45 protein-coding genes, 1 tRNA gene and 2 pseudogenes (1 of these 48 only partly in view) are annotated in these 57,671 nt (G+C 72.0%); 25 read left to right on the plus strand and 23 right to left on the minus strand.

Annotated elements, in window-relative coordinates; all coding sequences use genetic code 11:
- Positions 1-65 precede the first annotated feature (65 nt).
- The 3 genes from CLV37_RS14335 to CLV37_RS14345 form a co-directional block, all read right to left on the minus strand.
- A complete protein-coding gene (locus CLV37_RS14335) occupies positions 66-389 on the minus strand; it encodes a hypothetical protein (protein WP_106211537.1) in 324 nt (107 codons plus the stop codon).
- Positions 390-432: 43 nt separating this feature from the next.
- A complete protein-coding gene (locus CLV37_RS14340) occupies positions 433-2,955 on the minus strand; it encodes a cell wall-binding repeat-containing protein (RefSeq protein WP_106211539.1) in 2,523 nt (840 codons plus the stop codon).
- Positions 2,956-3,078: 123 nt separating this feature from the next.
- Positions 3,079-5,070 carry a cell wall-binding repeat-containing protein gene (locus tag CLV37_RS14345; protein ID WP_106211541.1) on the minus strand — a complete coding sequence of 664 codons (1,992 nt, stop codon included), beginning with the start codon at positions 5,068-5,070 and terminating at the stop codon, positions 3,079-3,081.
- Positions 5,071-5,272: 202 nt separating this feature from the next.
- Between CLV37_RS14345 and CLV37_RS14350 the strand changes: the two genes are divergently transcribed.
- Genes CLV37_RS14350 through CLV37_RS14360 form a run of 3 tightly spaced genes read left to right on the plus strand, consistent with a single transcriptional unit; the run spans position 5,273 to position 7,412 of the window.
- Positions 5,273-5,623, plus strand: coding sequence for an SAV_915 family protein (locus CLV37_RS14350; RefSeq protein ID WP_106211543.1), 351 nt, complete (start codon positions 5,273-5,275; stop codon positions 5,621-5,623).
- The gene (lysA, locus tag CLV37_RS14355) at positions 5,620-6,972 is read left to right on the plus strand and encodes a diaminopimelate decarboxylase (RefSeq protein WP_211298653.1); all 1,353 of its coding nucleotides are present in this window, start codon (positions 5,620-5,622) and stop codon (positions 6,970-6,972) included. The genes CLV37_RS14350 and lysA overlap by 4 nt, the downstream gene beginning before the upstream one ends.
- Entirely contained in the window at positions 6,969-7,412 is a 444-nt protein-coding gene (locus CLV37_RS14360; protein WP_106211545.1) for a hypothetical protein, read from the plus strand. The genes lysA and CLV37_RS14360 overlap by 4 nt, the downstream gene beginning before the upstream one ends.
- Positions 7,413-7,478: 66 nt before the next feature.
- Here CLV37_RS14360 and CLV37_RS14365 read toward each other — a convergent pair whose 3' ends face one another.
- From CLV37_RS14365 to CLV37_RS14375, 3 genes are all read right to left on the minus strand, one after another.
- A complete protein-coding gene (locus tag CLV37_RS14365) occupies positions 7,479-9,236 on the minus strand; it encodes a DUF5635 domain-containing protein (protein WP_106211547.1) in 1,758 nt (585 codons plus the stop codon).
- 136 nt (positions 9,237-9,372) lie between these two features.
- Positions 9,373-10,671: a hypothetical protein gene (locus CLV37_RS14370; protein WP_106211549.1), complete on the minus strand. Its 1,299-nt coding sequence runs from the start codon at positions 10,669-10,671 to the stop codon at positions 9,373-9,375.
- Positions 10,668-11,672 carry a glycosyltransferase gene (locus CLV37_RS14375; protein WP_106211551.1) on the minus strand — a complete coding sequence of 335 codons (1,005 nt, stop codon included), beginning with the start codon at positions 11,670-11,672 and terminating at the stop codon, positions 10,668-10,670. The genes CLV37_RS14370 and CLV37_RS14375 overlap by 4 nt, the downstream gene beginning before the upstream one ends.
- Positions 11,673-11,813: 141 nt before the next feature.
- Between CLV37_RS14375 and CLV37_RS27065 the strand changes: the two genes are divergently transcribed.
- Positions 11,814-12,311, plus strand: a complete 498-nt coding sequence (locus tag CLV37_RS27065; RefSeq protein ID WP_170127275.1) for a Uma2 family endonuclease — start codon at positions 11,814-11,816, stop codon at positions 12,309-12,311.
- A gap of 14 nt (positions 12,312-12,325) precedes the next feature.
- On the opposite strand, the pseudogene CLV37_RS29005 reads toward CLV37_RS27065, so the two are convergent.
- From CLV37_RS29005 to CLV37_RS14405, 5 genes and pseudogenes are all read right to left on the minus strand, one after another.
- Positions 12,326-12,532 (minus strand): annotated as a pseudogene (locus CLV37_RS29005) (glycosyl transferase); the annotation flags it as partial.
- A gap of 417 nt (positions 12,533-12,949) precedes the next feature.
- The gene (locus CLV37_RS14390) at positions 12,950-13,756 is read right to left on the minus strand and encodes an SDR family NAD(P)-dependent oxidoreductase (protein ID WP_106211553.1); all 807 of its coding nucleotides are present in this window, start codon (positions 13,754-13,756) and stop codon (positions 12,950-12,952) included.
- A 613-nt stretch (positions 13,757-14,369) separates the two neighbouring features.
- Positions 14,370-15,395: an alpha/beta hydrolase gene (locus CLV37_RS14395; RefSeq protein WP_106211555.1), complete on the minus strand. Its 1,026-nt coding sequence runs from the start codon at positions 15,393-15,395 to the stop codon at positions 14,370-14,372.
- Between the two features lie 149 nt (positions 15,396-15,544).
- A complete protein-coding gene (locus CLV37_RS14400) occupies positions 15,545-16,312 on the minus strand; it encodes an SDR family NAD(P)-dependent oxidoreductase (protein WP_106211557.1) in 768 nt (255 codons plus the stop codon).
- 214 nt (positions 16,313-16,526) lie between these two features.
- The gene (locus tag CLV37_RS14405) at positions 16,527-17,495 is read right to left on the minus strand and encodes a LacI family DNA-binding transcriptional regulator (protein WP_146149415.1); all 969 of its coding nucleotides are present in this window, start codon (positions 17,493-17,495) and stop codon (positions 16,527-16,529) included.
- 262 nt (positions 17,496-17,757) lie between these two features.
- On the opposite strand from CLV37_RS14405, the gene CLV37_RS14410 reads away from it, so the two are divergent.
- From CLV37_RS14410 to CLV37_RS14440, 7 genes are all read left to right on the plus strand, one after another.
- A complete protein-coding gene (locus CLV37_RS14410; RefSeq protein ID WP_211298655.1) occupies positions 17,758-19,125 on the plus strand; it encodes an MFS transporter in 1,368 nt (455 codons plus the stop codon).
- Positions 19,126-19,175: 50 nt separating this feature from the next.
- Complete coding sequence (locus tag CLV37_RS14415; protein WP_106211562.1) at positions 19,176-21,647, plus strand: glycoside hydrolase family 2 TIM barrel-domain containing protein; 2,472 nt, start codon at positions 19,176-19,178, stop codon at positions 21,645-21,647.
- A gap of 2 nt (positions 21,648-21,649) precedes the next feature.
- The gene (locus tag CLV37_RS14420; protein ID WP_211298656.1) at positions 21,650-23,173 is read left to right on the plus strand and encodes a glycoside hydrolase family 43 protein; all 1,524 of its coding nucleotides are present in this window, start codon (positions 21,650-21,652) and stop codon (positions 23,171-23,173) included.
- Positions 23,174-23,273: 100 nt separating this feature from the next.
- Positions 23,274-25,484 carry a glycoside hydrolase family 3 N-terminal domain-containing protein gene (locus CLV37_RS14425; protein ID WP_106211966.1) on the plus strand — a complete coding sequence of 737 codons (2,211 nt, stop codon included), beginning with the start codon at positions 23,274-23,276 and terminating at the stop codon, positions 25,482-25,484.
- A 35-nt stretch (positions 25,485-25,519) separates the two neighbouring features.
- A complete protein-coding gene (locus CLV37_RS14430) occupies positions 25,520-26,788 on the plus strand; it encodes a family 1 glycosylhydrolase (RefSeq protein ID WP_106211564.1) in 1,269 nt (422 codons plus the stop codon).
- Positions 26,789-27,073: 285 nt separating this feature from the next.
- Positions 27,074-28,102 (plus strand): alpha/beta hydrolase, encoded by a 1,029-nt coding sequence (locus tag CLV37_RS14435; protein WP_211298658.1) that lies wholly within the window; start codon positions 27,074-27,076, stop codon positions 28,100-28,102.
- Positions 28,103-28,225: 123 nt separating this feature from the next.
- Positions 28,226-29,032: a transposase family protein gene (locus CLV37_RS14440; RefSeq protein ID WP_170127295.1), complete on the plus strand. Its 807-nt coding sequence runs from the start codon at positions 28,226-28,228 to the stop codon at positions 29,030-29,032.
- A 242-nt stretch (positions 29,033-29,274) separates the two neighbouring features.
- Here the strand turns inward: CLV37_RS14440 and CLV37_RS14445 are convergent, their stop codons facing one another.
- On the minus strand, positions 29,275-31,824 hold the full coding sequence (locus CLV37_RS14445; RefSeq protein ID WP_170127276.1) for a cell wall-binding repeat-containing protein: 2,550 nt from the start codon (positions 31,822-31,824) through the stop codon (positions 29,275-29,277).
- A gap of 612 nt (positions 31,825-32,436) precedes the next feature.
- Between CLV37_RS14445 and CLV37_RS14450 the strand changes: the two genes are divergently transcribed.
- The 4 genes and pseudogenes from CLV37_RS14450 to CLV37_RS14465 all read left to right on the plus strand — a co-directional run bounded on the left by CLV37_RS14450 (position 32,437) and on the right by CLV37_RS14465 (position 36,091).
- Complete coding sequence (locus tag CLV37_RS14450; RefSeq protein WP_106211972.1) at positions 32,437-32,880, plus strand: helix-turn-helix domain-containing protein; 444 nt, start codon at positions 32,437-32,439, stop codon at positions 32,878-32,880.
- A 4-nt stretch (positions 32,881-32,884) separates the two neighbouring features.
- Positions 32,885-33,439: pseudogene (locus tag CLV37_RS14455) on the plus strand (VapC50 family PIN domain-containing toxin).
- Between the two features lie 83 nt (positions 33,440-33,522).
- Complete coding sequence (locus tag CLV37_RS14460) at positions 33,523-35,751, plus strand: putative bifunctional diguanylate cyclase/phosphodiesterase (protein WP_106211570.1); 2,229 nt, start codon at positions 33,523-33,525, stop codon at positions 35,749-35,751.
- A gap of 31 nt (positions 35,752-35,782) precedes the next feature.
- A complete protein-coding gene (locus CLV37_RS14465) occupies positions 35,783-36,091 on the plus strand; it encodes a type II toxin-antitoxin system Phd/YefM family antitoxin (RefSeq protein WP_146149416.1) in 309 nt (102 codons plus the stop codon).
- 57 nt (positions 36,092-36,148) lie between these two features.
- Here CLV37_RS14465 and CLV37_RS14470 read toward each other — a convergent pair whose 3' ends face one another.
- Together CLV37_RS14470 and CLV37_RS14475 are read right to left on the minus strand one after the other, a co-directional pair.
- Positions 36,149-37,390 carry a type II toxin-antitoxin system HipA family toxin gene (locus tag CLV37_RS14470; protein WP_106211574.1) on the minus strand — a complete coding sequence of 414 codons (1,242 nt, stop codon included), beginning with the start codon at positions 37,388-37,390 and terminating at the stop codon, positions 36,149-36,151.
- Positions 37,387-37,674 (minus strand): helix-turn-helix domain-containing protein, encoded by a 288-nt coding sequence (locus CLV37_RS14475; protein WP_106211576.1) that lies wholly within the window; start codon positions 37,672-37,674, stop codon positions 37,387-37,389. Before CLV37_RS14475 ends, CLV37_RS14470 begins: the two co-directional genes overlap by 4 nt.
- A gap of 142 nt (positions 37,675-37,816) precedes the next feature.
- On the opposite strand from CLV37_RS14475, the gene CLV37_RS14480 reads away from it, so the two are divergent.
- Positions 37,817-38,371 carry a Uma2 family endonuclease gene (locus tag CLV37_RS14480; RefSeq protein ID WP_170127277.1) on the plus strand — a complete coding sequence of 185 codons (555 nt, stop codon included), beginning with the start codon at positions 37,817-37,819 and terminating at the stop codon, positions 38,369-38,371.
- 60 nt (positions 38,372-38,431) lie between these two features.
- Here CLV37_RS14480 and CLV37_RS14485 read toward each other — a convergent pair whose 3' ends face one another.
- Entirely contained in the window at positions 38,432-38,842 is a 411-nt protein-coding gene (locus CLV37_RS14485; protein ID WP_170127278.1) for a cold-shock protein, read from the minus strand.
- 126 nt (positions 38,843-38,968) lie between these two features.
- Here CLV37_RS14485 and CLV37_RS14490 point away from each other — a divergent pair, with 126 nt between their 5' ends.
- Positions 38,969-41,224, plus strand: coding sequence for a putative bifunctional diguanylate cyclase/phosphodiesterase (locus tag CLV37_RS14490; protein WP_106211582.1), 2,256 nt, complete (start codon positions 38,969-38,971; stop codon positions 41,222-41,224).
- 85 nt (positions 41,225-41,309) lie between these two features.
- Positions 41,310-43,547, plus strand: coding sequence for a putative bifunctional diguanylate cyclase/phosphodiesterase (locus tag CLV37_RS14495; protein WP_106211584.1), 2,238 nt, complete (start codon positions 41,310-41,312; stop codon positions 43,545-43,547).
- 21 nt (positions 43,548-43,568) lie between these two features.
- On the opposite strand, the gene CLV37_RS14500 is transcribed toward CLV37_RS14495, so the two are convergent.
- A complete protein-coding gene (locus CLV37_RS14500) occupies positions 43,569-43,826 on the minus strand; it encodes a hypothetical protein (RefSeq protein ID WP_106211586.1) in 258 nt (85 codons plus the stop codon).
- 191 nt (positions 43,827-44,017) lie between these two features.
- Here CLV37_RS14500 and CLV37_RS14505 point away from each other — a divergent pair, with 191 nt between their 5' ends.
- A complete protein-coding gene (locus CLV37_RS14505; RefSeq protein ID WP_106211588.1) occupies positions 44,018-46,141 on the plus strand; it encodes a SpoIIE family protein phosphatase in 2,124 nt (707 codons plus the stop codon).
- Between the two features lie 9 nt (positions 46,142-46,150).
- Here CLV37_RS14505 and CLV37_RS14510 read toward each other — a convergent pair whose 3' ends face one another.
- Positions 46,151-46,531 carry an ATP-binding protein gene (locus CLV37_RS14510; RefSeq protein ID WP_245885413.1) on the minus strand — a complete coding sequence of 127 codons (381 nt, stop codon included), beginning with the start codon at positions 46,529-46,531 and terminating at the stop codon, positions 46,151-46,153.
- 145 nt (positions 46,532-46,676) lie between these two features.
- On the opposite strand from CLV37_RS14510, the gene CLV37_RS14515 reads away from it, so the two are divergent.
- The 3 genes from CLV37_RS14515 (at position 46,677) to CLV37_RS28865 (ending at position 50,159) form a co-directional block, all read left to right on the plus strand.
- The gene (locus tag CLV37_RS14515) at positions 46,677-47,720 is read left to right on the plus strand and encodes an NAD(P)-dependent alcohol dehydrogenase (protein WP_106211592.1); all 1,044 of its coding nucleotides are present in this window, start codon (positions 46,677-46,679) and stop codon (positions 47,718-47,720) included.
- A gap of 73 nt (positions 47,721-47,793) precedes the next feature.
- Positions 47,794-48,486, plus strand: coding sequence for an NADPH-dependent F420 reductase (locus CLV37_RS14520; RefSeq protein ID WP_342762278.1), 693 nt, complete (start codon positions 47,794-47,796; stop codon positions 48,484-48,486).
- 71 nt (positions 48,487-48,557) lie between these two features.
- Complete coding sequence (locus tag CLV37_RS28865; protein WP_106211596.1) at positions 48,558-50,159, plus strand: methyl-accepting chemotaxis protein; 1,602 nt, start codon at positions 48,558-48,560, stop codon at positions 50,157-50,159.
- Positions 50,160-50,213: 54 nt separating this feature from the next.
- Here CLV37_RS28865 and CLV37_RS27070 read toward each other — a convergent pair whose 3' ends face one another.
- Complete coding sequence (locus tag CLV37_RS27070; RefSeq protein ID WP_170127279.1) at positions 50,214-51,041, minus strand: hypothetical protein; 828 nt, start codon at positions 51,039-51,041, stop codon at positions 50,214-50,216.
- 320 nt (positions 51,042-51,361) lie between these two features.
- On the opposite strand from CLV37_RS27070, the gene CLV37_RS14530 reads away from it, so the two are divergent.
- Together CLV37_RS14530 and CLV37_RS14535 are read left to right on the plus strand one after the other, a co-directional pair.
- Positions 51,362-52,399, plus strand: coding sequence for a D-2-hydroxyacid dehydrogenase (locus CLV37_RS14530; RefSeq protein ID WP_170127280.1), 1,038 nt, complete (start codon positions 51,362-51,364; stop codon positions 52,397-52,399).
- A complete protein-coding gene (locus CLV37_RS14535; protein WP_106211600.1) occupies positions 52,396-53,262 on the plus strand; it encodes a diacylglycerol/lipid kinase family protein in 867 nt (288 codons plus the stop codon). Before CLV37_RS14530 ends, CLV37_RS14535 begins: the two co-directional genes overlap by 4 nt.
- Here the strand turns inward: CLV37_RS14535 and CLV37_RS14540 are convergent.
- From CLV37_RS14540 to CLV37_RS14560, 5 genes are all read right to left on the minus strand, one after another.
- Positions 53,233-54,039, minus strand: a complete 807-nt coding sequence (locus CLV37_RS14540) for a nucleotidyltransferase domain-containing protein (RefSeq protein ID WP_106211602.1) — start codon at positions 54,037-54,039, stop codon at positions 53,233-53,235. The two genes, CLV37_RS14535 and CLV37_RS14540, sit on opposite strands and share 30 nt — an antisense overlap.
- A gap of 43 nt (positions 54,040-54,082) precedes the next feature.
- Positions 54,083-54,868, minus strand: a complete 786-nt coding sequence (locus tag CLV37_RS14545) for an alpha/beta fold hydrolase (protein ID WP_106211604.1) — start codon at positions 54,866-54,868, stop codon at positions 54,083-54,085.
- 10 nt (positions 54,869-54,878) lie between these two features.
- Positions 54,879-56,432, minus strand: a complete 1,554-nt coding sequence (locus CLV37_RS28550) for a GGDEF domain-containing protein (RefSeq protein WP_106211606.1) — start codon at positions 56,430-56,432, stop codon at positions 54,879-54,881.
- 90 nt (positions 56,433-56,522) lie between these two features.
- Positions 56,523-56,912 (minus strand): hypothetical protein, encoded by a 390-nt coding sequence (locus CLV37_RS14555; protein WP_170127281.1) that lies wholly within the window; start codon positions 56,910-56,912, stop codon positions 56,523-56,525.
- A 26-nt stretch (positions 56,913-56,938) separates the two neighbouring features.
- Positions 56,939-57,034: transfer RNA gene (locus tag CLV37_RS14560), tRNA-Ser, on the minus strand.
- Between the two features lie 149 nt (positions 57,035-57,183).
- On the opposite strand from CLV37_RS14560, the gene CLV37_RS14565 reads away from it, so the two are divergent.
- On the plus strand, positions 57,184-57,671 hold the 5' portion of the coding sequence (locus CLV37_RS14565; RefSeq protein ID WP_106211610.1) for a hypothetical protein. 511 nt of this gene lie beyond the right edge of the window; only the first 488 of its 999 coding nucleotides appear in the window; the start codon lies at positions 57,184-57,186; the stop codon falls past the right edge of the window.

Consider the following 57,671-nt stretch of genomic DNA (forward strand, 5'->3'; position numbering starts at 1 on the left):
CCCTCGGCAAACGCTTGCCGGACCCGTCGGAGGGGAGTGGGTGCATCGATCGTGCCCGCCCCTCGTCAGCCGGCGGCGACCGCCTCCTCGGCCTCGGCCGACGCGTCGTCCTCGAGCAGCTCCACCGCGGCGTGCGCGCGGTTGAAGAAGTCGACGGAGACGACGACGGCGGCCTCCTGCTCACCGCGGGTGATGACCAGCGGACGCCGGACGATGCCGTCGACGACCGACCTCAGATCGACCGAGTCGAGGTCGGCGTGGGGGTAGATCGCGGTCGCGGGGTCCTCCCGCGCGTCCCGCCTGAACTCCTCAGCCCGTTCACGTGCCTCCCAGGCGGAGGCGTCGGACGAACGGGGCTGCTCCTGGACCGAGTGCGGATCGAGCTCCATCCGTCCACGGTAGTCCGACGGGCCCCGTTCGTCTCCGGGAGCCTCAGTCCTGGGCGACGAACGAGCCGAAGGACGCGTACGCCGCGGCCGGGACGGACGGCTGGCCGCCGAAGACGACACCCGTCGCGAGCGGCTTCGCCGCGTTCAGCGCCGCCAGCGCCGAGCGCGCCGACGCCGACAGGTCCGCGCCGGAGGTCAGCAGCAGCGGACCACCCATGAGCCCGACGGCCGAGGCCCCCACGAGCGCGTCGGGCCACGTGTCGCCGGTCGCGACGCCGACGACCTTCGTGGGCGTCCCGGTCGTGAAGCGGCGCGCCACGAGGTTCGCGGTGTCGAAGCGGTCGACCCCCACGATCGCCCGGGTCGCGCTGCCCCCGGCGGCCGGCAGGGCCTTCGCGGCCTCGGCCGCCGCCCCGCCGACGGGCACCACGCGGGCACCGTTCGGGTCCACGGCCTGCAGGTAGGCCTTCGTGGCGGCCGGCAGCACGGTCGCGTCGGTCAGCAGGACGACGCCGCCGGTGCGGGCGGCGAGCGCCGAGACGGCGAGGCCGTCGGGGAAGTTGACCCCGCTGGCCAGGTAGATCGGGGCGGTGCCGGTCCCGGGCGCCTGGGCCGCGACCTCGCCGGTGATCTTCGCGGCGGTGTCGTAGCGGTCGTCACCGGACAGCCGCTTCACCACGTAGTTCGGGGACAGCCCCGCGAGCGCCGTCTCGACGCCGCTGGACACCGTCCCGCTGCCGCCCAGGACGTAGATCGTCCCCCCGGGGGCCAGGACGCGGGAGATCTCCGTGCCGACGCTCGCGCTGAGCTTGTCCGACTCCGTCAGCAGCAGCGGCGCCGAGGTCGCCGACGCCAGCCGCGCCCCCGCGAGGGCGTCGGCGTACTTCCACGCGGCGGAGACGACGACGGAACCGGCCGACCCCGTCGTCGGGAACAGGGCCTTGGAGGAGTTCACCGCGGTCTCGATGCGGTCCTTGCCCGACAACCGGCTGACCGGGACGTCCAGGACGGGCTTCTTCACCGTGGCGTAGGGCGTGACGGCCGTCGAGACCGCCGACGCGGTGCCCGTGCCGAACGAGTTCGTCGCGGCGAGCGTGAACGTGTACTTCGCGCCGTTGGTGAGGCCGGTGACGACCTGCGTGGCGGGCTGGGTCGCGGTGAACGTGACGGGGGCCTGCGCGACGCCGTCCTTGTACGGGGTCAGGGAGTAACCGGTCACGTCGGTCGCGGTGGTTCCGGCCGCGGCCGCGGGCTTCCACGTCACGACGGCCCGGCCGTCGCCCGCGACGGCCGTGGGGGCGGCCGGAGCGGCGGGCAGGGTGCCGACGGTGAGGGTGACGACCTGGTCGTCGTGGCCCTCACCGTTGGTCGCCCGCACCGTGAAGGTCACGGTCCCCGCCTTGTCCGGCGTGGCGGTCAGCACGCCGGTGCCGGCGTTCAGCGACAGCCACGCGGGGACGCTCTGGTCGACGAAGGACCACTGGGCCGTCGGCGTGCCGGTCGCCGTGAACCGGTGCACGAGAGTGGTCTTGACGGCCGCCTTCGTCGGGGCGGCCGACGTGATGCGCGGGGCGCTCGCCTGCGCCGAGGGGTGCAGCTCGGTGATGGAGCCGGAGTCCGCCACCCACAGGTAGCCGCTGGCGTTGGTGGCGACCGCCGTGGGCGCCACGGGTGCGGAGTCGACCGTCACGAGCTTCGGCGCTCCGCCGGGGACGATCCTCTGGATCGTCCCGGCGGCCGGGTCGGTGACGAACACCGATCCTGCGAGGTCGACCGCCAGGGACGTGACCGAGCTGGACGGGCCGGTGCTCCCCAGGACGCTGAGGTTCCCGGAGGGGTCGACGCGGTCGACCGAGTGGTTCGCGGCGTCGGCGACGAGGAGGTTGCCGTAGACGTCGAGCGCCACGGCCGACGGGCCGTTGAGCGGGGAGCGGTTGGCCGGACCGGCGACGGGCGACGCCGCCGTGCCCGTTCCCGCGAAGACGGTGAGCGTCTTGCCTGCCGCGGTGTACTTCTCGACCTGGTTGTTGCCCGAGTCGGCGACGTAGACGTTGCCCGAGCCGTCGACCGCGACACCCGTCGGGTTCCTCAGCAGTGACGTGGCGCCGTTCGTGGGGGCGCCCGCGACACCTTCGGTGCCGATGAGGACGGTGAGCTTGGCGGGAGCGGCGGACGCCGTCGCGTCGGCCGTGACCACGACGTGGTTCGCCCGGTCCGCGATGTAGAGCGTCTTGCCGTCGCTGCTCAGAGCCAGACCTGCGGGGTGGTCGAGCAGCCCCTCGGACGGTTTGCCCTCGCTGACGTCACCCGCGATGACCGTGCCCTGGGTCTCGCCGGGGGCGAAGCGCTGGACGCTCGCACCGTCGGCGACGAAGACGTTGCCGGAGGCGTCGACGGCGACGGCCTGGGGGTCGTACGCCGACAGGATCGTGTCCGTGTCGACGAGGTAGTCGGGGCCGGTGGCGAACGCGTTCGAGGCACCCGCCACGATCCCCACGGGCAGGCACATCGCGAGCAGCCAGGCGGCGGGACGGCGGAGTCGGCGCGGGGCGGTGGCGGGGGTCACGCCGTGTCCATCGGCCGATCGGGTGTCACCCTTGAACTCCCGCGCCCGGGAGCGCGGCCCCGTCGCGCACGACGCGGACGGCGCGAGGGTGGCGTCCGCCGCCGCGCGTGCGGGGCTCCCGGATCAGGGTGCGGTGGTGAGCCAGACGTCCCCGGCCGTCCCGGTCGGGACGTCGGTGGGCTGCACGTAGACGATCGCACCGGGTCTCACTGCGGCGTTGAACTGCTCCGCGGTGGCCAGGGAGCCGTCGACGTGGATCCGGCACCCCCAGCCCAGCGACCACGTCTGCGGCGCCCCGGTGTCGGTCGCGTGCCCCCGGAAGGTGCTCAGCGCGCCGGTGCCGGGGTCCGCCGTCGGCAGGGTCCCGCTCTCGTAGACGCTGGTGAACGGCTGCGGGGCGTAGTTCGTGAGGTCGAGGCGCCGGACGCCGCCGACGGTCTGGTCCTGCACCGCGTCGCCGACGGTCAGCTGCTGCGCGAACTGCGCCGCGCTCATCGCCGTCCCGGCTTGCCGGACGTCGTCGGCCGGGCCGGGCAGCGGGTACCGGTACGCCGCGGTGTCGCCGTACCCCCGGGCCGTGTAGCCGGTGGCGTCGACCCCGACGACCACCCCGCCGAAGGCGACGTTCGTCAGCGCGAACGTCGTCCCGGTGACCCGCACCCGGTCGTCGGTGTTGAGGTCGGCCAGGAGACCGCTGCGGGTGCTGCTCGTGCCGTCGACGGTGTACGTCCCGCCCGCGGGCAGGTCGGCGTCGGTGAACGTCCGCAACCGCAGGCCAGTGACGGGGTCGACGAGGGCGAAACCCCCGGTGAAGCGCTCGATCTGCCCGTCGGTCCAGTCCTCGGGGCGGGTCGTGAGCAGTGTCCAGGTCACCGTCCCTGGGCGGGGGATCTCCCACTCCGCGACGATCCGGCTGCCCGCGTGCGCCGCGGCGATCAGCTCCTGGCGGGTGGCCTGGCGCTCGTCGACGACGTAGGTGTCACCGGGGTGCAGGTCACCCTCGCGACCGCCGACGAACAGCTTCCCGCCGGCCACGTCCACCGAGGTGACCGCCTGGGGCGCAGCGGGTCCGCCGTGGGCGAGTTCGCGCGCCCGCACGGCGAGCGCCTGCGGGACGCTGCGCTCGTCGCCGAAGACGGTGCCGCGGGTCATGCCGGTGCTCGTCAGGTACTCCGCGGTCCCCGACCCCAGCGAGGCGGTGCCGTCGGTGAGCAGGATCGGGGCGTGGCGCAGCCCCGCCCACACGCCGGCGCCGAGCGCGTCGACCGTGTACCCGTTGGCGACGGCGACCTGCCCGCGCCACTCGTACAGGACGTCCGGCGATGTCGACCTGGCCAGCATCGCGGCCGTCTCGGTGCGGTCGGCGCCGCCGATGGTCTGGATCCGCGCGCCCGGGACGAGGTCGGCCACCTCGTCGTGGACGTCCTGCGAGATGCCCCGGCCGAGGAACACGACGTTCTCGGGCTGCACCGCGTCGAGGGCGTCGGCCACGACGTCGGGGAGCCGGTCGGCGGCGGTGAGCAGGATGGGACGGCCGTTGAACGCCGCGGGACCGGCGGCCAGGGCGTCGGCGGCGACGGTGCCGGTGGGCACGTCGCCGCGGGCGATGAACACGGTCCGCGGAGCGGTCTCACCGAAGCCGTAGATCTGGACGGCGGTGTCGTAGCGGTCCTCGCCGGCCACGACGTCCGCGACGCCGATGCCGGCGGCGTCGAGCTGGTCGAGCGCGGCGTCGCCCACCGAGTTCTCGTCGCCGAGCACGACGACGTCCTCGACGCCGAGGGCGCGCAGCGCGGCGAGGGTGCTCGCCGGGACGGTGTCGCGGTCGGTCAGCAGGATCGGGGCCTTCTCCAGGCCCGCGAGGTAGGCCCCGGACAGCGCGTCGATGTTCCGCCAGCCGTTCGCGAGGATCGCGGTGCTCGCCCCGTCGGGGAACGCGTCCAGCGCGGTCCGGGCCGCGGTGTCGAAGCGGTCGACGCCGCCGATCCGGCGGTCCGGGGCGTCGGGCTGGAAACCCGTGCTCGCGGCGGCGGGCAGCACCGACCCGGCGGCGGTCAGGGACGTCAGGACGAACGCGGCGGCGAGGGCGCGCAACCGCGGGGACCGCGAGGTCATGGGTGGGGTTCTCCTTCAGCGCGGGGCGCGACGGCCTCCGCTGGTGGTTCGTCCCTCCACTGTAAGGACGCGACCGGCCGAGCGGGGGCTTTCGGGGAAGTCGCGCACAGGGTGGGTGCCCTGTCAGCCGCGCGTCAGGATCCCGTCAGGGCCACGTCAAGGACTGTTCCGCAGCGGGTTCCGCGTCCCTAGCGTTCACGACATGCCCAGCACCACCAGAACGGCCACCGCGGCCGACGGTTCACCAGCCCGTCTCTTCGTCCCGGTCCTCCAGGGTTCCCACGCGAGCCTGCGCACCTTCGTCGACCCCCTCGGGAACCGCACCGGGGTGGCCTTCACCTCCCCCGACACGTTGCACGCGGTGCTCGGGGACGCGCAGGCGTACCGGGAGATGGGCCCGAACGCGTTGCGGGCGCTGCTCACCGCCGCCGGGACGCAGGAGTTGCGGATCGACCCGCGCCTCGTCGCCGCACCGCCCGCCGACCGGGGAGCGGAAGCAGCGGTGGCGTCCGTGCCCCGGGCCCGGCTGCGCGTGGAGGGGTTCGCCGCGTGAGCCTCCTGCTCCCCGACCCCCAGCCCACCCCCTCTTCCACCCCCGTGCCCACCGGGGCGCACCGGACGGGTTCCCCGTGGCCGCGCAGCGCCCGCACGGTCGGGGGTGACGTCCGCGTCGCGGGGGTCGCGCTCGCCGACGTCGCCGCCACCTTCGGCACCCCCGTCCACGTCCTGGACGAGACGGAGGTCCGCGCCCGGGCCCGCACCTACCGCGAGCACTTCGGCGCCGACGGGGTGTTCTACGCCGCCAAGGCGTTCACGTGCCGGGCCCTGGTGCGCTGGCTGGCCGACGAGGGTCTGGGCATGGACGTGTGCTCGGCCGGGGAGTTGCGCACCGCGCTGGACGGGGGCCTGCCGGCGCACCGCACGCTGCTGCACGGTGTCGCCAAGAGCCCCGCCGACCTGCGGGCGGCGATGGAGGCCGGGGTGGGGCGCATCGTGCTGGACTCCCCCGACGACGCCGACCTCGTCGCCTCGCTCCTGCCCGCCGGGGCCCGGCAGCAGGTGCTGCTGCGCCTGGTGCCCGGCATCAGCGCCGGGGCCCACCCGAAGGTCCGCACCGCGACCCCGGACCAGCAGTTCGGCACGGCCACAGCCGACGTCGACGGTTTCGTCGACCGGGTCCTGGCGCACCGGTCGCTGGAACTCGTCGGTCTGCACTGCCACCTGGGCTCGCAGATCACCGAGATCGCGCCCTACCAGGAAGCGGCGCTGGTGATGGCCGGGGTCCTCGCCCGCGTGCGGAACCGGCACGGGCTGGTCCTGCGGGAACTGGACCTCGGCGGCGGCCACGGCATCGCCCACCGCCCCGGCGAACCGGGGCTCGACGTCGCCGACCTGGCCCGGTGCCTGCGCCGGGAACTGCGCGACGCCTGCGACGCCCACGGTCTGCGCGTCCCGCACCTGAGCGTGGAACCGGGCCGGGCGGTGGTCGGACCGGCCGGGGTGGTGGTCTACCGCGTCGCGGTGCTCAAACGGACGCCCCACCGGACGTTCGTCGTCGTCGACGGCGGGATGAGCGACAACCCCCGTCCCGCGCTGTACGGGGCGCAGTACGCCCCGCGCCTGGTCGGCCGCGTCGCCGCCGGTGCGCAGCAGACCGTGACGGTCGTGGGCCGCCACTGCGAGACCGGCGACGTGCTGGCCGCCGACGTCCCACTGCCCGTGGACGTCCGCCCGGGTGACCTGATCGCGTTCCCCGCCGCCGGCGCCTACCACGTGTCGATGGCCTCGAACTACAACGCGGTGCCCCGCCCGCCCGTGGTCGCCGTGCGCGGTGGCGAGGCGCGGCTGTTGGTGCGCCGCGAGACGGTCGAGGACCTCGGCCGCCGCGACGTGGGGCGGTGAGGCACCCCGTGAACCCGCCCGCCCCGTGGTCGGCGGCCCACCCCGTCCTCGCCGGCGAGGTGCACCTGTTCGTCGCGGCGGGAACCCTCGTCCTCGGCACCGGTGCCGCCGTCGCGGCGCACGCCTCCTCCGCCGCGTCCGTGCTGGTCCTCGTCGTGACGGTCCTCGTGGGGTCCTTCGGGATCCCCGTCTGGGCGGCCGGTCTGCTCGCCGCGGTGACGTGGGTCGTGCACGTCGGGTTCTTCGTCGAAGCACGGGGGTTCGGGGTCGGGCCCGAGGAGGTCGAGAACCTGCTGCTGTTCGTCGCGACCGCGGGGGCGGGGTGGTGGTTGGGGCGGCGGGCAACGGTAGGAACCGTCGCGGTTCAGCCAGCGCCCCGGGCAGGTAGGCACCGGCAGGACCCTGGCCCGGGGCACCGCGGCACCGGGAGTCCGCGGTAGCGGACGGGGGCGGATCTGCCGGCAACTGCTCGCCACGTCAGGTCGAGACCATCCAGCCTCACGAATTCATCGAGAGACTCGTTGGAAGTGGGCCGCCCGGCCCTTCCCCGGGCCGCGCGCCACGGTGTTCCCCGCCTCAGCCAGTGCGGTCAGGTGCTTGGAGGCGTTCGCCTGCCACATCCCGGTCAGGGTCGCGACGTCCCCGGAGGTGACACGGTCGTGCACCTCCAGCCACAGTGCCGCCACTGCCGCGACCGTGTCGGAATCGCTGCGGCGGTACCAGAAGCGTTCGTCGCGAACGGGCAACGCCCCGAAACGACCTGAGGCGACGAGAGCCTGGAGCTCACCGCTGAGGACGTGGGCGTCGCGGACGTGGGCGAAGACCGGGTGTCCGTCGACGCGGCAGTCGGCGACGGTCTCGAGGGCGAGGTCTGCTGCCGCCTCGGAGACCTGGAGGACCTCCGCCGCCTGGACCGAGGTGAGGAAGGGACGGCGGGACAACGCATCGATGAGGACGGCGACCCGGACGTCTCGTCGCCGGGGTGCCGGTTCGATGCTGACGAGGAGTCGGGCGACGACCGGGACCTGCGGCTTCCCCGCCAGCGTGGTGCGCACCGCGGGTCCGGGAACTTCCTCCAGGAGGGGTGCACGGTGCCCCTCGGCCAGCATCGTCTGGTACATCCGGGGAACCCCGACCCCCTGCCGGTCGACCAGACGGAGGGCCTGGAACAGGTCTGCCAGCGCGGGGTACCGCGCGTGCCGGGTGCTCAACGCGTTGCCGGGGGTGACGCCGCCGGTGAAGCCACCGGGGCTCGTCACGACCAGCGTGTCATCCTCGTCGATCCACCGGACCGTCGTCGGCTCGGACCGGAACCAGTCCCGGTGGGTCAGACCGTTGAGCACCGCCTCGCGAACGGCTCGGGGCGGTAGGGCTCGGGACGCCTCCTCGACGAGACCACGGTTCACCGGACGTACCCGGTTCAACGCGTCGAGCCGGATCTCGACCTCCCGCAGCGCTTCGAGGACGCTGGACCCGGCAGCGGGGCGGAACGTCGAGGTGACGTCGCCGCCCACGACGTCGAGCTGGGACAGTTCCAGACCCGGACGTGGTGAGGGGCACAGCAGGACGACCCCGGCCTGACTCAGCGACCCGTCCGGGCGGAGCACGCCCAGCCTCGTCAGCAGCTCCTCGTCGGTGGCGTCCGCACTTCCGGTGTCCCCCGCCTCCGCCAGCAGCGCTCTCGCCACGACGATCGCACCTCGGCTGACGTCGGTGGCCCGGCGATCCGTGGCGGCCGCCGTGGGGTCGACGCCGATCCGTTCCGCCCTGCGGGCCCACCACTCGGCCCGGTCGACGCTGCGGCACTGGTCGCCCACCCGCCACCGCAGCCGGTGGTCGGGATCCTCCAGCGGCACCTCGCTCTCCGCGATGAGCAGGAGCAGCAGACGGTGACCGCGGACGACCCGCTCCTCGATCGCCGGAGCCACTCCGGTGGCCACGTGGAGTCGCTGTCGCAGCCACTCGACGTCGAGCCGGGTGCCGATCAGGTCGTGGGTCTTGTCATCGACCCCGAGCACGATGGCACCGCCACCAGGGCTGTTGCTGAAGCACCGGAGCTCGGGGGCCAGCTTGTCGACGGCCGCCTGGTTGCGCGGTTCGGCGGCCAGCAGGTCCCCGGAGCGGTCACGACGGCCGGCTTCCTCCTTGAGGTCGACGACCTCCGTCTCCCACACGGGTGGCTGCTTCCCGTCCTGGAGGGCCGCCAGGATCTCGTCGGCGTGCTGCCGCAGGCGCTCGCGCGCCACGACGGGGTCGGGAATCATGGCGGACACGGGCGCAGCCTCTCCGATGGCTAAGATTCAGGAAGCTCTAATCTTAGCCAGGCTGCCCCGGCTTCGGAAGAGACCGAGATCGCAGCAGAGCGACGGCACTCTCGTCCGTGAATGTTCCGGCACCGCCTCACACCAGCACGTGGTCCGACTGCTCGGTCGCGGCCGAGGTGCGCCCCACCCGACGAGCCGCCACCACCCCCGCCAGCAGCAGCACCCCCACCGCTGCCGGCAGGCTGCGGTACACGAAGAACGCGTGGATCTGCGAGTGGTTGCTCAGCACGCAGTACCAGGCCGGCACGACGAGCGCCGGCAGGCCGATCGCCGCGAACCCGAGCAACCCCGCGACGCCGTGCCGCTTCACCGCGACCGCGAGCAGGACGACGAGCAGGACGGCGGCGGCGACGACGACCGGGACCGCGGTGATGGAGTGCTCGGTCCAGAACCTCCAGTTCGCGACGACCCCCGCACCGAAGGCGTGCGACACGTCGCCACCGTCGAGGCGGAACTGGCTGACCTCCTGGACCCGGGAGAACACCGACAGCCCTTGACCGAGGGCGCCGATGAACCAGCGGAACACCCAGGTGAACCCGAACGCGACCGGCCAGGCGGCACCGACGGCGAGGACGGTCCGCCAGGTCTCGCGCCAGTCCCGGCGCGTCACGTGGGTGACGGCGGCCGCGACGCCCGCGCACAACGCCCAGCTCATGGGCGGGACGGTCAAGAGGTCCGTGTAGCAGAACAGGGCAGCGGAGAACCCCGCGCCGAGGACCGCCGCTCGCCAGCCCCGGCTCGCCGCGACGGCCGTGACGGCCACCCCGGCGGCCACCGTCGCCAGGGCGATCCCGTGGGTGAACGCCCGGTCGGGCATGGCGAGGGCGTTGGTGGTCGCGGCGATCGGCAGGAACAGGGCGAACCCGGCGAAGGCCCCCAGCCGGCGGCTCACCGCGAGGAACGCGGCGAGCACCGCGGCGGCGAAGACGCCGGTGACGACGAGCCGCAGCCCGGGGACGTCGGTGAGGGCGAGGACCGGCCGGGTCAGCACCGAGTACCCGCTCCAGTAGCGGAAGTACGTGGCCGGGGTCTGGAAGTCCTCCCCCGCCGCGAGCTTCGCGATCTCGCCCTTGCCGTCGTCGCAGGACGACAGGCGCGGGCCACCGGTGGTGAGGTCCCACAGGCTGCGCGGGTCGTCCGGGGTGGTGACGCCGTACCCGAGTTCGGCGCACTCGGTGAACCGGTCCGCGGTGCCGCCGACGCCGTCGGGGCCGTAGGGGTCGCCGTAGTCGCCGGTCGTGACGGCCTGCGCGAGGTGGTCGACGATCGGCTGGTTCGGCACGGCCTGCGCGCCCATCAGCAGCGCGAAGAACACGACCTGCAGGACGACCAGCCCGGCGAACGCCTTGAGGACGAAGGTGACGACACCCCTCACCGCTGCGCCCCCGTGCCGCGGCGGACGTCGACGGGCCGCACGTCGGCCTGCACCCCGTCCAGGAGCGAGTGCGGGCTCGGGTACTCCAGGTACACCAGCCGCGACGCCTCGTCCGAGGCGTGGCGGATCGCCTCCAGGATCACCCCGACCGCGGTGACGACGACGGCGATCATCACGAGCGCCGACGCGAGGATCGCCGTCGGGAACTTCGGCACGAGCCCCGTCTGGAAGAACTCCACTACGACCGGGACGCCGAGGACGAGGGCGACCAGGGCGATGAGCCCGCCGAGGATCGAGTGGACGAGCGTCGGGCGTTCGTAGCGCGCCAGGCGCACGATCCAGCGCAGGATCGCCCACCCGTCGCGGTAGGTGCGCAGCTTGCTCGTCGAGCCTTCGAGGCGGTCGCGGTAGTCGGTGAGGACCTCGGCCTGCGGCACGCGCAGGTTGATGGCGTGGACCGTGAGCTCCGTCTCCACCTCGAAACCCCGCGAGATCGCGGGGAACGACTTCACGAACCGCCGCGACATCACCCGGTACCCCGAGAGCATGTCGGTCACCGGCTGCCCGAACACCGTCGCCACGACCCGCGTCAGCGCCTTGTTGCCCGCCACGTGCCCGGGCCGGTACGCCGCCTGCGTGCTGGCCCGCCGCGCTCCGACGACGTGGTCCAGCCCCTCGGTGATGAGCTTGTGCACCATCTGCCCCGCGGCGGCGGCCTCGTAGGTGTTGTCCCCGTCCAGCAGGACGTACACGTCGGCCTCCACGTCGGCGAAGGCCCGCCGCACCACGTTGCCCTTGCCGGGCCGGGGCTCGTGGCGGACCAGGGCGCCGTGGGCGCGGGCGACGTCGGCGGTGGCGTCGGTGGAGCGGTTGTCGTAGACGTAGACCGCGATGCCCGGGACCGCGGCCAACAGGTCGTCGATGACGTGGCCCACCGAGCTCGCCTCGTTCAGGCACGGGACGATCGCGGCGATGCGGACGGGGTGCTGGGGCCAGGCCATGGGACGAGGGTATTGGCCGGTGACGGTGGGTCAGATCAGCTCAGGCGGGGTGTCGGCGGCGGCACCGTCCCCGTAGCCTGTGGGCGTCGTGCGCTCTGCGACTCGCTGCCGCGGGTCGCTGACCGGACCAGGGGGGACACCGTGGACACGTTGCAGGTGCAGGGCCGGGTCCGACTGGAAGACCTGCCCGAGGACACTGCCTGGCCCAAGCACGAGATCATCGACGGGAGCTTGCTGGTGACACCCTGGGCGGGGACCATCCACCAGGCGGTGGTCGGAGACGTCTACTTCGCCCTGCGAAGTGCCGCTCCCGGCACGGTGACGGTGTACCCGGGTGCGAACGTCCGGCACACCCGGGACGGCGAGAGCGACCTGCTCATCCCCGATGTCGTCGTCTCCGCCGCAGGCTCCGGGGACGGCACGTACCTGGACTCCAGTGACGTGCTGCTGACAGTGGAGGTCATCTCCCCCTCCACCCGGTTGACGGACACCGTGACCAAACGGGCGGTGTACGCGGAGTGGGGTGTGCCGGCCTACCTGATCATCGACCCGGTCACCCGCACCAGCGTGTGGCACGGGAACATGGCGGGCATCGAGTGGGCCGTGGACGCGGTCGAGGTAATCCTGCCCTCGGCCTGAGCCAAACGCGCGGCCTGCGGGACGCGCAGGTTGATCGCGTGGACGGTCAGCTCCGTCTCCACCTCGAAACCCCGCGAGATCGCCGGGAACGACTTCACGAACCGCCGCGACATCACCCGGTACCCGCTCAGCATATTGGCGACAGGCTCGACGAACACCGTCGCCAACACCCGCGTCAACGCCTTGTTGCCTGCCTTGTGCCCAGGCCGGTACGCCGCCCGGGTGCTCGCCGGCCCGCCGCACGGCGCTGTCCCTCTGCGGCCGGGGCTCGTGACGGACCAACGCATCGTGAGCACGAAGGTCGTCAGGTGAGCGGTTAAATCATAATCTGCGGGATCGCGACTGACAGGTCGACGTCGATATAGACTGCCGCGGCTTTATTCAGCAGAGAAAGACAATAGCGATGCGGACGGAATGAAGCCAGAGTCGAGCACTAGAATGAGGTTTTGTCAGTAACGGCCAACCACCACCGATAAAGCCCCAGTGACCGGCCGGCTACTAGGCGGCAGCGTGTTCTGATCCTGCCGAGTTCAACTACCATGGCGCTGCCGGCGAGGGCTTACGGCCCTGCATGGCCACGACGTAAGCGGCGCTCGCTCCGGACGACGGGAGGAGTCCCGCTCACGAGTGGCTATGGGTTAGGCGGCCGACCAGCCGCCGTCGGAGGCGAGGATTGCTCCGTTGACGTTAAAGGCGTCGTCGCTGAGTAGCCAGGTGATGGAGGCTGCGAGGGCGTTCGGCATGACCGGTGCGGGCATGATGCAGCGGGCAGCGCGCAGGCGGTCCGGGCCGTGCTGGGAATCCACCGTGACCTCGATGCCGGTCATCGTGGGGCCGGGGGCGACGGCGTTGATGCGGATGCCGTTGGGTGCGTACATGAAGGCACCGCTCATGGTTAGGCCCGCGACTGCGTGCTTGGAGGCGGTGTAGGCCGCGCCCGCCGCCGAGCCGCGAAGTGCGGCCTCGGAGGCGGTGTTGACGATGGAACCAGCACCCCTCTCCAGCATCCCGGGCAGCACCGCCCGCATGAGCTTCATGGTGCCCTCGACGTTGACCGCGAACACTCGCTGCCATACTGCGTCGCTCATGTCGTGCAGCGCTGACATGTCGTCCATGATTCCAGCGATGTTGGCCAAGGCGTCCACCTGACCGGCGGCGGCTTGGAGGATGGAGGCGATGGAAGCATCGTCGGTGATGTCCGCTCCCACAGGCGTCAACCGTCCCCCGCTCTCGACGTCGGCGACTTCGGCGAGGAGGCCGTCTAGCCGGTCGGCATCGATGTCGACGCCGACGACGTGACCGCCCTCGCGGATCACGCGTGCCGCGGTGGCCCGCCCGATGCCGGAACCGGCGCCGGTGACGATGACGGTCTTGCCGGTGAATCGACCTGGGGTGGGTCGTTCAGTCCACCGCGAGGCAAAGGTGGTGGGGTCCAGTTCGGTCATGTTTTCTTCTCCTTGGGTTCTTTTGTGGGGCTGGAGGTGGGGCTGGAGGTGACCTCGCAGCCGAACCGGGTGATCGGGTAATCCGGTGCCAGGTCTTGCTCCTGGCGTTGACCCAGCCGCTTCCGGTTCGCTCACTTCCTCTGACTGGCACGGGAACGTCGGGCGCGGAACACGCACCAGCGTTCAGGTCTGCCGCCGTCCCAGCGGCGAGGTCGTCGGCGGTTGCGAATTGACGTGCTCGAACACCCACCCGCATCTGCTGCGTTGTGCTGCGGCTGCGCAGTGTTGGGAAGGCGAGGTGAGGATCCGGGATTGGCGGCCATGCTCGTGGTGAAGCTGCTCATGAGACTGGATGTTCAGGCTCTGCATCATGCAGTCAGTGTCTGCACCGGTTACGCGTGGGGGGCACCGCCCGAACCCGATCGCCGCGGCCCAGCCAGCAGGGCCGCGATCTACCTGAGCTAGCCGAACAGCCGTTCGTGCTGGAGGACATGTGCTTTGGCCACTACCTCAGCAACCGGGTCCGAGTGCATCACGTTGACAGAATCCACGCGTGAGACCTCGATCATCGGGCCTTGTTCGTGGCCCTACGGTCGAGACGTTCGGTCGATCCCTACTGGGTTGGTTCCTTCGCTGCAGCCTGCAGCAGTCGAGTTACCCAGGACTCTCGCGCGGCGGTAGCCGTGTGGGCCATAACCGATCCGGGGATAAAGGCTTCCCACCCGTGCGTGCCTCCGGGCCACACGTGCAGTTCCGCGGCCACGCCGCCCTCCCACAACTTCGAGGCGTAGGCCACCGTCTCGTCGCGGAACACCTCGGCGGAGCCGACGTCGAGGTAGGTGGGAGGCAACCCCGAGAGATCGAGTGCACGTGCGGGCGCGGCGTAGATCGAGACGTCGTCGGAAGCGCGCCGTTCTCCCAGTAGCGCAGTCCACCCGGTGAGGTTGCTGCTGCGGTCCCAGGCTCCCAGGCCGTCGAACTGGTGCGTGGAAACCGTGGCGTCGCGGTCGTCGAGCATCGGGCAGAGCAGGAACTGACCGACCAGGTTCGGCCCGCCTCGATCACGGGCAAGCAGCGCCACACCTGCAGCGAGACCACCACCTGCGCTGGCCCCGGCAAGCAGGATGCGGGCGGGATCGATCTGCAGGTCATCGGCGTTCTCACCGACCCAGCACAGGGCCGCGTAGCAGTCTTCGACCGGAACGGGGTCGGGGTGCTCTGGAGCCAGGCGGTACTCCACGCTGACCGCGACGACATCGTGCGCCGCAACCCACGGGGCGACCAGGGAGATGCCCGTCATCCGGTTGCCCATGACCATGCCGCCACCGTGGACGTTGAAGACACCCGGGCCGGCACCGACGTGGTCGCGGCGGCGAAGGACGGTCAACGTCAGCGGCTCACCACCGTATCCGGGCACGGTGTAGTCCCGCTGCTCCAGGTCCAAGGCGCTGATGTCCTCCGGAACGGCGTACTGACGCATCTGCGTGATGCTCTCCAGCGTCAACGGGGCGAAAACGGGCGCCTTTCCGATGGTTTCCAGCGCAGCAGCTACTCCTGGGTCGTAGGGCGGCCGCCTCGTCTGCGACCGGTCTGTGGTAGTCGGTCCGGGTGGTGGTGTCGAGGTCTTGGAGGTTTCCATGGTTTCTCCCGAGTGGTGAGCGGCCAGGGGATCGAGCAGCCGTGACGTGGCACGGGGACGGTCGGGGTCACGGCGGGAGAGGAGAGAACGGATTACGCTCGACGCCGGGTGAACGCTTTCGCCGTGGGTGCAGTCGGCGGTGACGTGCTTCAGGTGCGCATGGTGGTTCCGCCGTCCACGCAGAAAGTCTGCCCTGTGGTCCACTCCGACAGGTCTGACATGAGGAAGGCGACGGTGGCGCCGATGTCGTCGGCGTGTCCGTGGCGGTGAGACGGGGTGGAGCTGAGGATGACTTCCTGGTACTCCTGCGGCAGGTTTCGCATCGTCTGTTCGGTGAGCACCAGTCCGGGGGCGACCCCGTTGGCTCGGACACGATCTTTGCCGTAGGCGCGGGCGACGTGTCGGGTCAGGGCGCCGACCCCGGCCTTGGTGACCGAGTAGGCGACCTTGTCGGCCATGCCGGCGTAGACGGCGCCGGACATCGTGTTCACCACTGATCCTCCGCCCCCGGCAATCATGTGGGGCAGTGCGTGCTTGAGTGTACGGAGGTAGCCGGTGAGGTTGATGTCGATGCTGCGTTGCCAGGCCTGCAGGTCGATGTCGATCGCGTTGGTGTCCAAGGCCACCTCGGCTGGGGCGATGTTGGCCGCTACGTTGAAGAGTCCGTCGATCCGGCCGTAGGTGTCCATGGCCGTACCGATCAGGCGCGCGACGTCGTCGTCGTCGCTGATGTCCATCTCCAGAGCCACTCCGTCACCACCATTCTCCACAGCGGCCTGAAGAGTGCGCTGGGCAGAACCCGTGTCGATGTCGCCGATGACGAGACGGGCTCCTCCACCGGCCAGGAGACGAGCGGCGCTGGTGGCGATGCCACCTGCTCCGGCGAAGACGACGACCTTCTCGTCCAGTCCTTGCATGCGAGTTCCTCCTCATGAGGGCCGACGTGGTCGGCGGTGAGTACGAGCCGACGTGGTCGGCTGTGGCGACGTGGTCGGTAGCGGGATTGGTTCAGGAGCGGTTTCGGTCCCTGTCACCGAGAGGTGATGGATCTTCGTCGGGATGAGCGGGGGCCCTGTCGATCCACTGAGAGTGGAGCGGTGCGCCCCCGCCGGGCGCGGTGGCGCAGTACGGCTAGGCCGTGCCGCCGGCGACGATGCGCAGATCGATGGGGGGCGGAGTGGGGGCGTCGTCCTGGCCCAGGGCCTGGAGGGCGATGGCGAGCACGTTCTGCGCCACGGCGGACAACTCGTACTCGATCGTCGTCAGTCGTGGAGCGGTCACACCTGAAAGGGGGATGTTGTCCATGCCGATGAGGCCCAGATCGGTCGGCACGTTCCAGCCGCGCTGGCCGGCGGCGGTGAGGAGCGTGATGGCGACGTCGTCGTTGTAGCACGCGACCCCGTACCCCGGCGCGAGCGCGTCCAGCGCCTGAGTCGCGTCGTCAAGGTTGATGCCCAGACCGAGGACCGTCGGCGCGGGCAGCCCGGCCGCGGCGCACACCTGCGCCACGGCCTCCTCACGGCTGGCGCCGTAGGGGTCCTGCCGGCTGTCGCGCAGGTGCGCGAAGGCCAGACGCCGGTACCCGCGGGCGACCAGGTGCTGGGCCTGAAGACGGCCGATGTCAGCGTTGAGGTCACCGTCGGTCGTGGTGTCGAAGCCCGGCACGCCGCGCTCGTCCAGGATCCGCCGTTCGGCCTCACTGAACGGCTGCAGGGACAGCACCGCGCGTGGCTGCATGCCCGCCAGCAGCCGGTCCAAGGTGGTGGAGGACGCAGCCGAGAGGCGCAGGACGAGGGTGAGCCCGCGTTGGGCCAGCACGTCGGTGACGGTGTCGAAGATGTCCTGCAGGTTGGTGCCGAAGGTCGTGTGCGGGATGAGGGCGATGACGAAGTCGCTGGAGCCTCGTCGCAGCATCCGCCCTGCGACCGAGGGCTCGTAGCCGAGCTCCTCGGCCGCCCGCAGTACGCGCTGGGCGGTTTCGGGGGCGAAGCGGTGCGCGTGGCCGTTGAGCACCTGGCTCACCGTGGCACGCGACAGCCCGGCGTGCCGTGCCACGTCCGCACTGGTGGCCGCCATCTCTTCCCCACCGTCCTTGGTCACGTTCAGCCGAACCTGGACTGACCCCGGATCTTGATCGGACCTGGGCCGGTCCCGCTCGGCCGAGCTCTCATCGCTCGATGTCGGTCGACGTTGTCTATCAGTGTTGACACGAGATAACAACCGGTGCTCTACTCCGTTACCACGTGACAAGCGACCCGGTCCGATGTCGGCGGCTCGTTATCACGAGGTAACCCTCGGTGCACAGCCACTACCCCTACCGAGGGCCACGGCACCCTTGCTTGCGATCGACGAAGGAGTCGTCATGCCTGAACACCACCCCACCGCCGCCTCCGCGGCGACGGCCGCTCCGGCCGCGCCGGGCGCGCCGGTCGCCCAGGTCCTCGCCGCCGACGTCGTCGAGGCCGGTGCGGACTCGGGACCGATGCGGTCCCCGGTCAAGGCGGGCTACATCATCTTGCTGCTGGTGACCATGTTCGGCGCCTACGTCGCGCTGGTGGCCCCCATCGGCCTGTCCCTGTCGCTACGAGTGCAGCAACTGGCCCCCTCCAACGTCGAGGTCCTGGGCTACATCATCGGCGCCGGCGCCCTCGTCAACACCGTCACCGGCCCGCTGATCGGCTTGTGGAGCGACCGCACCCGATCGCGGTTCGGCCGCCGCCGTCTCTTCTCCCTGGGCGGGGCCCTGCTCGGCATCCTCGGTCTGGTCGTCATCGCCACAGCCGGGGCGATCCCCCTGGTCTTCGTCGGCTGGATCCTGGCCTCCTTCGGCTGGACCACGGTCATGAACTCCCTGCTGTACTCCCAGGCCGACCGCCTGCCCGAGTCGCAGTACGGGAAGGTTGCCGGCTTCAGCGGATTCGTCCAGATGGTCGCCCCCGTCGCCGGGGTTGGCCTGGCCAGCGCCTTCTTGGGCAACAACTACCTGGTCTTTCTCGTGCCCGGCGCCCTTGGCCTGCTCACCGCGCTGGCCTGGTTCGCCTTCTCTCGCGAGCAGGACACCCGCACCGTCGACCTTCCCCAGCCGCTGACGCCGCTGGCCCTGGTCCGCAGCCTCGTCTTCGACCCCCGCCGCTACCCCGACTTCGCGTGGAATTGGCTGGCGCGTCTGCTTTTCATGACCGGGGTGACGTTCTCCTCCACCTTCACCTCCTTGTTCTTCGCCGCCCGCCTGACCCCCAGCGGTCAGGTCGCCGACCTCGGCTCGATCCTGGTCATCGCCTCGATGGTGAGCCTGGTCACCACCGGCATCGGCGCCCTGGGCTGCGGGTTCGTCTCCGACAAGCTCGGCCGCCGCAGGATCTTCGTGCTGGGCTCCGGCGTCCTCTACACCCTCGGCGCGATCATCCTGGCCTTCGGCGGCCACAGCTTCAACGTCTTGATGGTCGGTTCGGGGATCATGGGCCTGGCCCTGGGCATCTTCTCCGCCGTCGACCAGGCCCTCGTCCTGAACGTCCTGCCGGAGAAGGACACCGACGCCGGCCGCTTCCTGGGCATCAACGGCTATACCACCTCGATCGCCCAGGCCGTCGCCCCCCTGCTGGCCGCGCCGCTGCTGCTCATCGGCGTCAGCGCCGGGCAGAAGAACTACGCCCTGCTGTTCATGGTCGCCGCGGGCTGCACCCTCATCGCCGGATTTCTGGTCCAGGCGAAGGTTCGCGCCGTGCGCTGACCCCTCACCCACCGCTTGGACCTGCCCCTTCCCGCCCTGGAGATCCCTCGATGACGACCACGCTGTTCACCGGTGGGTGGACCTTCCACCGCGACCACAACCTCGACGCCAACGCCGTCTTGGAACTCAACTCCATCGCGGGACTCCCCGTCCGCCTGCCGCACGACGCGATGATCGCCCAGCCCCGCACCGACCAGGGGGGCTCGGGCAACCATGGCGGCTTCTTCACCGGTGGTCGCTACACCTACCGGACGTCGTGGACGGCTCCCGAGGACGCAGGAACCATCACCTACCGGCTGATGTTCGAAGGCGTTTACGGCGTTGCACGAGTCCTGGTCGACGGGGTGGAAGTCGCCCACAACGACAGCCCCTACCGCGAGTTCACCGCCTCCCTGGCCGGGGTCCGGCCCGGTTCGACGGCGAGCATCGTGGTGGAGGTGGACAACCGCGCCACCCCCAACAGCCGCTGGTACACCGGGTCGGGCATCTACCGTCCGGTGTGGCTGCAGGCTCTGACCCGCAGGCGCATCGCCGGCGACGGCCTCCGCGTCGTGACGCGATCGGTACCGGTCCCAGGCGCCACCGGTCCCACCCGCGCGGTGGTCGACGTCAAGGTCGCGCTCGAAGGTCCGCGCGTGGCGGGAGAGCGAGTGTTGGCGCAGTTCGAACGAGACGGCGCCGTGGTGGCGCAGGCTGAGGGCGCGGTGTCGGTCGATGCCGCCGATCTCACCCTCACCCTCGACGAGCCCCAGCTGTGGTCGCACGACAACCCGCACCTGTACGACCTGCGGGTCCGGCTCCTCGTGGGCGGCGAAGCCGTCGACGAGCGCGTCGAACACACCGGACTGCGCACGATCGAGGTGGATGCCCGGCGCGGCTTGCGCATCAACGGCCGCTCCGTCCTGCTGCGTGGGACCGCGGTGCACCACGACAACGGGCCGCTGGGGGCCGCAACCTTCGCCGCGGCCGAGTGGCGGCGGGCACGAGCACTCAAGGAAGCCGGCTTCAACGCCGTGCGCAGCGCCCACAACCCGCTCTCCCGCTCCTTCCTCGACGCCTGCGACGCGCTGGGCCTGTACGTCATGGACGAGCTCACCGACGTGTGGGTGCGCCACAAGACCCCCCACGACGAGGCCGAACGGTTCCTGGACAGCTGGCGCGAAGACGTCGCCTCGATGATCGCCAAGGACCGCAACCGCCCGAGTGTGATCCTCTACTCCATCGGCAACGAGATCGCTGAGTCGGCCACGCCCGAAGGCGTCGCCATCGCTCACCACATCAGCCGCCATGTGCGTGAGCAGGACCCCACCCGCCCCACGACGATCGCGGTCAACCCGCTGCTGGCGATGATGGCTTCCCGTTCGGCCAGCGCGGGCACTGGCGAGCAGGGCCCGGCCGAGCGGTCACCGGCCACCAGCACCCTGGCCAACGAGGTCGCAGCGCGGATGGGCCGCCTCATGGTCTTGGCCTCCCGCTTGCCGGCTGCCGAGCGCGCCACCCGCGACGTGTTCGAGGCCGTCGACGTCGCCGGGTACAACTACGGCTACGCCAGTTACCCCGCAGCCCGGCGACGTCACCCGCACCGGGTGATCGTGGGGACGGAGTCGCTGCTGGGCGACCTGCCGGCGATCTGGAAGCGCGTCACCTCCGACCCCGGGGTGATCGGTGACTTCAGTTGGACCGGCTGGGACTACCTCGGTGAGGTCGGGCTGGGGTACTGGAGCTACGGTTCCGAGCCCGGCGGCATCGCCAAGCCCTACCCCGGTGTCCTGGCCGGCTGCGGAGCCTTCGACATCACCGGCATCTCCGGTGCCGCCCTCATGCTCGTCCAGGCCGTGTGGGGCACCACCGACGTCCCCGGCATCGCGGTGCGCCCCCTGGACCGCGCCGGGCAACGCCCCAACCGCTCACCGTGGTTGCCCTCGGACGCCGTGGCCAGCTGGTCGTGGGGCCAGCTGAGCGGCACCGCGCAGATCGAGGTGTACACCACCGGTGACCGGGTCGAACTGCTGCTCAACGGCCAGTCCCTGGGCCGGCGCACACCGCGCGGCTTCGTGGCGCGCTTCCGCACCCCCTACCGCCCCGGGGAGCTGACCGCGATCGCCTACCGCGGCGGTGTCGAGATCGGCCGCCGCAGCCTGCGCTCGGCCGGCGCCCCCCGGTTGCGGGCGCGTGCGGAATCGGCGGACCTGCGCGGCCCGGACGACCTGTCGTACGTCTGGCTGGAACTGGCCGACGAGGCCGGCACGGTCGCCTCCACCCACGAGGACACGATCAGCGTCAGCGTCTGCGGCCCGGCGACGCTCATCGCGCTGGGTAGCGCGGCCCCCTCCACGACCGAGGGTTTCACCAGCTTCACCCGCACGACGTTCCGCGGCCGAGTCCTGGCCATCGTGCGTGGCACCGACGAATCCGGCGAAGTCACCGTCCGCGCCAGCTCGAAGAACCACGGTGACGCCAGCTTGACCCTGACCGCGACAGGCAGCACCCGCCACCTCGTGGCCGCCGCCCGCAAGGAGTGACAGTGAGCAACACGCTGAGCAACACGGTGAGCAACCACGAGCCGGTCATCGCCGGCTTCTTCCCCGACCCCTCCATCTGCCGGGCGGGTGACACGTACGTCCTGGTGAACTCCAGCTTCGAGTACCTGCCCGGACTGCCCGTGCACACCAGCACCGACCTGACCACGTGGACGTTCGCCGGCAACGCGCTCACCCGGGTCGAGCAGATCGCCGAGAGCGGCGGGCACCCCAGCTCGGGGATGTTCGCCCCCACGATCCGCCACCACGACGGCCGGTACTGGATCATCGGCACCGACGTCAACGGCATCCCCGCCGGACGCGGGCACTTCCTCATCCACGCCACCGACCCCGCAGGGCCGTGGTCGGACCCGGTTCACCTGCCCGAAGCGATCGGCATCGACCCCGACATCGCCTGGGACGAGCACGGCACCGCGCACGTGACGTGGTGCTCGCTGGACCCCAGCCAGCCGGGCATCCGCTGCGCCCCCTTCGACACCGCCACCGGTGCCCTCCTGGCCCCCTCCCGGCAGCTGTGGTCGGGCACCGGCCTGGCCGCTCCGGAAGGACCGCACCTGTACCGCCGCGACGGGTGGTGGTACCTGCTGCTGGCCGAAGGGGGGACCGAGCGCGGACACACCGCCACGATCGCCCGGGCCCGCACCCTGGAAGGTTCCTTCGAGGCCAACCCCCGCAACCCCTTCCTCACCCACCGCAGCCTGACCCACCCGGTCCAGAACGTGGGGCACGCCGACCTCGTCGAACTACCCGACGGACGGTGGGCGGCCGTGCACCTCGGGGTGCGCAACCGCGGACCGTCGCCGGGGTTCCACGTCAACGGTCGCGAGACCTTCCTCGTGGGCATCGACTGGGTGCAGGGCTGGCCCGTGGTCGACGAGGACCGCTTCGACGTCCCGCCCGCCGACCACGCGTTCCACGACAGGTTCACCGCCGCCGACCTGCACCCGCGCTGGCTCGGCGCCGGACGCTTCCCGGCCTCCTTCGCGCGCACCGGTCCCGACGGCCTCGTCCTCGACGCCGGCGGCGGCCGTTCGCTGCTGGCGGCCCGCGCCACCGACGAGACGTGGACCGCCTCGACCGAGGTCAGCCTCGAGGACGGCAGCTGCCGCTTCCTACTGCGCATCGACGACCGCCACTGGTACGGGCTGACCTACGACGGACACGCCGTCGAGGCCGTCTTGACCATCGGCCCGGTCCAACACACCGTCGGGCGCTGGGAACCGGAAACCGACACCCCCGGCACCGCCACGCTGGGCATCCGGGTCACCGCGCCCCGATCGCTGGCTCCTGGCCTGTTCAGCGAGCCGGACGGTGTCGAACTGCTGGCCGGCTCCAACGGCTCAGGCGGCTTCGCGCACAGCTTCGGGGTCTTCGACGGCCGTTACCTGTCCACCGAGGTCGCCGGAGGGTTCACCGGCCGAGTCTTCGGCGTCGAAGCGGTCAGCGGTCAGACCCGGGTGCACGCGATCAGCTACCAGCCGGGCGACCGCACCCCGCCGACCCCCTGAAGCAGACTCCACCACGCCGTGAGGAACTCCATGACGCCCCCCCCCGTACCGCGATGCCGCGCTGCCCGTGGAGCAGCGGATCGACGACCTGCTGAGCCGCATGAGCTTGGAGGAGAAGGCCGGGCAGCTGACCCAGTACTTCTACCTCGGCGTCCCCGAGCTGCCCGAGGACTTCGACATCGACTCCCTGCCCCCCGAGCACCGCGCCTTCGTCGAGCAGCCCAAGCAGATCGAGAGCGCCATCGCGGCGGGCCAGGTCGGATCGGCGCTGTTCGTCAAGGACCCGGTGCTGGTGAACCGTCTGCAGCGCCTGGCGGTGGGCACCACACGCCTGGGCATCCCGCTGCTGTTCGGCTTCGACGTCGTGCACGGCCTGCGCACCGTCTTCCCCGTGCCCCTGGCCCTGGCGGCCAGCTGGGACCCGGACCTGATCAAGGACGTGCAGGCGGTCGCGGCACGCGAGGCCCGGGCGGCGGGCATCCACTGGACGTTCGCGCCGATGATCGACATCGCCCGCGACGCCCGCTGGGGACGCATCGTCGAAGGCGCCGGTGAAGACCCAGTGCTGGGGGCTGCGGTCGCCGCCGCTCAGGTGCGCGGTTTCCAAGGCGACCTGGGCGCCCAGAGCGTCCTGGCCGGCCCCAAGCACTTCGCCGGGTACGGAGCCGCGCGCGGCGGACGCGACTACGAGGACGCCGAGGTGTCCGACAACGAGCTGTGGAACGTGCACTTCCCTCCCTTCCGCGCCGCGATCGACGCTGGGGCGGTGAACGTCATGAGCGCCTACATGGACCTCAACGGCGTACCGGCCTCGGCCAACCGCTGGCTGCTCACCGACGTCCTGCGCCAGGAGATGGGCTTCAGCGGGTTCGTCGTCTCCGACGCCAACGCCGTGCGCTCCCTGCAGATCCAGCACCTCGCAGCCGACCCGGCCGATGCCGCGGTCCGGGCCCTGAACGCCGGGCTCGACATGGAGATGGCCATGTCCGAGGCGGCCTTTGCGCACCTGCCCCAGGCCGTTGCCGCAGGGCGGGTGGCCGAGCGCGACATCGACGTCGCGGTACGGCGGGTACTCGAAGCGAAGTTCCGGCTCGGGTTGTTCGAGACGCCCCTCGTCGACGAAACCGCCGCCGAAGCCACGCTGAGCTCCGGCGCCCACCGCGACCTGGCCCGTACCGCCGCCGCGCGATCGATCGTGCTGCTGAAGAACGCCGAGCACACGCTGCCGCTGACCCCGTCGTCCCTGCGCTCCCCGGGGTCGGTCGCGGTGATCGGGCAACTCGCCGACAGCCAGCGTGACCTGCTGGGTCCCTGGGTCTTCGACCACGACACCAGTGAGACCGTCACGATCCTGCACGGGCTACGCCAACGGCTGGGTGAGGACGTCGTCGCCCACGCTCCCGGAGCAGGCATCACCGAGCGGTTGTTCCCCTCCGCCTTCGACCAAGCTGACCCCACGATCCTCACCACCCCCGCGGACTGGGACGACGACGCCGAGATCGAACACGCCGTCCAGCTCGCCGCGGCCGCCGCCGTCGCCGTGGTGGTCGTCGGTCAGCGGCAGAACCAGGCCGGGGAAAAGGCCTCGACAGCGACACTAGCGCTGCCCGGGCGCCAACTCGAGCAGCTGCAACGCATCACAGCCACGGGAACCCCCGTCGTCGTCGTGATGGTCTCCGGGCGGCCGCTGGACCTGCGGTGGGCCGATGCGCACGTGGGAGCCATCGTGCAGGCCTGGTACCCCGGTACCCGTGGGGGCGAGGCCGTCGCGGACGTCCTGCTCGGGCAGGTCTCTCCCGCCGGGCGGCTGCCCCTGCAGTGGCCCCGCCACGTCGGGCAAGTCCCGATGACCTACGCGCACTACCGCACGTTCGAGCCGGAGAACGCCGGCTCACGCTACTTCGAGGAACCCAGCACCCCGCTGTACCCGTTCGGGCACGGCCTCAGCTACGCCTCCTTCGAGTACAGCGACCTGCGTCTGGACCGTGACGAGATCACTGTCGGGCAGAGCACCACGGTCTCGGTGACGGTCCGCAACACCTCCCAGCGCGAGGGGGACGAGGTGGCGCAGCTGTACATCCACCAGCGCCACGGCACCTCCTCACGTCCCGTGCGAGAGTTGAAGGGGTTTCAGCGCATCACCCTCGCCGCCGGCGAACAGCGCGAGCTGACCTTCACCCTGGGCCCGGAACAGCTGAGCTACTGGAGCGCCGTCACCCGTGGCGTCGTGCAGGACGCCACGACCGTCGACCTGTGGATCGGTGGCGACTCCACCGCCGAGCTGAGCACCACCTTGAGCGTCCGCGCGTGAGCAGCGCCGGACCTGACGACACCGAAGGACGGACGATGACCACCCCCGACGAGACCACCCCCGGGACCCGCGCCGATGAGACGAGCGCCTCCGACCAGACCACCGGTGCGATCGCACCCTCCGGTTTCCTCTGGGGAGCCTCCACTGCTCCGCACCAGACCGAAGGCAACAACGTCGGCAGCGACTGGTGGGTCTACGAGCAGCGCATGCCGTACTTCAACCCCAGCGGTGACGCCGTGGACAGCTACCACCGTTACGAAGAGGACATGCGCCTGTTGGCCCAGGCCGGGCTGAACGCCTACCGCTTCGGGGTCGAATGGGCCCGCATCGAGCCGCTGCCGGGTCAGTTCTCCCTCGCCGAGCTCGCCCACTACCGCCGGATGATCGACACCGCCTTGAGCCTGGGGCTGACCCCAGTGGTGACCCTGCACCACTTCTCCAGCCCCCGGTGGTTCGTCGAAGGAGGCGGCTGGCTCGCCGAGAACGCTGTCGAGCGGTTCTGCGCCTACGTCGAGCGCGTCAGCGACATCCTCGACGGCGTCGAGTGGATCTGCACGATCAACGAGCCGAACATGTTCGCCTTCATGATGCTCATGGCCGCAGCGATCAACTCCGACGCGGTTCCCGCGATGGACACCCCCACCGTGCAGCGCGAAGACGGGTTCGTGCTGCCCCGCCCCCTGCCGCAGGCCACGCAGCGGTTGATCGAAGCCCACCACGCCGCCCGCGAGGTCCTGCGCCGCCGCACACGGGCCAAGGTCGGCTGGACCCTGGCCAACCTCGTCATCCACGCGACGGGACCGGAGGCTGAGGCGATGGCGCAGGAGGAACGTGAGGTCCGCGAGGACGTCTTCCTGCGCGCCGCACGAGGCGACGACTTCATCGGCGTCCAGGCCTACTCGGTGCAGCCCGTCGACAGCGATGGCCTGGTGCCGCACCCGCCGCACCCGGACAACACCCTGGTGGGCACCCCCTACCGCCCCGACGCCCTCGGGATCGCCGCGCGGCACGCCTGGGAGGTGACCGAGCACGTCCCCGTCCTGGTCACCGAGAACGGCATCGCCACCGCTGACGACGCCCGCCGCATCGCCTACACCCGCGAGGCGCTGAAGGGCTTGTTCGGCGCCGTGGACGACGGAGTCGACGTGCGCGGTTACCTGCACTGGAGTGCACTGGACAACTTCGAGTGGGGCCACTGGGAGCCGACCTTCGGGCTCATCGCCGTCGACCGCCAAACCTTCGCCCGCACCCCCAAGCCGAGCCTGGCCTGGCTGGGCGACACCGCTCGTCGCGGGCGGTCCTGAACACCTCAGATCGCACCAACGCCGCCGCCCGCCGGTGTTGCAACCGGAACTGATGCCGGCTCCACCGCCGACGCCGACGCCGACGGCGACGGCGGCGGCGGCGGCCTGTGCTGGCCTGCTCGATGAACCACCATGGAAGCCACCGTGAGAACCATCCGGACTGCGCCCTCGCACCCATCCCCACCAATAGTGCTCTCACAACGGCACCGCCAAAGCTACCCCTCGTGAGCACCACGCTCGCTCAACCGACGGCACCGATCCTCGTGAGGGGGACATGTGGACACCATGGATGAGCTGGTCGACCCCGCGCTGCGCCAGGCTGCCCACTTCTGGCGACGGTGGACACCCCGGACGCCGGTCGCCTACCGGCGCCAGGTCCGCGCCATCAACGCGTTGAGGATTCTCAACACCCTCAGCGCCCGCCCGCCGCGCGGTGGCGTCGGTGTCACACGCGAGCGTGTACACGGTGACCTCCGCACCAGCCATCACTGGACCACCCGGCGCGATGGCACCCCGATGCGGCTGATGGTGATGCGGCCCGCGGTGGCACGTACCGAGGTGACCGGTGTGCTCTGGATCCACGGGGGCGGCTACGCCACCGGCAGTCCAGAGCAGTCCCGCGCCCTCGCCGAACGCCTCGTCGCAGCGACCGACAGCGTGGTGGTCCTGCCGGACTACCGTCTCTCCGTCCAGATGCCGTACCCCGCCGCGCTGCACGACTGCTACGACGCACTGATCTGGTTACGCGATCACGCCGGCGAGCTCGGTGTGGCCCGTGACCAACTGGTCGTGGGCGGTGAGAGCGCCGGCGGCGGATTGACCGCGGCGGTGAGCCTGCTGACGCGCGACCTCGGCCAGGTCGCCATCGCCTTCCAGGTCCCGCTGTACCCGATGCTGGATGACCGGCCCACCGAATCCTCGCGCTCTAGCACCGCGCCGGTGTGGAACACCGTCACCAACGACACCGCCTGGGACCTTTACCTCGGCCCCCTGCGCGCCCACGCCAAGAACGGCACCGGCCCACCAGCCTATGCCGCCCCCGCACGAGCGCTCGACCTCTCCGGATTGCCACCCACCCTGACCTTCGTCGGCGACCTGGAACCCTTCTACGACGAAGTCGTGGACTACGTGAGGCGCCTGCAGGAAGCTGGAGTGCCGGTACTGCACCGCATCTTTCCCGGCGCCTTCCATGGTTTCGACCTGGTCGCTCCCGCCGCGCCCACCAGCCAGGAGGCCCGCGCCTTCACTCTCGACGGCTTTCGCCAGTTCAGCGCGACGTTCCGGTCAGAACAACCGTCGTCAGCAGCGGACTGATGACCGAACCTGGCCGGTGGCGTTGTGAGCAACTACTCGGGACAGGGTCCGAAACCAACGCTGATGCAGGATCCGCTGTCCTCATTACAACCAATTTCGACCACCATGCCAGCCAGGACCTCCGTGCTCTCCTATCGTTCCAGCCTTGATGTCTCCCGTGAACTCGCTCAGGCCGTTGCCCGCCTACTATCGGCTCACCGCGTCAGGGTTGGTACTCGTCGGGGACGCCGGGCTCTAGGTTGCTTCGCTCAGGCCGTACTGCTGCTGCGGTTCATGCGTCAACGTGCCGCGGTCGCCGACCTCGCCCGCGATAACGCCGTGAGTCTCAAGACGGCCTACCGCTACCTGCACGAAGCTTTGGATGTGCTCGCCGCCGAAGCACCTGAACTGCCTGAAGTCGTCGCCAAGGCCGTGACTAGGAGAACCGAGCACCTACTGCTCGACGGCACCCTCATCGAAAGCGACCGAGTTCACGACCCTGGCGGTCAAAAGGACCGCTGGTACTCCGGCAAGCACCGCCACCACGGTGGTCTCGTGCAGGTCGTTACCGATCCCGACGGTCGGCCGCTGTGGGTGTCACCGGTCGAGCCCGGCAGTACCCACGACTTGACCGCGGCGCGTGTGCATGCCCTACCTGCCCTCTACCGTGCTTCTCGCAACGGCGTTCCCACCCTGGCCGATAAGGCGTACACCGGCGCTGGGGTCGGCATCCGCGTTCCCATCCGGCGTCCCAGGGGCAGACAAGTTCTCGACGCTCCCACGCAGGGATGGAACTCATATGTGAACTCCGCTCGTGTCTTCGTCGAGCACGGTATCGCCCACTTGAAGAGTCGCTGGCGGGCGCTCCAGCGGGTCAGCCTCTGCCCGTGGCGCATCTCCGTGATCGTCGCCACGGCCCTCGTCCTTAGTCAAATAGAAAACCGTTACTGACAAGGGCTCAATATAAATAGGGTTGATAAGTTAAGTTAAAAACCATTGCGAGCCAAAAAATTCTACTTTGCGCCAGTCAGCTTCAAGCCTGAACCAGCATAACTATACTTGCACTCAGTGGTTCTTATGTTCCTACGCCGGCATAGAAAACGGACGAGGGCCAGCACCGGTTGGTGCTGGCCCTCGCCTGCGCAGAAGTCCTAGTGCCTCAACTGAAGGTCACTGCGCGATGATCATTGACTTCAGCCAAGAGGGGTGTCGATGATCAGGTCAGTGCTTCCCGTCAGGTTGACGGTGTTACCCGCCGCGTCCGTCACCGTGGTGGAGAAGGCGTTGATGGTGCCCGGCACCTGAGCCACGTTCGGAGAGCTGGGAACGGTCCCACCGACCTTCGCCAGGTTCGCAGTCGTCACCGGAACGACCACCTGACCGTTAGTCACAGTCGCGCCCGCAGCATTGGTGTAGTTGCCGACAGTCCAAGCGTCCGTAGCCGAGTTGGTGATCTGGAAAACTTCACCATCAGCGTCCGTGAAGCGGAGTGCCGCGGTGGAGCCGACCGTCACCGCTTCGCTGAACTGCAAGGTGATCGAGTCACCATCGTCGATGACACCGCTGATGCCGCTGCCTTCGGTCAGCGTGGTCGAGACGACCGTGGGCTTCACCGTGTCAGCGTCGCCCTTCTGAACGGTGAAGTAGGTAGCCGACGACTCATCGCTCGACGAGCCCTCAGCGGACACAGCGGTGACCGTCGCACCGTACTTGGCGTTCGGAAGGTTGAAGACCGTCGCCGTCGTAGCGGATCCAGTGGTGCTCACCGTCTGCACAGCAGTTCCAGTGATCAAGCCGGTGGTGGCGTCAACTGCGTACACATTGACGTCGTAGTGATCGACGAGTCCCGCTGCGGGGCTTGCGGGCGTCACCGAGAACTTGACGTCGTAGTTGCTCGCAGAGGTGTCGTCGAGGTTACCGATGGACGTGACCGCAGGGGCGGCAGGGGCGGCCGGGATGTCCGTAACCAGGTCGAAAGTCGACTGGAAGTTGGAGCTGTAGGTGCTCGCGGTCACCGTGTCACCAACCGAGAGCGCCGACAAGAACTGGGCCTGAGACGTCGTGTTCCCGTCGTAGGCGTACACGTCGCCGGACTTGAACACGTAGTTCGCGTAGTCCGTGCCGTCGAAGAGAACAGCCGAGCTCTTGTCGCTCGCCACACTCGTGACCGTGGCAGCGGTCACCGAGCCGGTCGCCTCTGCAGGAGTCCAAACCGTGGCTGCACCGACAGCGAAAGCTTCGACGGGTGCCTTGGGGTTGGCGTTAGCAGAGGTCGGGACGGCAAGGTCAAGGCCGCTGCTGAGCGCAGCGTCGGTGGAGTTCAGCCACACAACGGGACGAACATTGCCGTAGGTGCTGCTGTTGACCGCGAAAGTGATCGAGCCAGCGGCAGGAGTCACCGAGGTCACTCGGCTGCCAGTCGCGCTCACACCATTGACCACGGAAATCTGAGCACCAGTGCTGGAGCTCGTCTGGGTACCGTCCGCAACATTCGCCGTGCCGTCAGCGTCTGCGAAGAGGGTCGCTCCGGAGGCGTTGGTGCTGATGCTGCTCGCAGGAACGAGGGCGATGGAGTACGTCTTGGTGGAGTCGAGACCGGAGACGGAGTACTGCACGGATCCCGCGGTCGGCGCCGCGCTCGACGATGCAGGAACCGTGGCTCCGCCACCCGCGATGGTGTACGCCTGGTTGCTCGTGACGTCGCCGCCACCAGCGGTCTTGGCCGCTGCGGTCAACGAAGCCGGGACGCTGTTGACGTCACCGAAGACGGTGGCGGTCTTGAGGGTGCTGGCGTGCGTCGCCAGGTACCCAGAGGTACCGGTGCCGAGGCTGCCGGTGCCGAGGGTCAGCAGGATCGGGGCCTTGTTGATCGCGGCCCAGGGGCCGGCCGCCAGGGCGTCGATCTTGTCGCCGTTGGCGATGGAGGCGGCGGTGGTGCCGTAGGCGTTCTGCGTGATGCCGTACTCGGCGATCTTCTGCGCGGTCAGCGAACGGTCGTCACCGGCGAGCGTCGTCACGGTGGCACCGAGGGCGCCGACGGCGGTCTTGACGGAGTCGGTGATGGCGTTACCGAGGACGACGACGTTCTTGACGCCACCGGAGGTGATGGCGGCGGCGGTCTCGGCGGGCAGCGAGTTCGCGTTCGTCAGCAGCACCGGGGTGCCGTCGTACGAGAGCGGGCTGGCGGCGAGCGCGTCGGGGGAGACCTGGCCGGCGAGGAGGTCCGCGCGGGCGAGGAAGACCGTCGTGGCCTTGGTCGACGCCAAGTTGTAGACCTTGGCGGCGGTGTCGAAGCGGTTGGCACCGGCGACGACCTGGACCGAGAGGCCAGCAGCGGTCATCTGGGCGAGCGCGGTGGCGTCGACCGAGTTGGTGTCCCCGAGGACGATCGCCTTCGTGGCGCCGAGCTTCTTGATGGCGTCGACCGTGAAGGTGGGGACGTTGCTCTTCTGCGTGAGCAGGAGCGGCGCCTTGTTCAGACCAGCGGCGTAAGCCCCGGCCTGAGCGTCGATGGCGCGGTCACCGTTGGCGACGACGACGGTGTCAGCCGTCGTGAACGCGGTGGTGGCGACGCGAGCGGCGGTGTCGAAGCGGTCGACACCGGAGACCTGCGAAGCGGCGGGGTCGAAACCAGCTGCAGCCTGAGCCGGCACGGCCGCGAGGCCGAGGCCGGACAGACCAACAAGAGCCGCAACGCCGGCCCCGATACCACGCCGGCGCAACCGGGAGGTTGCTGCGGTCACGATTGCCTCCAAGGCATGTGAAGTGATGTTCCCCCCCGTGGGGGCCGGCCCGATTTCGAGCCTCGCCACCCCGCCGCTCCGCTACTCAGCGGAGTGACTCGGTGACGGAACTGAACGTACACGAGAGTCACACCAGCAACACGGGGAGTAACGGAAGATCATCACGGTCTACGGCGTGTCGCATGGCACACACAGCGCGTGACCTGCGGTTTTGCTGTCGACAGCTCAAAGTTACAGTTTGGTAACGGACAGCATCACTCGTCCCGACTGCCCCAGGTACCCCATCCGGAGTAGTCACAAGGGGTGGGGTGACCATCTACGCACGGACCATCACTCTTAGTGACTCGTGTGGGTGAGCCTTCCTGGACCACCTCTCACTGGCTCAACTGGGTAGCCGTCGCTGACTGTGACGAGATGGATCACGACCTGGATCCATCGGGCGCACGATGAGCCGGAACGGCCAAGCTGTGCGATCACGAAGAGTGGACCACCGCCGTACCCGGCCTCCCTACCGACTCTCACTCCACGTCACCAACCACATCGATGCGGCTACGGATATTGCGTTTGTGGGCGATGTTGCCGATGCTGTCGACCTACACCGAGGGGGACCGCATGACCATCGACGCGAGCAGAGGACCCACCGACGCCGACAGAGCCCGAGAGGCGCTCGAGACGGTCCGTCGGTACCTGGCCAGCCACCCGGAGACACCCGAGTTCGTCGAGCTGCTCGCCGCGGGCGAGAGCGAGCCGCTCGTGGTGCCCCGCCACGTGGTCGAGCTCCTGGCCACGATCCTGTCGCACATGGCGGCCGGCGAAGGCGTCGCCGTCGTGCCCAAGAACGTGGAGCTGACCACGCAGCAGGCCGCGGACATGCTCAACGTGTCCCGCCCCTACCTGATCAAGCTCCTCGAGCTGGACGAGATCGAGTACCGCAAGGTCGGCACCCACCGGCGCATCGCCTTGGAGTCGCTGCTGGCCTACAAGCGCCAGGACGACCTGCGTCGCGGCGAAGCCGTGGACGAGCTGGGCGCGCTCACCCAGGAACTCGAGGACTGAGCCCGTGTCGTTCGTCGTCGTCTACGACGCCAACGTCCTGTACCCCAACCTGACCAGGGACCTGCTGATCCGCATCGCCCGGCAGGGCCTCGTGCAGGCGAAGTAGTCCGAGCGCATCCTGGACGAAACCTTCGGCAACCTGCAGCGCAACCGTCCGGACCTGCCCGCCGACAGGCTCCTGCGGACGCGAGAGCTCATGGTGAAAGCGGTGGCCGACTGCCTCGTCAGCGGCTACGAGCAGCTGATCGACGCCGTGGACCTGCCCGACCCGGACGACCGTCACGTCCTCGCGGTCGCCATCAAGTCCCACGCCCAGGTGATCGTGACGAGCAACCTCAAGGACTTCCCGGCCAAGGAGCTGGACCGCTGGGACATCGAGGCGAAGTCACCGGACGACTTCGTCTCCGACCAGATCCACCTCGACCGCGCCGTCGTGTACGCCGAGGTCGCGCGGATCGCCGACTCCCGACAGAACCCCCCGCACACGGTGGACGACGTCCTGGACAAGCTGGAAGCGCTGGGACTCGTGAGCTCAGCGGCGCTGCTGCGTCGCACCTGATACTGCCGGTAGCCCGCGCCCCACCCGTCGCGTCACCGACTCGGGCGATCCAGCCCCCTCCCCCACCGCCCGATCCCTTCCGCATGAGGTCCCCCCAGCACGCCAGGCGCGCGGCCCTGTCCGCCGCGGCGCTCGCCGTGCTCGTCCCCCTCCTCCTGCTCGCCCGGGCGCGGTGGGGCGAGGCGCAGCACCTCACCGTCGCCGTCGGCCTGCTCGCCCTGGCCGCGACCGTCCTCGTCCCCGCCCGCCGTCCCCGCGGCTCGCTGGCCGACCTCGCCAAGCACACGGGTGCGGCGGCCGTGTGGAGCACGGGCACCGCGCTCGCGGGCCTGTACCCCACGACCCTCGTCGGTCCGGTGCTGCTGAGCCACGTCGCGCACGCGTTGTCGCTGTCCGGGCTGGCGGTCATCGCCGTCCAGCAGCTGCGCCACGCCCGCGTCGGCGGCGACGACCAACCCCTGCTCGTGGAGGCGGGCCTGTACGGGTCCGTCATGGCCTCGACCGCGTGGGACGGCTTCGCCCGCGCCGGGTACTCCGGCGACGGCTGGTGGGACGCGAGCGCCGGGCTCGTCATCGCGGTGGGCTCGCTCGTGGCGGCGGGCACGATCGTCCTGGCGATCGAGCACCCGCGGCTGCGGCTGTCGAGCGCCGGGGTGGCGCTGGGGGCGCTGGGCACGGAGGTCAGCGCCCTCACCTCGACCCAGCAGCCCCTGACGGGGCAGGTCGCCCTGGTCGCAGCTCTCGTCGGGGCGGTGGCGGTCTTCGCCTTCCACCCCCGCAGCGGTCTCGTCCGGCACGGGGGCGCGGCCACGGCGCGGGCGGTCCGCCGGCTGCGCGTCGCCAGCGTCCTGCCGGCGACGCTGCTGCTCGCCGACGTCGCCGTGTTCGTCGTGTCCCCGCGCGCGGACGGGGTGGTGTTCGTGTTCTTCGCGGCCGTGATCGTCGCGGCGGGCCTGCGGTACGCCGCGACGGCCCGCGCCATCGACCGCACCCGTGACCGGCTGTCGTTCCAGGCCCTGCACGACCAGCTGACGGGCCTGCAGAACCGGGCGGCGCTGCAGAACGCCCTCACCGGGCCCGACCGCACCCAGTCGCTGGTGATCCTCGAGGTCGGCGGCCTGGACGACATCACCGACGTCCTAGGCGTCAGCGTCGGGGAGGACGTGCTGCGCGCGGCCGCGACGAACCTGCGCGAGCACGTCCGGGCCCTGGGCGGCAGCACGTTCCGCGTCCGCCACGACGAGTTCGCGGTGCTGCTGCCGGGCTTCCCCGACGAGGTGGTGCGCCACCTGCCGGGGGCGTTCGCGGCGGTCAGCGCGGCCCCGCTGCAGGTCCCGGGGGCGGGACGTTTCCCCGTCGAGGCCGTCGCGGGCGTCTCCCGCGTGGACCCGGGGGTGCGGGCCGAGGGCGACGCGACGCTGCCGCTCGTCCACGCCGACCTCGCGCTGCGCGACGCGCGGACCACCCCGGCCGGGTCCGGGTACTCGGTGTACTCCGGTGCGGTCGCCGCCCAGCACGCGCGCCGGCTCCTGGTGCGCGAGCGCCTGGCGCTGGCCGTCACCGAGGGCGCGGTGGACGTGCACTTCCAGCCGATCGTGGACTTCTCGACGGGCCGGGTCGTGAAGTTCGAGGCGCTGGCGCGCTGGGACGACGCCGTGCTGGGGCGGGTCTCGCCGGTGGAGTTCATCGCGGTCGCCGAGGAGTCGAACCTCGTCGTCGCGCTCGGCGAGCACGTGCTGCGCCGCGCGGTGCGCTCGGCGCACGCGGCGGGGGTGTTCGCGGCGGGGGTGCGGCTGGCGGTGAACGTGTCGGTGGTGCAGCTGCAGTCGCCCGGTTTCGCGGACGTCGTGCGCGAGATCCTCTCCGCGTACCGGATCCCGCCGAGCCTGCTGACGCTGGAGCTGACGGAGTCGGTGTTCCTGGACTCCGACTCCCCCGCCGAGCGCGTCGTCACCGACCTCGCGGGCCTGGGCTGCCAGATCGCGATCGACGACTTCGGCACGGGCTACTCCGCGTTCGGGTACCTGGACCGGCTGCCCGTGCACGTCCTGAAGATCGACCGGTCCCTGACGCAGTCGCTGACGGGTGAGGGCAACGGCCGCTCCGTCGTGCGGACCGTCGTGGACCTCGCGAACCGGCTGGGCCTGACGGTGGTCGTGGAGGGCGTGGAGACCCACGAGGAGGCGTCAATCTGCCGGTCGATGCAGGCGGGGCTGGGGCAGGGCTGGCTGTACTCGGCGGCCGTCACGGCGGACCGGGTCGCGGCGGAGCTGGAGCGGGAGTACCCGGTGTCGCCGGAGGCGGTGCGCTGACACCAGCGGCCGAGGTGGCTACGGGCGGGTCGTGAGGACCATCGACGTGAGCGTCCTGCGCGACGACGTCGAGCCGATCGTGCGCGACGTCGAGGCCGGCGAGACGGTCACCCTCACCCGCGACGGTCGCCCGGTGGCGCTCGTCACGCCCTGCGTCGACCCGGAGGGACCGCAGACCTGGGTGCCGGCCGCGCGAGCGGTGGGTGCCCTCGCGCACCTGGGGCTACCCGCCGACGTCGCCGCGCGGTGGCGCGGGACGGTCGACGAGAACGTCGTCACCGAGGCGGAGGACCCGTTCACCCGCTGGGAGGAGCTCCAGGCCCGGCTCACGGAGAAGTGACGCACCTCGTGACCTCCGATTCGCCGGGCGCTCCTCCGAGCGGGAGGACGGGGGACCTCACCCAGCCCGGGAGGCCGCCACCACGGCCTCCAGCCGCGGCTCGATCGCCTCGGCCATCAGCACGATCTCGCGTTCCCCGATCCCGTTCCTGCGCGCTCGGTCGCCCCAGTGGGCCAGCGCCTCCGCAATCTGGCGCATCCGCTCCCGAGCCTGGTCCACGGCCAGGCTGCAGTCCCCGGCGATCGCGAGCAGGCCGTCGACCTCGTCGGGAAACGTGTCGGCTCCCGCGATCGACGTCGAGCGCGGACGCCACAGGTCCGGGTTCGGGTTGACGTCGAAGGCGGGGCTCAAGGACCACGACCGGCGGTCGGCCAGGAACCCGTGGTTGCGCAGGTGGTCGTCGGTGTTGCCGAGCACCACGCCGGCGACGATCCGGTCGAAGAGGGCGTGGTGGTCCTGCCGGGGTGAGGACGACAGGTCGCGCACCGCTTCGGCGATGTCGGCGTAGTCCCGCCGCTGGCCGTCGGTCGACTCCGTGGCCGTCATGGCGCTGAGGTACCCGATGCGCACGTCGGGGCCGGCGCGGTCGAACCTGCGCAGGATCAGCACGCTGCGGTCCCCGACACGGGTGAGCCGCCGCCGGGGGGTGGTGATGCCGGCGTCCTGCAGCAGATCGAGGGCGGTGGCCTCCCACGCCATCACGTCCCACCGGTCCGCGGCGTGCGGGAACTTCGCGATCGCCAGGTCCCCGTCCTCCAGCCGCACCGACGCCTTGGGGCGTGCGCCGCCGAGACCCGTGGTCCCGGTGTCGAGGAGCTGCTTCACCGCAGCGGAGGGGTCGGCATCGGAGGTGACCTCGTCCGAGGCGCGCAGCAGCTCCGGCAACGAGACGAGCGGCGGGACGGTCGAAGGGCTGCCGAGGAACTCCTCGTGGCCGGGGGACCGGAACCTCAGCGCACCCTGTCGCGTGTCGTCGCTGACGCCCAGGAGGAAGTCGAGGTCGTCCAGCCGGCGCGGAGTCCGCTGCTCCTCCCGAGCCCGGACCCGCTCCGCCTTCTCGATGAGGTTCCGTCCCCACCGGTCCGGGGCGCTGTCGGCGAAGGCGCGGACCAGTCCCCGCTGGTGCTGGGAACCCGTGACGAGCGGCAGGGCGGGGTCGATGCTCGTACCGTCACCGACGAGGTAGCCGGGGTCGTAGAGGAAGGTCGTGGAAATCTGTCCCCGCGTCCTGGTGACGTGCGCCTGCCCCACCAGCCGGGTGCGTCCGTTCTCGTCGACGAGGACCTCGACGGTCGTCACCGCGCCCGCCTGCGGGTGAGGTGGCCGGCACGCAGACGGCCGAGGTCGGAGTTCAGGGGGTCGATCGACTCGACGACCTGGTCGAGCACGCCGAGGGCGCGCAGCACCTGCGCCACGTTGCCGAAACCCACGCTCGGATCACCTGCTTCGACCTTGCGCAGGGTGTCCCTCGTGATGCCCGCCCGTTCGGACACCTGCGCGGCCGTCAGCCCCAGCACCATCCGCCACCCGCGCACGTGCTCGCCGAAGGAGGTGAGCTGTCGCTCGATGCGGTAGCCGGACACTTCAACCTCCTACGTTGTGGCGATCCAGACAGTCCAAATGCATCTTTGTGACGAGTGTAGTCGCCACTAGTCTCTTTCCGGGCATGTCGTCCTCCCGGCTGACAGACTGGGCCGACCGCGCAGTGAGGGGAGGGTGAGGCACGTGAGCGCTCAGCTCGCCTGGTTGCACCGCGACGACTGGACGTTCGAGGACCTCGCCGGCCTGCCCGACGACGGCTACCGCTACGAGATCCTGGACGGACGGCTCCACGTGACTCCCCCGCCCGAGACCCGCCACCAGGACGTGATCGAGAACCTGCGCGACATCATCCGGCCGCGGCTGCCGGACGGCATGCGCTTCAAGGTGGGGCAGGGGCTGCGAGTGCCCGTGCTGGGCCCGGAGCGCTACGTCATCCCTGATGCCGTGATCGTCACCGGGAGCAGGCCCGACCTGTACTGGGCTCCGGAGAACGTGGTCACAGCGATCGAGGTCACGAGCCCTGGGAGCCAGCTCGACGACCGCGGCAACAAGAAGGAGCTCTACTGCGAGGCCGGGATCGAGCAGTACCTCCTGGTCGACCTCGCTCAGGAGCGTGTCACGAGCTACGGCCTCGAACGGGGCGAGTACGTCGTGTCGTGGGTCCTCGACCGGGACACCGACCCCGTGGGGACGTGGTTGGGGGGCCACCGGTTCGAGACGCTCCTGCGGGACGCCTGACCTGGACGTCCCGACCCGCTCACGACGCGTGTGCAGGTCGGGACGTCGGACTCACGAGAGTCAGCGGCGGCTGTCCTCCACCACGAACCCGCGGTCCAGGCCGTAGTCGGACAGGTAGTCGCGCACCTGCCGGATCTGCGCGGAGCCGATCCCGTCGACGCTGAGCAGGATCTCGGTGACCTCGCGGCGGAACTCGCGCAGCGACGGGGGACGGTTGCCCCCCGCGGGCGGGCGCCGCTCGGAGGACGCCGCCGGGGCGCCCGTGCGGCGCGACTCGACCTTGACGTTCGACGCCTTCGGCCCGCGCTCGCCCTCGGACAGCGTGAACTCGACGGTGGCGCCCTCGAAGTCGCCGTCCTCGCCGCCGACCACGTCCTTGAAGTGGAAGAAGACGTCGTCGGGCGCCTCGGGGCTGCGGATGAACCCGAAGCCGCGCTCCTCGTCGTACGAACGGACCTTGCCCTTGGCCACTGCACCCACCACTTCCTGCTGAACGATCCCGAGCGGACCCCATCCTCTCGCACCTCGCGGGGCCCGACCGCCGGGAGGACGGGGCCCCGGTCAAGTTCGCCCGGCCGGACGCCGACAACGGACACCATGGCCTCCCCCCTCGCCCCGACGCGCCCCACCGCGGGCCGCGTCCTCGGCGGGCTGGCTCTCGTCGCCCTCGCGGGGGGCCTGACGGCGCTCGCGGTGCACCAGCCGGGCACGGTGCGGGGCCCGGTCGCGCTGACGGGGATCGCGGCCGTCGTCGTCTCCGCCGTGGCGCTCACCACGCTCTACCACGGGCGCAACTCCGACAAGTACCTCGCCGCGGGCACCCTGTGGGGGCTCGCGACGCTGACGGCGGGTCTGCTCCCGACGTCGACGCTCGGCCCGTTCCCGCTGGTGCAGCTGGCGTTCGCGGCCGGGGAGGCGGGTGTGCTCGTCGTCCTGCTGCAGCTGCTCGTGCGCGCCCGCGCGGGCAGCGCCGACCCGCCCCTGGTCGTCGACGCGCTCATGCTCGGCAGCGCCCTGGCCACCGCGGGGTGGGACGCCCTGTCCCGCGCGGGCCTGCACGGCGGCGCCGGCTGGACGGGCGCGACCGTCCTCGTGCTGGCCGTCGCCTCCCTCGTGGCGTGCTCGGCGATCGCGCTGGCCGTCGAGCAACCGCGGCTGCGCGTCGCCGCCGCCGGGCTGACGCTCAACGGCGTCGGGACGGCCCTGGCCGCGGTCTGCTTCCACCACCGGTTCGCCGTGGCGTGCGCGGCGGCGGCGCTCGCGCTGGCCGGCGGAGCCGTCGGTCTCCTGCTGCTGCCCCGCGACGGGGTCGTCCGCCACGGCGGGCAGGACGCCGAGCGCGCCGCCCGCCGGCTCGAGACCGCCTCGCTGGTGCCCGGGCCGATCCTGCTCGTCGACCTCGTCCTGCTCGTGATCAGCCCCCGTGCCGACTCCGTCCTGTACGGCTTCTACGTCACGGTGCTCGTGACGTTCACGATCCGGCACGCCGCGACGGCCCGCTCCATCGACCGCACGACCGCGAGCCTGCGGTTCCAGGCGCTGCACGACGGCGCCACCGGGCTCGGCAACCGCACCCTGCTCGAACGGGCCCTGACCGAACCCGACCGCGAGCAGTCCCTCGTCCTGCTCGAGCTCACCGGCCTCGACGACCTCAACGACGTCCTCGGCGTCGGCACCGGTGACGCCGTCATCGCGGCCGCCGCCGAGGAGGTGCGCGCGGTCGTCGCCGGGCTGGCCGGGACCGCCTACCGCACCAGCGGCGACCAGTTCGCCGTCGTCCTGCCCGGGGGACCCGCCGAGGTCCTGCGGCACGCCGAGACCGTCGTCGCCGCGATCACGACGGCGCCCGGCAGGGTCGAGGGCGCGGCCCGGTTCCCCCTGTCGGCCGTCGCCGGGGTCGCCGGGTGCCCGTCCGGGGCGCAGCCGGGCTCGGCCGACGTCATGAAACCGTTCGTCCAGGCCGACATCGCCCTGCGCGACGCCCGGCCGCTGGGGGCCGGGTCGGTGTCGGTGTACTCCGGGACCGTCGCCGCCGAGCACGCCCGGCGCAGCCTGCTGCGCGACCGTCTCGCCTCGGCGATCCACGACGGCGCCATCGACGTCCACCACCAGCCGGTGGTCTCCTTCACGACCGGGCGGGTCGAGAAGTTCGAGGCCCTCGCCCGCTGGGAGGACCCCGTGCTCGGCCGGATCTCCCCCGTGGAGTTCATCGCGGTCGCCGAGGAGTCGAACCTCGTCGTCGCGCTCGGCGAGCACGTGCTGCGCACCGCCGTCCGCCACGCGCACGAGGCGGGGGTGTTCTCCGTGGGCGTCGGTCTCGCGGTGAACGTCTCGGTGGTGCAGCTGCAGTCGCCCGGTTTCACCGACATCGTCACCGACCTCCTGCGCGAGTACCGCATCGCCCCCGCCCTGCTGACGCTGGAACTCACCGAGTCGGTGTTCCTGGACCCCGACTCCCCCGCCGAGCGCGTCGTCACCGACCTCGCGGGCCTGGGCTGCCAGATCGCGATCGACGACTTCGGCACGGGCTACTCCGCGTTCGGGTACCTGGGCCGGCTGCCCGTGCACGTCCTGAAGATCGACCGGTCCCTGACGCAGTCCCTGACCGAGGACGTCCACGGCCAGTCCGTCGTGACGTGCGTCGTCGACCTCGCGACGCGGCTGGGGCTGACCGTGGTGGTCGAGGGCGTCGAGACCGAGCAGCAGGCCGAGATCTGCCGCTCCATCTCCGCACCGCTGGGGCAGGGGTGGTTGTACTCCCCCGCGGTGCCCCGCGAACTCCTCGGCGAGCAGCTCACCCGCGTCCACCCCGTGCCGGCCCTGCTCGTGGCGGACGGCGCGCACCCCGCCTGACGCCGTACCGGCCGGACGCGTCCGAACCGGTGACGGGTCCCCGGCCCGGCTTCAGGTTCTAGAACGGCACGACGACAACCCCATCGTGCGACGGTGGTGGATCGGGTACCTGGTGGCGGGGGCGGTGCTCCTGGGGTACGTCCTCACCCTGCCCGTCGGCCTGCTGCGCTCGGCGGTGTACGAGCTGTTCCCGCTGGCCTCGGCCGCCGCCGTGGTCGCCGGGGTCGTCCTGCACCGCCCGCCGCGGCGCCTGCCGTGGCTGCTCATCGCCGGCGGGCAGCTGTGCTCGGCCGTCGGGGACCTCCTCTACGCCTGGCTCGACGTGGTCCTGCACGTCTCGCCGTTCCCCTCCGTCGCCGACCTGGGTTACCTGGCCGCCTACCCGCTGCAGGCCGCCGGGATCGTGCTGCTGACGCGGGGGCGGCGGCTGAACGCCGCCGGCCGGCTGGACGTGGGGATCGTGACCGTCGCCCTGGCCCTGCCGCTGTGGGTCTTCCTGGTGGAACCGGTGGTCCTGAGTCCTGCCGAACCGCTGCTGGACCGGCTCGCGGACCTGTCCTACCCCCTGGCCGACCTCGTCGTGCTGGCCCTGCTCGTGCGCTGCGGCGCCGTCACCCGCGGGCTGAACCCGGCCGCCCGGCTCCTGGCCCTGGGCGCGCTCGTGCTGCCCGTGGCCGACCTCGCCTACGCCGCCTTCGGCAACGACGGCGTCCTGGCGCACCTGAACACGGCGTGCTGGCTGACGACGTACCTGTGCTGGGGCGCCGCGGGGCTGCACCCCTCGATGGCGAGCGTGGACACCCCGGACCGCACCGCGGACCCCGCCGGGTGGCGCCGCCTCGGCCTGGTCGCGGCGTCCATGCTCGCCGTCCCGGGGGTCCTGGTCCTGGAGGCCTTGGAGGTGACCGGCGAGCACCAGCTCGACGTCGCCCTGGCCGCCCTGCTCATCGTCGTCCTGGGCATCACCCGCACCCAGCTGGCCCTCGGCGCCGCCCAGCGCCACGCGCGCCGCTCCGAGCGGCTGCGCGCCGAGGTCGACCACCACCTCGCCCACGACCCCCTGACGCTGCTGCCGAACCGGGCGACGGCGCTGGGCCTGCTGCGGCGCAGCCAGGAACGGGCCGGACGCACCGGCATCGGGGTCCTCGTCGTCGACGTCGACCACCTCGCCCGCGTCAACGACCGGTTCGGCGACCACGTCGGCGACGACGTGCTGCGCGCCGTCGCCCGTGAACTCGGGCGGGTCGTGCCCGCCGGGAGCCACCTCGGCCGGCTCGGCGGGGACGAGTTCGTCGTCGTCGTCGAGGACGTCCGGGACGAGACCGTCCTGGCCCGGGCCGCCGAACGCCTGACCCGCCTGGACCTGCACCTGGACGCGCGCGACCTCACCCTCAGCTGCTGCGTCGGGATCGCCGTGCAGACCGGCGGCCGCACCGTCGGGCCCACCGAACTGCTGCACGAGGCGCTGTCGGCCGCCGCCCGCGCCAAGAGCCTCGGCGAGGGCCGCACGTGGTTCTCCGACGACGCGCTGCGCGCCGAACTCACCGAGCAGGCCGACCTCGAGGCCGCCCTGTCCGACGCCCTGGCCCGCGGGGAGTTCGAACTGCACTACCAGCCCGTGGTCGACCTCGCGACGCGGGACGTCACGGGTTTCGAGGCCCTGATCCGCTGGAACCGCCCCCGGTGCGGGACCGTCCGCCCCGACCTGTTCATCCCCGCCGCCGAACGCAGCGACCTCATCTGCGACATCGGCCGCTGGGTCCTGCACGAGGCCGGCCGGCAACTCGTGGCCTGGCGCGCCGAGGGCACCGTCGGGGAGCACGTGCGGGTCGCCGTGAACCTGTCGGGCCGGCACCTGGCCCGCCCGACGCTCGTGGCCGACGTCGTCGCGGCGCTGACGGCGACCGGGGTGCCGCCGCAGGCGCTGGTCGTCGAGGCGACCGAGACGACCGTCCTGGACGGCGACGAGGTCCTGGCGAACCTGCGCGCGCTGCGCGCGCTCGGGATCTGCGTGAGCCTGGACGACTACGGCACCGGGTACACGTCGATCGAGCACTTCCGCACGCTGCCCCTGGACACCCTCAAGATCGACCGGAGCTTCCTGTCCTCGACGCAGGCCCAGGACGAGGCGCTGCTGGGGCTGATGGTCCACGCCGCGCACACGTTCGGGCTGAAGGTCGTCGCCGAGGGCGTCGAACGCCCCGAGCAGGTGGAACTGCTGCGTTCGCTGGGCTGCGACCTCGGGCAGGGTTTCCTGTTCTCCCGGCCGGTCCCCGCGGCCGCCGTCGCCGAGCTCGCCGACCTCCTGCGGGCCGCGGCGTAGCCGGACGGGCCGCGGGCCCGGTCAGAGCGGGGCGGGTTCGGGGGCCTGCAGGACGAGCCGTTCGCGCAGGAACGTCTGCAGGTTCGCCCCCAGCGGGTCACCGGGCTGCGCCTTCTCGGGGTCGTCGAGACCGCGCTCGCGGCGGGAGATCGTCGGGCCGTCCCGGCGCAGCGACTCCAGCAGCTTCCGGGAGTAGGTGCCGGACAGCAGGCAGTGCAGCGCTTCGGCGCGCAGGGCGTCGTCGAGGCCGGCGAGCCACTCGTCGTGCGAGGCGATCACGTGAACAGTGTGCACCCCGGCCGTTCACGGGGACGACACTCGTCGGAGTCCGGCCCAGTGCCGTCACCCACCGTGCTGAGCCCTTGACGCAGACGCAGTGACAAGCGCGTCGACGGCGCCGGCGCGCCCGCCGCCCGGGCCGCGCACCGCGCTCGCTCGCAGGTGTCCGACCCCACGGTTACGCTCCCCCGGTGGACGGGACGAGCGCGGCTCTGGCCGGGGCAGCCCTCGGCGACCAGCTGCCCCAGGTGCTGCACGGCCAGCCCGGCGCCGTGCTGCTCGTGCGGGTGAGCGACGCGACGGTGCTGTTCGCCAACCCCCTGGCCGAGCAGCTCGCCCCCGACGTGCACCTGCCGTGCCCGGTCGACGACTGGTCGCGGCACGCCGGTCTGGAGAGCTCCCCGGGCGACGACATCACCGACCCCGCCAACGACGCCTCGCCGCTGTCGCGCATCGCCCACGGCGAGCCCGTCCACGGCGAGCGGGTCACCGCGGCGCGCGCCTCGGGGATGTCGGGCGCGCGCGAGGCGCTGTGGGTCGTCGGGCTGCCGCTGAGCGACGCCCCCGTGGACCAGCTCACCGGCCTGGCCCTGGTCGTCCTGCTGCCGTTGCGCGAGGAAGGGGCGGTCCGCGACGCCAAGGAGTCCGCCGAACGCCTGCACAGCCGGGCCGTGCTGGCCAGCGACCTGTCCTTCACGATCTCGGACCCGAACCAGCCCGACGACCCGCTGGTCTGGGTCAACCCCGCGTTCGAGAAGGTCACCGGGTACGGCCGGGAGGTCCTGGGGCAGAACTGCCGGTTCCTGCAGGGGTCCGACACCGACCGCGAGGCGGTGCGCCGGCTGCGGGCCGCCCTCGACGCGGGCGAGACCGTCACCGAGCTCCTGCTGAACTACCGCAAGGACGGGACGGCGTTCTGGAACGAGGTCGTCATCTCCCCCGTCCGCGACGCGGAGGGCCGCCTGACGCACTTCGTCGGGGTGCAGTCCGACGTCACGCTGCGGGTGCAGGCCGAACGCGAACGCGACGCCGCGCTGGCCGTCGCCCGCGACGCCAAGCACCGCCTGGAGTTCCTGTCGCGCGTCACCGACCAGTTGTCCGAGGTCCTGGACCCCGTTGCGGCGCAGGACCTCCTGCCGTCCCTGGTGGTCCCGGAGTTCGCCGAGTGGGCGTTCGCGACCCTCGTCGACGGGACGGGCCGGACCCGGCACATCCGGGCCACCCACGCCAACCCGGACCGCGCCGACGACGCCGCGCGCTTCCAGGAACTGCACGCCGGCCTGGGCGACAACTCGATCTCGATGCGCGTCCTGCGCGGTGAGCTCGGCCCGACGCTGGTCGAGGACGTCGCCGACCAGCACGTCGACGACGTGACCCGCAGCCCCGAGACGGCGCAGGTGCTGCGGCGGCTGGGGCTGGGCACCGCCGTCGTCGTCCCGCTGCGCGCCCGGGGGCTGGTCACGGGGTCGCTGACGCTGCTGTCGGGCCCGGACCGGCCGCCGTTCACCGAGGACGACCTGGCGACCGCCACCGACCTCGGCGCCCGCGCCGGGGTGGCGCTGGAGAACGCCCGGCTGTACGCCCAGCAGCGCACCTCCTCCGAGACGCTGCAGCGCAGCATGCTCACCCCGCCGCACCCGTCGCCGGGGCTGTCCATCGCGACGCGCTACCACCCGGCCGCCGAGGCCGCGCAGGTCGGCGGCGACTGGTACGACGCGTTCATCCAGCCCGACGGCTCGACGGTCGTGGTCATCGGCGACGTCATGGGGCACGACGTGTCGGCCGCGGCCGCCATGGGCCAGGTGCGCACTCTCGTGCGGGCCCTGGCCTACGACCGCTCGGCCCAGCCCGCGGAGGTGGTCCGCCGCCTCGACGAGCTCCTGGAGGGGCTCGGGATCACGACGCTGGCGACGGCGGTCGTGCTGCAGGTCGCGCCCGCGCAGTCGTCGCCGGCCGGGGGGCGGACCATCCGGTGGTGCACCGCGGGGCACCTGCCGCCCGTCGTCGCGGCGCCGGACGGCACGGCGGTCCTGCTGGCCGGCGACGGGATCGTCCTGGGCCTGGGCTCCGGCCAGCACCGCGCGCAGCAGGAGACGACGCTCGTCGACGGGGCGACGCTGCTGCTCTACACCGACGGTCTCGTCGAACGGCGGGACCGGCCCATGGACGTGCGGCTGGCGGAGCTGCGCGACGCGGTGCGCGACCTCGGGCCCGTCGACGTGGACGACCTGTGCGACGAGCTGCTGGAGCGGATGCTGCCCGACGGCAGCGACGACGACGTGGCCGTCGTCGCGGTCCGGGTCGACCCCTCCTGACCTCGCGGCTCAGGCGGGCACGTCGCACCAGACCGTCTTGCCCGCACCGTCCCGGCGCACCCCCCAGTCCGAGCAGATCGTCGCGACCAGCCCCACGCCGCGGCCGGACTCGGCCTGCGGTCCGGGGCTCAGGTGCTGCGGGAACGCCGGGCTGCCGTCGCTGACCTCCAGCCGCAGCACGTCGCTGCGGCAGTCCACGCGCGCCCGCACGGGCGGGGCACCGTGCTCGACCGCGTTCACGATGAGCTCGGAGACGACCAGGAGCACCCCCTCGAGGGCGTCCCCGCCGTGGTCCGGGCACCACCGGGCGCGCACGAACTCCCTCGCCCGCCGGGCGGCGCTGAGGTCCACCGGCAGGTCGAGATCGGCCACCGGCATCGCCCCGCACACGGCTCCATGGTGCTGCCGGGACGGACGGGGCGCCTCTGGTGGAGAGCGCAACCACCCGGGTCGTGGTCACGCCGACGTCGGGATACGGTCGGGGCGGCGCAACGACGCGCGTGACCATGATCCCCCCCGAAGTGCAGGAGACGTCGTGCCCACCACCGTCAAGGCCTACGCCGCAACGTCGGCCACCGAACCGCAGAAGCCCTTCGAGATCCAGCGTCGTGACGTCGGCCCCAAGGACGTCGCGATCGACATCAAGTTCGCCGGCATCTGCCACTCCGACATCCACACCGCCCGCAGCGAGTGGGGCCCGGCCAACTACCCCGTGGTCGTCGGCCACGAGATCGCCGGCGTCGTCACCGAGGTCGGCTCCGAGGTGACGAAGTACGCCGTCGGCGACCGCGTCGGCGTCGGCTGCATGGTCGACTCGTGCGGTGAGTGCGTGAACTGCGAGGCCGGCGAGGAGCAGTTCTGCCTCAAGGGCATGATCGGCACCTACAACAGCGTCGGCAAGGACGGCGAGCCCACCCAGGGTGGCTACTCGCAGGCCATCGTCGTCACCGAGGGCTTCGTCTGCCGGATCCCCGACGGCCTCGAGCTCGACGTCGCGGCCCCGCTGCTGTGCGCCGGCATCACGACCTACTCCCCGCTGCGCCACTGGGGCGCGGGCCCGGGCAAGAAGGTCGCCGTCATCGGCCTCGGCGGGCTCGGCCACATGGCCGTCAAGATCGCCCACGCCATGGGCGCCGAGGTGACCGTGCTGTCGCAGTCGCTGAAGAAGCAGGAGGACGGACTGCGCCTGGGCGCGGACCACTACCACGCCACCTCCGACGAGGACACCTTCTCGGCCCTGCGCGGGCAGTTCGACCTCATCGTCAACACCGTCAGCGCCCAGCTGGACTTCGACAAGTACATGTCGCTGCTGGCCGTGCGCGGCGCGCTCGTGAACGTCGGCCTGCCCGAGGACCCGATCTCCCTGCGCATGTTCTCCGTCGTCGGCGGCAGCAAGAACTTCGCCGGCTCGAACATCGGCGGGATCCGCGAGACCCAGGAGATGCTCGACTTCTGCGCCGAGCACGGCATCGGGGCCGAGGTCGAGGTCATCCCGGCCGAGAAGATCAACGAGGCGTACGAACGCGTCGTCGCCTCGGACGTGCGGTACCGGTTCGTGATCGACACCGCCACCCTCTGAGAGGTCGCGCGTTCCGGCACGTTGACTCCGCGGTCTCTTTCACCGGGACCGCGGAGTCAACGTGCCGCAACCCCTGCCCGGTCGTAGCGTCGCGGCCATGGACATCGGGATCATCGGCGCCGGCAACATCGGCGGCAACCTCACGCGCGCGTTCACCCGCCTCGGGCACACGGTCCGCGTCGCGAACTCGCGCGGACCGGAAACCCTGGCGGACCTCGCCGAGGAGACGGGCGCGACGCCCGTCCTCGCCGACGACGCGGCCCGCGGGGCGGAACTGGTCGTCGTGACGATCCCGCAGGGCAAGGTCCCCGACCTGCCGCGCGGCGTGCTCGACCCCCTGCCCGACGGGTCGGTCGTCGTCGACACCGGGAACTACTACCCGCAGCGCGACGGCAGGCTCGACGAGGTCGAAGCCGGGACGCCGGAGACGGTCTGGACCGCGCAGCACCTCGACCCGACCGAGCGGCTGCACTGGGTGAAGGCCTTCAACGGCATCCAGGCCGAGCACCTGCTGACGGCCGGCCGGCCCCCGGGCGACCTCGAACGCCGGGCCCTGCCGATCGCCGGGGACTCCGCGGACGCCAAGCGCACCGTCTCCGGGCTCGTCGAGCAGCTGGGTTTCGACGTCGTCGACGCCGGTCCGCTGGCCGAGTCGTGGCGCCAGCAGCCGGGAACCCCGGTCTACGGCGCCGAGGCGGGTGTCGAGGGCATCACCGCCGCGCTGGAGGCCGCCCCTTCCGAGCGGCCGGCGGAGTTCCGCGCCTGACGGGCGGACGGACCGGGTTCCGAATGTGAGCGACGCCTCAAGGGTCGCCGGACGAGGTCGATCTTCCACCCATGACCTCGTCCGGGCCCCGGCTGCGTCGCGCGTGGCGCGACGCCGGGCTGCGCCGCAAGCTCAACGCGCTCACCGCCGTGGCCGTGCTGGCGGTCGCGGCCCTGTCGGCGCTGACCGTGGACGTCCTGCGCGACACCACCGCCACGACCACCGAACTCACCCGGGTGAACGCGGCGACCCGCGCGACGCTGGAAGCCGACATGGCCCACGACGCCCTGCGCGGCAACGTGCTGCAGGCGTTGCTGTTCCCCGCCGGGGACCAGTACGCCGAAGCCCGCGACGGTGGTGCGGAGGCGGCGCAGGGGCTCACCGGTGAGCTCGCCGGCGTCCGCGGGGCCCACCTCGGGGCGGCCGTCGACGCCGCCCTCGACGCCGCGGACCCCGCCGTCGCGGCCTACGTCAGCGCCGGTCAGGACCTCATCGCGCTGGCCGGGCAGGACCCCGCGGGCGCCCGGGCCGCCTACACCGCCTTCCTGGCGAGGTTCACCGAGGTCGAGCGGCTGCTGCCGCAGGTCGCGGACGCGGTCCGCGCCCGGGCGCAGGCGCAGACGCAGACGGTCGCCGCGGTCCGGGCCCGCAGCGTCCGCGTCCTGGCCGTCGTCGCCCCGGCCACGGTCCTGGCCGCGTTGTTCGTGGCCTGGCAGGTCACCCGCAGCGTGGTCGAACCGCTGAACGGCGTGGCCCGGGTCGCTGCCGCCCTCCGCGCCGGCGACCTCACCGAACGCGCCCGTCCCCGGGCCCGCGACGAGGTCGGCCTGGTCGGTGCGGCCCTCGACGACGCCCTCGACTCCCTGTCCGCCCTCGTCGACGGCATCGGCGGCACCGCCGACCGCCTCGAAGGGGCCTCGGGCCGGCTCAGCGCCACCGCCGTCGAGATCCAGCGGGCGGGCGAACGGTCCACGCGCCTGGCGTCGTCGGCCGTCGCCGAGGCCCACCGGGCGCGCGACGCCGCCGACGGGATGGCCGCCGCCGGCGAGCAGATGGTGGCCGTGATCGCTCAGGTCTCGGCCAGCGCGCTGACGTCGCGGGACGTCGCCGAGCAGGCCGTCGCCGCCGCCGCCGCGACGTCGTCGGTGATGGACCGGCTCGCCGGGTCCAGCCAGCGGATCGGCGCGGTGGTGCAGTCCATCGCGGGCATCGCGGCGCAGACGAACCTGCTGGCCCTGAACGCGACCATCGAGGCCGCCCGCGCCGGGGACGCCGGCCGCGGTTTCGCCGTCGTCGCCGGTGAGGTGAAGACGCTGGCCCGGGAGACGGCGACGGCCACCGAGGAGATCACCCGGACCGTGGAGGCCCTGCAGCAGGACAGCGTCGACGCCCGTCGGCAGATCGACGAGATCACCGACGTCATCGACCGGATGTCCCGCTTCCAGACCGACATCGCCGCCGCCGCCGACGAGCAGGGCCACGTGAGCGCGGACAACAGCGACCGGGTGTCGCGGGTCGCGCAGTCCACGCGCAGCTCGGTCGACGACCTGACGACGCTGGCCACCAGCGTGGGGGAGACCGCCGACCGCGGTCGCTCCACGGGCGAGGCCGCGCAGGACGTGGCGGCGCTGACCGCCGACCTGCGGACCGCGGTCGGCCGGTTCCGGGTCTGACGCGCCCCACCCGACCACCACCGCGATCAAGGAATCCATCGTGGTGATCAAGGACTACCACTTCCGTGGTCTCCCGTTCCACGGCAACCCGAGCAGGTTCCCGACCGCTTCTTCGAAGTGCTGCCTGCACCCGAGGACGTCACCCTTGCCGACGACGAGGACCTCCCAGCCGACGCTGCGCAGGTGGTCCCGGCGCCGCTGGTCGTGCCGGCGGTCGGCGGCGCTGTCGTGGTGCTCGATCCCGTCGTACTCGACGGCCTTGCGCAGGTGCGGCCACCCCATGTCGAGGCGGTAGGGCCGTCCCACCCCCGGCCGCCGGACCGGGACCTGCGTCTGCGGCGGTTCGAACCCCGCGTCGACGATCCGCAGCCGGGTGCACGACTCGAGCTCCGACTCAGCCCCCGGGTCGGCCATCTCGACCAGTGCGCGGGCCTGCGCCACGAACCGGTGCCCGCGCGCGCTGCGCAACCGTTCCAGCAGTTTCACGCGATCCAGGACCTCCTGCGCCGCAGCCTGGTCGAGAGTGGCCAGCGCCACCGGGCGGGACGCGAAGCGCGCGACGTCGAGCAAGGTCCGATCCAGGTCGGTGACGGGGAGGCCGTCCAGGACGGTCACGTCGTGGAACAGTTCCGCGACGTACGGGCGAACACCGGCGCGGGAGACCGGTTCGGTGCCGAAGGGGACCGTGACCTCCAGCGCGAAGGTCGCGTCCTGCTCGAACGGCATCCGGACGTCGAACCCGTGCAGGCGTGCGGCCGTGCGGCGGGAGAACGCCGCCCCGGGTGGCAGGTGGGGGACGAGGAGTTCTCGGCGGTGGGCCTCGTCGACCGAGAGGTCGCTCAGCAGGGCGCGACGGTGACGGGTGGACGGCGGGGTGGGCACGCCGCAACCCTGTTCGTCACGCGGCGCCGGTGGGGCTGTTCGAGACGCGCCTGTGGACGAGGGTGTGTCGTCCACCGCCACGACGTCCTCGATCGCGACGCAGGGGTGCTGCGCCGTCACGCAGGGACTCCTCGTCGACACCGCCGAGGCCGCCGCCTCGCCCGCTCCTCGACCGCGGTGGTGCGGTCCTCGATCGCGGTGGCGCGGTCCTCGACCGCGGTGGTGGGTTCCTTGATCGCGGTGGTGGGTTCCTTGATCGCGGTGGCGGATTCCTTGATCGCGGTGGCGGATTCCTTGATCGCGGAGGGGAGGATGGGCGGGTGGACACACCTCCCGCCTCCGTCCCCACCCCCGAACCCGAATCCGAACCCGCCCTCGAACCCGACCCCGCGCTCCTCGTCGTCCCCGTCGGCAGCTCCCCCGACACCGCGGCGCTGCCCGGGACGGTGGAGGTCGTCGCCCCCGACGACCCCGCGCTGCCCGGCGCCCTCGCCCGCGCGGACGGGCTCGTGGTGTGGGACGGGTCGCACCCCGGGGTGGAACGGGCGTGGCGGGCGGCCGACCCGCGACGGCTGCGGTGGGTGCACACCTCCAGCGCGGGCCCGGACCGGCTCCTGTTCCCGGCCCTGCGGGCCCACCCGAGCGTGCTCACGTGCAGCCGCGGGGTCCTCGACACCGACATCGCCGAGTACGTCCTGGCGTGCGTCCTGGGTTTCCTGAAGGACCTGCCGACGACGGTCCGGCTGCAGGGGCAGCACCGGTGGCAGCACCGCCTGACCCGCGGTCTGGCGGGCCGGCGCGTCCTCGTCGTCGGGGCCGGTTCCATCGGGACCCGGGTGGCGCAGGTGTTCTCCGTCCTCGGCGCGCACGTCGACGGCGTGGTGCGCTCGCCGAGGCCGGCGCGGGCCCCGTTCGGGGCCCTGCACGGACCGGGAGAGCTGGCGGACGTCGTCGCCGGGTACGACGTGGTGGTCGTCACCGCACCCCTGACGGACGCGACCCGGGGGCTGCTCGGCGCCGCGGTCGTGGACCGGGTGCGGCCGGGCGCGATCGTCGTGAACGTGGGCCGCGGGCCCGTCGTGGACGCCGGGGCGCTGCGGCGGGGGCTGCTGGAGGGCCGCCTCGGGGGCGTCGCGCTCGACGTGTGGGACGTCGAGCCGCTGCCCGCCGACAGCCCGTGGTGGGACACCCCCGGCGCGCTGGTCTCCCCGCACCTGGCGGGCGACGCCGAGGGTTTCGCCGAGCGCCTCGAGGTGCTGCTGCGCGAGCAGGCGCGCCGGTTCGTGGCCGGTGAGGAGCTCCTGCACGTCGTCGACAAGGAGCACGGTTACGCGATCACCCCTAGTCTCACGACGTGAGCGAGCTGAGCCGTGTCGTCGTGGTCCTCAACCCGAACAGCACGGGGGACGGACCGTCGAACGCGCGCGGCCTGCGCGACGAGCTCGACGGCGTGGTGGACGTCGAACTGGTCGAGACGCAGCACGCCGGGCACGCCGAGGACCTCGCGCGCGACGCCGTCCGGCAGGACCCGGGGACCCTCGTCGTGTCCGCCAGCGGGGACGGCGGCTACCACGAGGTCGTCAACGGGGTGTTCGACGCAGGGCGGGGCATGGCGGCCGTGCTGCCCTCGGGGAACGCCAACGACCACGCCACCGCGGTGCAGGAACGTCCACTGGGGGAGGCGATCCGGGCGGTCGTCGGCGGCGAGCCGGTGACCCGCATGGACCTGCTGGAGGTCAGCGGCGCCGGTCGGCGCAGGGTCGCCCACTCCTACGCCGGGGTCGGGATCACCCCCGTCGCGGCTGCGGCGCTCAACGAGCACGACCTCGACGCCGTCAAGGAGGCGCAACTGGTCGTCCGCGCGTTCTGGAGGTACCGGCCGCTGACGATCACCCACGACGGCAACGACATCAGCATCGACAGCCTCGTGTTCGCGAACATCGACCGGATGGCCAAGTACGCGCAGCTGGCCGAGGGCTCCGCCCCCGACGACGGCCGGTACGAGACGCTGCTCATCCCGCACCGCAGCAAACTCCGCCTGGTCCTGGACTTCACGCGCGTCCTGCGCGGGGCGCACCCGGTGCGCTCGCGCTCGGAACCGTACGAGTTCACGACCCACACCCCGATGCCGCTGCAGCTCGACGGCGAGGTCTTCCACGTCGACGCCGGGTCGTCGGTGACGGTGCGCTGCCTACCGCGGGCCCTGCGCACCGTCCTCTGAGACGACGGCGAGGGTCTCGGCGAGGAGCCCGGCGGCGCCGTCCAGCGCCGGTCCCGGGTCGAGGGCGAACACCTCCTGGGCGCGACGGGCGAAGCCCCTCGGGCTGCGGGGCAACGAGTCCGTCGCCGCGACCGCGCCCTTCTCGTTGAGCACGAAGCGGCCCGCGTCGGCGTGCAGCGCGTGCACGCACAGCAGGACGACCCGGAACGCGCACGCCGCGACGTAGGCCCGGTCACCGCGCGGGACGGCCTTGGCCGCGCCGCCGAGCAGGAACCGCGCCTCGTCGAGCCGGCCCACCACGGCGGTCCGCAACGCGGGTGAGAAACCCTGCAGCCGCGACGCCGCCAGTTCCCCGGAGGGGTCGGCCAGCAGCACCCCGTGGAACAGTTCCCCCGCGTAGGTGGTCCCGGGGAAACCCAGCGGGTGACCGACCTGGAAGTGCCAGTCGAAGGTCCCCGCGAGCGCGCCGGAGCAGCTCGCCCGGACGCGGTCGACGTCGCGGTAGATCCAGTCGACGGCGGCGCCGTCCACGCGCAGCCACCCGCCGCCGTCCACCCACGGTCCCCACCCGCCGGGTTCGGTGACCGCGGCCGGCACCTGGGACAGCTCGTCCACGAGCGCCTGCAACCGGGCGGTGTCCAGGGGTGGGCGGTAGTACAGGCCGAGGTCGGTGTCGGAGTCGGGCCGGTGCTCGCCGCGGGCGCGGCTGCCGCCGAGGCTCACCCCGACGATCCCGGGGACCTGCACGAGCCGGGCGGCGACGTCGACGGGTTCCACCCTGCGATCCTGCTCCCGGACCGGGTGGGGTCGTCCACCGGTTTCAGCTCAGGAAAGCGGCCACGAGGCCGGAGGCGGCGGGCCGGAACTCCTCGAGGTAGCCGTGGCGGGCGCCGGGCAGGACGTGCAGGTGCGCGCCGGGGACGCGGCCGGCGAGCAGTTCGGCGTTCGCGACGGGGGTCATGGCGTCGTCGGCACCGTGCAGGACGAGCGTGGGGGCGCTGATGCGTGCCAGCAGGTCCCAGCCGTCGTGGCCGGTGCTGGCCGCGTGGTGGGCGCGGCGCACGCGGGGGCTGCCGGTGGGCAGGAACCGGCGGGCGACGTCCGGGTGCGCGGCGCTCCAGGCGGGGGTGAAGAACAGGTCGAGCAGGCCGTCGCGGCCCTGCGGGCTGGAGCTGAACCGCAGGGTCCGGTCGACCTGCGGGTCGCGGGCGACCTCGTGGGGCCCGCCGGGTCCGCTCGCGGCGAGGACGAGGCGGTCGACGCGCCCGGGGTGGTGGGCGGCGAGGACGGTCGCGACGCGCCCGCCCATGGAGAACCCGTGGACGTGGGCGCGCTCGAGGCCGAGGGCGTCGAGGACGGCGACGGCGTCGGCGGCGAACAGCGCGGTGGTCCAGGGGCCGGGTTCGGCCTGCGAGGCGCCGGTCCCGCGGGTGTGGACGACGGCGGTGCGGAACGCGGGCGCGAGGTCGGCGGCCAGCCCGGCGCACACGTCCGGCCCCAGCGACTGGCCGGGCAGCAGCAGGACCGTCGGGTCCTCGTCGCGGCCGGCCACGTCGGCCGCCACGTGGCCGCCGTCGACGGGCACGAGCAGGCGGCGGGACGACATCCGCGGGAGGTTACCGATCGGCCGCGGCGGACTCGCGGTGGGCCCGCTTGACGACGTACATCCGAGCGTCGGCGGCGGCCAGGAGCGCTTCGACGACCTCCTCGACGGGGTCGGTCGCGGCGGTGGGGAGCGCGGCGAGCAGACGGCGGGGGTCCTCGCGCACGGCGCCGATGCTCGCGGTGGCCCGCCACGGCCGCCCGGCGACCGGCAGGGGGTCGAGGAGGGCCGCGCCGAGCCGGTCGGCGACGGCGTGCGCGTCGGCCCCGGGGTCGGTGACGAGGACGGCGAACTCGTCGCCGCCCCAGCGGGCCGCGCAGTCGTCGTCGCGCACGCAGGTCCGCAGGCGGGCCGCGACGCCGCGCAGGAGGTCGTCGCCGGCGGCGTGGCCCAGGGTGTCGTTGACGAGCTTGAACCGGTCGAGGTCGACGAAGGCGACGACGAGGGGGACCCCGGTCCGCAGCGAGGAGCGCACGGCCTCGGCCGTGCGCTCGGCGAACCGGCGGCGGTTCTCCAGCCCGGTGAGGGGGTCGACGTGCGCGACGGCGTCGAGCAGGCCCCGCTGGTGCTCGGCGACGGCGAGCAGCCGGCGGTGGTCGTCGAGGGCGACGACCTGGCGGACCACCACGAGGACGACCATGACCAGCCCGGCGACGAGGACGAAGCGGTCGGGGTGGACCCACAGCCGGGTGACGCCCACGGCGGCGGCGGGGACCACCGCGGCGCAGGGCACGATCCACGCCCACGACCCCGCCGACGGGGTCCGCAGCCGGGGGTGCCCCCCGGGGGTCAGCCGGGCGCCGACGGCGAACAGGCCGAACGCGGCGATCCACCCGAAGTCGGCGAGGCCGCCGGTGCGGTAGCTGCCGGTGGCGACCACGCCGTAGAAGTAGACGGCGTCCGACAGGGCCATCGCGGTGGCGGCGGCCAGGCACAGGAGCCCGACGCGGGAGACCCGCAACCGGACCAGCTGGATGATCGTCACGGTGAGGAACACGACGTCCATCACGGGGTAGACGAGCGGGACGAGGAGGTCGGTCAGGGGGTACGGGGCGACGCGGACGGCCTCGGCGAGCCAGCCGACCCAGACGACGGTGAGCAGCGCGGTGCCGAGCAGGAGCCCGTCGAGGGTGGCGGCGATCCCCAGGTGGGAGCGGCCCCAGACCCACAGGTGCAGCAGCCCCGAGGCGACGGAGAGCACGGAGAACACGACGAAGGGGCCGTCGGCCCAGGTGGTGGCGCCCGAGATGAGGTGCAGGCAGTCCTGCACGGCGTACAGCCCCTGCCCCACCCCCCAGGCCAGGCACGCGCACCCGAGCAGCACCCAGGGGGCGCGGACCCAGCCGGTCAGGCGCCGGTGCCGGCCGGGCACCAGGAGGCACGCGCCGGCGACGAGGGCGGCCACGGCCTCGGTGACGCCGAAGAGGGTCAGGGCGCCGTCGCTGCCGCGGCCGAGGAGGGCCTGCGCGACGGCGACCGCGACCAGGACGGCCGCGAGGACACCGAGGTCCACGCCGAGGCGGCCCGCGGCCCCCGGCGCGTGGGCCTCGCTGGAACGTCCCCGCACGTCCTGCTGATCGTCACGTCCGGGCCCGGACTGGACACCCCTCACCCGTCGGCCCGTCCTCTCACCCGTCCGGCGCACCACGGACGCGGGTCAGTCGGGGACGTCACCCGCGGCCGGCGGGCGCATGAGCCCCAGCAGCGGGCCGGTGAGCAGCCGCTGGCGCACGAGGGCGGCCGAGACGAGGAGGACCACGATGGCCAGGAAGCCCAGGGGCCAGAAGTTCAGCAGGAACGCCGCGGCCAGCAGCGCGAGGACCGCGACGACGGGGACCGCCAGGGGCATCCGGTTGTACCAGCGCGGTTGCAGCACGGCGGCGGCGTACCACCAGGCGACGGCGGCGACGCGCTCGTCGGGGTGCCGGCGGCCCTGCCGGGCCAGGGCGAGGACGTCCTCGCGGTCCTCCTTGGGCAGGGTGTGGAACGCCCGGAGCGCCGTCGCCCGCCGCTGGGGGGTCATCTCCGGACCCACGACCGCACTCACCGTTCCGACTCCCGTCGTTCGTCCGCTGGCGGAGGGCATGGGATTCGAACCCATGAGGAAGGAGTGGGTACCTCCCTAGCGGTTTTCAAGACCGCCGCCTTCAACCACTCGGCCAGCCCTCCCTGCGCGGCCCAGTCTACGGACCCGCGGGCCGGCGACCCGCCCGACCGCGTCCTTCCCCCGGGCAGGCGACGGCACGGAGCGGGGTTGACGGTGCGGGCCGCCCGTGAACACTGGAGCGCGTGCCCCGCGATCGGCCGAGGGACCGCCCGTGAGGCGGCAGCGCCGGGGCCTGCGGGCGCTGGCCCTGTTCGTCCTGGCCCCCTACGTCGGGGAGTTCGTGCTGGGGAACCAGCCGATCACCGCCCTGCTGGAACTGCCGCTGCTCGCGACCATGTACGGCGGGGGCGCCGTGCTCGTCCGGGAGGTCGGGCGGCGCACCCGCTCCGGGTGGCCCGTGATGGTGCTGCTGGCCGTCGCCTACGCACTGGTCGAAGAGGGGCTGGTCGACCAGATGCTCTTCAACCCGGCCTACCTGGGGTTGACCAGCTTCGCCGACCAGGCCGCGGTCCCCGGCATGGGCATCAGCGCCCGGTTGACGGTGGACTCCGTGGCGCTGCACGCCACCGGCAGCACGTGCGTGCCCATCGCCCTCGTGGAGGCCTTCGACCGGGGCGCCCCCCGGCCGTGGTTGGGACGACGGGGTCTGGTGGCGGTGGCCGTGGTGTTCGTCGCCGGGTCGGCCGGGCTCGCCGTGCT

The organism is Kineococcus rhizosphaerae (assembly GCF_003002055.1).
GTDB classification, from domain to species: domain Bacteria; phylum Actinomycetota; class Actinomycetes; order Actinomycetales; family Kineococcaceae; genus Kineococcus; species Kineococcus rhizosphaerae.

Coding starts and splice junctions, on each gene's coding strand:
- CLV37_RS14335 (WP_106211537.1), bottom strand. CDS start 389: ATGGAGCTCGATCCGCACTCGGTCCAGGAGCAGCCCCGTTCGTCCGAC.
- CLV37_RS14345 (WP_106211541.1), bottom strand. CDS start 5,070: ATGACCTCGCGGTCCCCGCGGTTGCGCGCCCTCGCCGCCGCGTTCGTC.
- CLV37_RS14350 (WP_106211543.1), top strand. CDS start 5,273: ATGCCCAGCACCACCAGAACGGCCACCGCGGCCGACGGTTCACCAGCC.
- CLV37_RS14365 (WP_106211547.1), bottom strand. CDS start 9,236: ATGATTCCCGACCCCGTCGTGGCGCGCGAGCGCCTGCGGCAGCACGCC.
- CLV37_RS14375 (WP_106211551.1), bottom strand. CDS start 11,672: ATGGCCTGGCCCCAGCACCCCGTCCGCATCGCCGCGATCGTCCCGTGC.
- CLV37_RS14390 (WP_106211553.1), bottom strand. CDS start 13,756: ATGACCGAACTGGACCCCACCACCTTTGCCTCGCGGTGGACTGAACGA.
- CLV37_RS14395 (WP_106211555.1), bottom strand. CDS start 15,395: ATGGAAACCTCCAAGACCTCGACACCACCACCCGGACCGACTACCACA.
- CLV37_RS14400 (WP_106211557.1), bottom strand. CDS start 16,312: ATGCAAGGACTGGACGAGAAGGTCGTCGTCTTCGCCGGAGCAGGTGGC.
- CLV37_RS14410 (WP_211298655.1), top strand. CDS start 17,758: ATGCCTGAACACCACCCCACCGCCGCCTCCGCGGCGACGGCCGCTCCG.
- CLV37_RS14415 (WP_106211562.1), top strand. CDS start 19,176: ATGACGACCACGCTGTTCACCGGTGGGTGGACCTTCCACCGCGACCAC.
- CLV37_RS14425 (WP_106211966.1), top strand. CDS start 23,274: ATGAGCTTGGAGGAGAAGGCCGGGCAGCTGACCCAGTACTTCTACCTC.
- CLV37_RS14430 (WP_106211564.1), top strand. CDS start 25,520: ATGACCACCCCCGACGAGACCACCCCCGGGACCCGCGCCGATGAGACG.
- CLV37_RS14435 (WP_211298658.1), top strand. CDS start 27,074: ATGGATGAGCTGGTCGACCCCGCGCTGCGCCAGGCTGCCCACTTCTGG.
- CLV37_RS14450 (WP_106211972.1), top strand. CDS start 32,437: ATGACCATCGACGCGAGCAGAGGACCCACCGACGCCGACAGAGCCCGA.
- CLV37_RS14460 (WP_106211570.1), top strand. CDS start 33,523: ATGAGGTCCCCCCAGCACGCCAGGCGCGCGGCCCTGTCCGCCGCGGCG.
- CLV37_RS14490 (WP_106211582.1), top strand. CDS start 38,969: ATGGCCTCCCCCCTCGCCCCGACGCGCCCCACCGCGGGCCGCGTCCTC.
- CLV37_RS28865 (WP_106211596.1), top strand. CDS start 48,558: ATGACCTCGTCCGGGCCCCGGCTGCGTCGCGCGTGGCGCGACGCCGGG.
- CLV37_RS14545 (WP_106211604.1), bottom strand. CDS start 54,868: ATGTCGTCCCGCCGCCTGCTCGTGCCCGTCGACGGCGGCCACGTGGCG.